Genomic DNA, 57,671 nt, shown 5'->3' with positions numbered 1-57,671 from the left:
TGTATGGATAATGGGATTTTTGGTTTTTACAGTATCTATTGTGATAGCCTATGTTTCTCTTCGTTTTTATGATATACCGGTTCGTAAATGGCTAACCAAAAAACTAATCAGTAAGAAAGAATAATGTAAAAAATTTAGTTAGAGTCGTTTGGTTGACGCAGGTTCCGTAAAGGGTAGTATTGAGCTCAATATACTACCCTGAAGCGGGACTATTTTGTTTTATGTTAGTATTTTAAATTTTTGTGGAAATATAGACAGCTTACCGTGCCTGATTCAAAAATAGCAATACAGTATTACTATTAATAAAAATATACTTTTGAGACAGAAGTTAATTTACCAAATAAATTAGCAAAACAGAAGATAATGCTAAGTCTTCAAATTCATAATTTCCGGTTTGTTTTTGAAAACCATTATCTTCAAAAAAGGGTATAAGAGGGTTATAAATATATTCATTCAGCCAGATACCCTCATAAAGCTTACAAACAGAAATGCACTTTTTAAGTAATGAATGTTTTATTTCCGGTCGATCATATTTTTTAAGTACGCCAAAATCGGCAATACGCATGGCTCTTTTATCCTCAAAAGAATTTGGCTTTATACCCTTTGATGTAATTTTTACATATCCCGCCGGGTTATCATCTGCATATACAACTATCCACTGATTTGACAGGCTGTTTAACTCAGTAATAAGTTCCTTATCATTAAAGTTCTCAGTAATATAATTGTCAAGTGTTTTTTTGTCTATCAGAGAAGAAAATTTTTCTTTTGCCAGTTGATGGGTAAGAGTCCGCATTATATCCATTCCCTGTTCTGTTGCTATTATAAATTTTGTAGTTACATTCATATTCTTAGTGTTTAAACTACAAACTTACATATCTTTAAAGGGGGTATTCAGTACAGTATTTGCCTTTTCTATCGGTACAGTTACTGGTTTATTTTTTATTACTGTTTTTACAATACTGTCCGGCAAGTTTTATCGCTTGGATTCGCTTTTCAGAAAATTTATCAGCAAATACAATCCTAAAGTTTTTTTCAAAAATATTTGAAAAAGAAAATGTTAATCCTGGTGTAAAACGTACTCCAATTTTTTCGCACTCACTGTAAAAACTATCCATATTGACATAATCAGGCATTTTTACCCAAATGTTGTATCCGCCTTTAGGTGTTGTAACCATAGTTTCTTCAGGAAAACTGTTCAATATTAGATTAGTTGTAAAGTGTGCATTTTTAGCCAGTTGTAACCTAAATGCTCTAAGATGTCTGTCATAACTACTACCTGAAAGTAGTCGGTTTATGGTTTCTTGGAAAATAGGAGACACGGTGCTGCCAAGCGCAAACTTTATTTGTTCTGCACGAGGTAAAAATTTACCACAGCTAAGCCACCCTAATCGTATTCCCGGAGCTAGTGTTTTTGCGTATGATGAATAAGTTAACACAAGTCCACTATCATCAAACCCTTTAATATTAGAGGGACGCATGCCTGAAAAATTTAAATCACCATATATATCATTCTCAATAATGGCAATATTGTGTTGTTGTGCAACAGATAATAATGTTTTCTTTTGCTCATTTGTCATAATATTACCGGTTGGGTTATGATAATTTGGGGTTACTACAATCGCTTTGATATTAGTTTTTTTACATGCTCTTTTTAAGAAACTAATATCAAATCCATCTGTCACACCTGTAGGTATCTCAATAATTTTTAGTTTTAGTATCCGTATTACTTCAAGTACTGAAAATATACATGGACTTTCAATAGCAACTACATCATCAGGACTACATACTGCCGCTAATGAAATATATAATGCCTGTAATGCTCCATCTGTAATTATCAATTCTTCAGCATTTATAATACTTCTATGAGCAGCAGCTCTTTTAGCAATGTTGATTTTTAAATCATGATCACCGTTTGATGGGTAGTATCTTAACAGGGCGGTACTTTGTTCCCTAATAGCCTGTTGCATGGTGCGAAGTATGAGTTTTTGTGGGGTTAATAAATCGCCTGGTTTTGCTACATTAAATTCAGATAAACCTTTTTTGTCCCTGTGAGAGGTAATAAGGTTAAGGTTTTGTTTAAATACAGCATCTCTTACCACAGGTTTATAGGGTTTCTTTTCAGGTGTTTTTGTATACTCCTGCCTGTTAGTTACATAGTACCCTGATTTAGGAATACTTTCTACCAAACCCATTATCATGAGATGCTCATAACCGTTTTGTATAGTAGTAATACTTGTTTGGTATTGTTGTTTAAGTTCTCGTACTGAGGGTAACTTATGACCGGGCTTATAGATGCCCTCCCTAATATTTTTTTCTATAACAGAAGTAAACTTTTCAAATTTATACGACTTCATCTGTACCGTTAATTTTCACATATTTTAAAAGTGTATTAAAATTAAAAAAATAGATTTAGTGTAACCATCAAAAAAGTGATATTAACATGTATAAATGTTATGAAATGGAAGTGATTTTAATTTCTGGGCACAGCAGCTAGTTCAAACACTTTATAGCTACGACTGAAGCCACTGCTTATACTATATTTTTTTCTTTCAATTCGATTATTTTAAACTGAAATTTATCGAAAAGATCCTCATAGCTGTTTTTTATATCTCTTTGTTTTAAGAGTACAATAGCATTTAACAATGCTTCTTGTATAAATTGATCATTTTTACCATAATTCCATATTGGTATGACACATGTTTCAAACATTTCTTTAAAACCGGATGACGGACAGTATAATCGAGGCATATTTTCTTTATCGGTGTAAACTTCTGGCAGTTTACTGTACAGGCGGCTGGCTAATACATTAACGAGTGCATTAAGACTCAATACAGCCGTTGCAGGATCATTTATTCCAGGGCTCAAAGCTTTAATAGCTACTTCGCTAAGTTGCAGGCAACCATAATCGGCATTTAGTTCAATAGGCTGGCCATTATATAAGTCTACAGTTGCTATTATCTTTTCTGTCATTTCTGTAGTTATGTGACTTTCGGTAAATACTTCCATTACCGCAATATCCTTTAACAAAAAACTACTGCGTTTACAGCAAAAATGAATCACTAAATTATTCTCCATAGCTATTTTAAGAAGGTTTTCGGTGTCAAATCCCTGAAAATAACCTGACTGTGGCATTGCTATATTTATACCTGCTACCTGATATTGTTCATATTCTGCAACTTCTGTTTTAAATGTATTAGATATTGCTGTAAGTGTTTTGCGTTCTATTCTTTCTATAACTGTTTCATATTTTACTGTCTTGGTAACATAGTCTAAAAAATAAATGAAAAGGAAAACAGCTATAACTGTTAGAATAATAAGTAGGTATATACTTAATGATGGAATTGTAATAGAATCACTTGTATCCCGTATTGTAGATAATATAGCCAGTGCATACACTATGGTACCAATATAATAACCCAGTACAACCTGTTGAAAACGATTTTGAATCATACTGGTTAATACCCTGTTACTCATTTGTGAAGCAGCCTGATTAAGTACTACCATTACCATTGTAAAACTAAAAACAGTAAGAGAAAGTAGTGCAGCTGCTATTGTAGAAGCAATTGATCTTGCTGTGCTGGCATCTTTTAATTGTAGCCAGCTGTTACCTGATTTAAGTTTAGTACCAAAAGAAGACAAATCAACCTCTAGCATAATGATTGATAATATTAAAAAACATACAGCAATTATACCCGGTAAAAATGCAATACTGTTAATGACTCTTGTATACAGTATTCTGAAATTGTTTTTAATATTCATGAGTATCCTGATTGTTGGTATATCAAGATAGAAAAAAATTACAAATTTTCAATTTCATTTAGTTTTTGTTTATGTACTCTTTATGTTTTATTGCTCTAACCAATTTTTAAAATCGGAAGCTTTATTCTTACTGATTATCACATATTCTTTTAAATCAGGCTTTAAGGTTAGTTTAAGTTGGTTTTTTCCATACAGTAAGATTGAACTTATAGCCCTAATGTTAATTAAATACTGTCTGTTTGCTCTATAGAATTCTTTTGGGTCTAGTACTTTACTAATTTCATCTAAGCTGGAATTAATTACATACCTCATACCATCAAACATTTGTATATAAATAACAGTATCCTGTAAACTGATAAATGCAATATCTGTAACAGATACCGAAATCAATTCGTCTTTGTGATATGTGGTAATCCTTTTTTTTATCTGTTCGTTATAACTATCATTAATTTTTACCTGTTGATTATTCAATTGATTATTTAGTGCTGTAAGATTTATTATTTGTTCATTTAGGTAATCAATTTCCTGTTCTGTTTGCAGTATAAAACTTTTATAAATTTTCTTTATTAAGAAAAAGCTCAGTGTTAATATTAATACAACCGAAATAATAAATGAAAGTAAAAAGTTGAGATACAGATTAGACACCTGAGCTTCGAGAACTTTAATGTTAGTATGTGAAGCCAGCATCCAGTCACTTCCTTTTACTGGGGCAAATTAACAAACTTGCAAAATATAGGGAGCCCTCGGACTCCCTTATTTGTGTTAAAATTAGGTCCACCTCACTTTTGAGACAGCCCCTTAGGACGGTCTCATAATACCAGTTTTAAATGTAACTGTATTTGGTATAGTGCAAATGGGATGATAACTTTAGTCAATAAGCTAACTGTAAACTATCCGAATTCACTACAAGTATGATGACCAATGTTTTACCAACACCAATAGATTAGTTAAAGCATTGCTGTAAGCTCATCATGAATATTTTCTTTAGTTATTCCCAATTTGGACAATAGTGTCCATAGGTCACCATTAGAGGTATGTTCCTTAATGTAACTGATAAATTTATCTTTTCCCAATTCTTTTATTGCTTTTTCACAAATCAGTGCGCCTATCATATAGGGAACTGGTGTTTCATCATTTATATACTCTCTCTCATAGGGGTTTTCAATAAGACCAACATAATCTACTTTATGTGAGGCTATGTATTGCTTCATAGCTTTCTTATGCCATTGGTAATCATATTTTCCACTGCCGCCAAAGTAAGTAGCTAGGCCTTCATCAAGAATTTTTGGCATATTAGGGTAGAGCGAATTCGTATAGATATGTACTATCTCATGCGTATAGTAATCCGAATTATTTCCGGAGAATACTATATTTCCAGCTTCTGCAAGCCCCCCAGTAGCTGATACATACATCATAGGTGTATAATCATAACCCTTAATACTGAAGAGTTCTACCGGATCGGTACAGGAATAATAGTCTACAGGTATCGGTGTAGTATGGAAGAAAGCACAGATTTTTTCGATATCTTTTTTCTGGCTGTCAGCCTCTTCCTTATTGAATGATTTTGCAGGAGAGATGTAGTAATTGACGCTGCCGTGTTTTTCCTTTCTCCAGTGTGAGGTCGCGTAGTCTAGATATGAGCTGAAAATAACCTGTCCGTCAATATGGTTAGCAACAAGATTGTAAATTGTCCGTATAATATTTTCGCCGGTGTTCTCATTATGTCCCACATAACCGATCTTTACAATTTTTTTATCAGAATTTGTCGTATTGATAATCTCCATTAGTACAGGTTTATAATAGTCTGACCCCAGTTTTCCCTGCTCTATGTTAACAATTCCAGCATATGGGTATATAAATCTCGTAAAATCACTTTTTTTCCAATAAGGGTTATTGGTCTGGTCATTATTCTTGGTCTCAAGAAATTGTTTCAATGCTGCAATAACAGCAGCATTTTCCTTTGTCTGGGCCACTGTAGGAGAGACTGACAGGCTAAAGTTGGATGGCGCTTCTTGCGAATTACATGATGCGGATAAGAATAGTAATAGAATAATTGCTAGCTTTTTCATAATTTAATAGTTAGTTGTTATGTGCTAATTTATAAAACTGGTAGAAAATACGTTGGAAAATGCTGAAATCCTCGGTGACGATTTCAGCTGTGCCTATCAGGTTAGGCTGATATGTTAATATTTTACCGTATGATGTTTTCAGCTTATTGGGTAGTCTAATATAGGAAGTCTACTTCCCGCCTGGGTAATGCTAAGGAATTCCCGTTGGGTTGTTTTCTCCCAATCGCCACTTACTAAAAGGCTGGTCTGCGCATTGGTTTTGTTTGTGTTGTCTTATGATGTTTTGCGCCTACTATTTACCAATACAGAAATTAGCAAAAATATTACCTAACAGTTCATCATTAGTAACCTGACCTGTAATTTCTCCAAAGTAGTATAGTGCCTGCCTGATATCAATAGCCATAAGATCGGCAGGAAGATTAGAGTTTAACCCAAACTGTACTTTTTGAATCTCCTCTAAGGCTTTTAATAATGAATCGTAGTGCCTTGTATTGGTTACTATCGTTTCGTTGTTTCGTAATGCCCCTGTGTTTACAAAAGAAAGCAGCTTATCTTTCAGTTCCTCAACACCTGTATTTTCTTTAGCCGAAATAAGCATTAGTTCTTCAATAGCTGAAGTAATTTCAGTTTTTTGGTTATCTGTAAGTTTATCAGCTTTGTTTCCTAAAACAATAAGAGGCTTTAAAGGGAACTGGTTTTTTATTTTTTCAATCTCAACTTTAAGTCGGTTAAGATATTCGCTATCATTTGCCAATGCCGATCCGTCTATTAGATAAATAACAACCTGAGCCTGCTCTATTTTTTCAAAAGTCTTTTTGATACCAATATTTTCAACCACATCTTTGGTTTCCCTTATTCCGGCAGTATCAATAAACCTGAACCCTATACCATTTATAACCAGTTCGTCTTCAATGGTATCTCGTGTTGTACCGGCAATGTCAGATACAATGGCTCTTTCCTCATTCAGTAATGCATTAAGTAGGGTAGACTTACCAACATTAGGCTCTCCTACAATAGCTACCGGAATACCATTTTTAATAACATTACCAACAGCAAATGAATCTATCAATCTTTTAAGTACAAATTCAATTCTGTTCAGCAGGTCATGGAATTGGGTACGGTCGGCAAACTCAACATCCTCTTCAGAGAAATCTAGCTCAAGCTCTATAAGAGAAGCAAAATTTAGCAGCTCATCACGTAGTTTGGCAATTTCGTTAGAGAAACCACCTCTCATTTGTTGCATGGCAATTTGGTGTGAAGCCTCGTTATCACTGGCAATCAGGTCGGCTACTGCTTCAGCCTGAGATAAGTCCAGTTTTCCGTTAAGAAATGCCCTTAGTGTAAACTCACCGGCATTAGCCATACGGCAACCACTACGCAACAGTAACTGAATAATTTGCTGTTGTATAAAAGTAGAACCGTGACAGGAAATCTCTATGGTATTTTCTCCGGTGTAGGAGTTAGGCCCTTTAAAAAGAGATAGTAGTACCTGGTCATAAATTTTATCACCATCGGCAATATGACCAAGATGTATAGTGTGTGTTTTTTGTTTAGTGATATCCTTACCGGAAACCGAACGAAAAACCTTAGATGCTATAGTAATGGCATCTTTACCTGATAAGCGTATAATGGCTATGGCTCCGGCTCCCGAAGGTGTTGCAAGTGCTACAATGGTGTCCTGTAAAATCATAAACAAAAGTTTTTACAAAGATAGTTATTAAACACACAACGCAAACATTTGTTCATTCGTCGTGTAATTGCTACCATTCATCTATCAGTGAGTGATTTATTGAAAATGTTTTAGTTACATTTGCATTATAATTTGAATAAAGAAATTCAAAAAATAAATTTATTACAGTCAATTAAATAATTTATTCACCCCACAAAACCGACTATGAATAAAAATTTTATGCGCTTCGGCGCTCTTTTAGGAGCACTAGTATTAATGATTTCCTGTAACAATGATGACAATTCGGTAAACACACCAAATGTTCAGGAGAAAATTATTTTAAACACCGATTCTCAATCCCTAAACCAAAGAATTAAATTTGACAACTCAGGAGTACTTAATGTAGATCTTCCTATTGCAGGAAGAGACAACGAAGATGTAGCCGGAAACTTCCCTCTTGAACTTGTTGCCGAAGTACAACCACCAGTATATGGCAATTTAACGCTAAAAGCGACTCACGTAGCGATTAACGGTAACTATGCTTATGTATCTTACAATACAGAAGGTGAGGCATACTCGGGAGCTATTGATGTAATTGATATTTCAAACCCTGCTGTTCCTCAATTGGTAATGCAGGCTGTTTTACCTGATACCGATATTAGTTCGCTTACATACGATAACGGAGTTTTATATGTTGCAGGTGCAGCAAGTACTGATGCATTCCCAGAGCTTGATTCGGCAGCATTTACAGCAGCTATGACACTTTCTAACGGACTTCTAAGTACTAACTACACTCAAACTACTATTGCGGGTAATGTAGGTACATCTGTAACATCATCTGGGAACAAGTATTTTGCAGTATCTGGTGATAACGGTGAGCTTGTAAAAATAAACAAGTCTAACAATCAGGTTGAAGCTACTATTCCGGTAAACGATTTAAGAGCTGTAGCGTACAACAGTAACAAAGTTGTAGTTTTAAGCGGAACTCAGGGAGTAAAAGTGTATAACGCTAACAATATGAACCAGCAAACTACTTTTGCTACTTCACAAGATGTTGCTTCTGCAAAAAGAACGATTGACTTTTTAGGTAACAATACACTTTTAGTTGCCGAAGGTTATAACGGACTTGGGGTATACAACTACAATTCAGGTAATAAAACACAAACTATAAACGTACCAACATTTGTTGATGGTGTAGATTCGTCAGATATTACAACAAACGCGGTATCGGTAAACGATAACAAAGTATATATTGCTAATGGTGGTGCCGGACTTTACATTTATGAGAACGGCAACGGTAACCAAGGGCTTAATATAATGGGTTCTATTAATCTAGACGGATCTTGTAACTATGTGGTAAGTAAAGACAAATATATTTTTGCAGCCATGGGTAACGGAGGCCTTAAAATAGCCCGTATTATGACCAATGTACAAACTATTGACTGTACAGATTTCCCAACTTACAACGGATCATCGTGGTTAAATGTAAACTCTAACCAAACTAAAGAGTATCAGGGGTCGGCTTCATTACAGGGAGTGAATGTAAATGCTAATTCAAACCTTACATTCTGTGGTTCACTGTCGGTTTCTCAGGGACTAAATGTAAACAGTCATGGAACTTTTTACATGAAAGGTTCACTGGCTCAGGGACAGGCAAACAACCCTTGGTTGTCACTTAATGTAAATAGTAACGCTGTATTACGAATTGAAGGTAGTGTGGTTGTATATGGTAACCTGGTACTAAACAGTAACTCTACACTTGAGTTTGTAGGTTCGGGTTCATCAATTACAGTTTACGGTAATGTAACAAAAGGCAGCAATGTAACAATCACAGGAGAGTATACAGATACTTTTAACAACGTGAATTAAGAAACATAAGCAAACACAATGATAGAAGAGGCCGACTTTATGTCGGTCTTTTTTTTTAACAAAAACCTTACAAACAAGAGTGATAAATGTCATAATTTTAAGACGATAATTTTTGTAACTTTACACTACATCAACATCGTACTTATTTATGAAACGTATCCTTTTTCCTACGGATTTTTCTCAGGCAGCAAAAGCCGCCTTTGTATATGCCCTGCGCTTTGCCGATAGCTTTGACGCTGAACTCATTCTTTTACATGTATATGACCTGCCTATAGTTGATACTCCGCCAATGCCGGAAATGACTAAGGAGATTTTTGATATTGTAGAAATGAACCAGTTTGAAAGTTTTAGGGAAGAATTGCCGGAGCTTCATAAAATTGCCGAAAAAAAAGGATTGGGACATGTAAGAATTAAAAATATGCTGCTGTATGGCGATTTGGTATACAATATAAACAAAGTGACCAAAGATGAAGATGTTGATTTTATAGTGATGGGAACTAAAGGTGCTTCCGGGTTAAGGGAAACATTTATAGGTTCTACAACAGCTTCTGTAATTTCTAATTCAGATGTTCCGGTACTGGCAATACCTGAGGAAGCCGAATTTCATCACAGGATAAAAAATATAGCCTTTACAACCCAATACAGGGAAAAAGATAATGATGCTTTAAAAAGTGCTCTTGATATAGCCGATAAATTTAAAGCAACAATACAATGTCTTTATATTAAAAATCCTGATGATCCTACTGATATAGATGAAAGGATTGCCGAATGGAGGATGTATTACAGGGAAAAGAATATCGATTTCTTTAATATAGCCGGAGATCATATTGAACAGACTATTCTTGACTTTATAGAGAGTCAGCATGTGGATATGCTTGTTATGCGTAAACACAAACGAGGATTTTTTGAAGGACTTTTCCATAGGAGTCTTACCAAAAAAATGGCCTATCATACTAAAGTACCATTGTTGGTATTCCATGAAAATTAAATATAGTATCCCGCTGAAAGGCGGGATTTTTTATAAGTCAATACTTATATTTGCGCTCTAACAAACCTCTTACCTATGAATTTTTATTCTTCAAGACTTACCCATTTTACCCAGCAGTTGGAACAACTCAAAAAACAATACAATACTATTAGTTTTTTAAGGCTTATAGCAGTATTGGGAATTTTATTTTTCGGCTGGCAGTTACTAAAAACAGAAGGTGATTTTGTTTACTTACCGGGTATAGTAATTGGTATAGTCGCTTTTGCTTTTCTTATGAAGAAGCACGGAACCATCTCTAAGGCAAGAACAAGGGCAAGAACATTAAAGGCTATCAATATAGATGAGATAACTTTTTTGAAAAAAGAAGGAATTCCGTTTGAAAACGGGGAGGAGTTTATTGATTTTCACCATACCTATTCATATGATTTGGATATTTTTGGAAACAGGTCATTATTCCATAATATGAACCGTACCCAAACCTTTAAAGGTAAAGAAAAATTAGCTTCGTTACTGCTTAATGTACTGCCTCAGGATGATATACTTAAAAATCAGGAGGCTATTAAGGAGCTGAGTGCTAAACCCGAATGGAGGCAGGAAATCATGGCTATGGGTAAAATGAACAAGGATAACGCTACCGTTTATAAAAAGCTTATAGGATGGAGTAAAAGTAATCTGAAAGGAATATCAATATCATCTCTTATTACCTCTTATGTGTTACCTATATTATTAGTTTTTGCGCTTATTGCTTATTGGATAACAGGGAACAGGGATTACCTGGATGTTTCAGGTTTTTTGTTTGTGTTTAATCTTGGTTTTCTTTCTACGCAGTTTAAACTGATAAAATCTGAAATTGCCGATACGACCGAAATCCATGAAATTATACATAATTACGGACTCATAATTGAGCAAATTGAAAAGGAATCGTTTACAAGTGATAAGCTAAAAGGACTACAGCAAAACCTTGTATTGAAAAATCATAAGGCTAGTGAGCAGATAAGAAGACTCTCAGATCTTTTATCAAGGATGGATACAGTAAACAACCTTTTTGCCATGATACTGTTTAACGGTGCTTTTTTATTCCATGTACATACACTTAATACGCTTTTAAAATGGAAAAAAGAACATGCCGAAGCTATATCTCACTGGCTTGATATAATAGCCGAGGTAGAGGCTTTAAACAGTTTGGCTAACCTGTATTATAATAATCCCGAATTCACCTTCCCAAGCCTTAATAACGACTATAAGGTAAGTTTTACAGATGTTGCCCACCCGTTATTAAATGTCACGACAAGGATAGGGAATGATGTGGATTTCAATCCGAGATTTATGATACTTACCGGGTCTAACATGTCGGGTAAGAGTACCTTTTTACGTAGTTTAGGTGTTAACATGGTACTGGCAGGAGTGGGGGCTCCGGTTTGCGCTGCACAGGCTAATATACATGCGTTGCCTGTTTTGGTTTCTATGAGGCTTTCTGATTCTCTTTCTGACAGCGAATCGTATTTCTATGCCGAAATTAAGCGTTTAAAGCAAATTATGGACAGTTTAGAGCACGAAAGGGCATTTGTATTGCTGGATGAGATTTTGCGCGGTACAAACTCTGATGATAAGCAGGCTGGGACTATTGAGGTAGTAAAGAAAATGGTAGCACGCAAAGCAATAGGTGCTATAGCGACTCACGATATTGAAGTATGTAATACTACGGCACAATATCTTACAGATTTGCGTAACAGTTGTTTTGAAGCTCAAATTGTAGATAACGATCTTTACTTTGATTATAAGTTAAGGGATGGTATCTGTAAAAATAAAAGTGCGACTTTCCTTATGGAAAAAATGGGCGTTATATAACAGTTTAGGGTTTAACGTTTATTAACAGCTAAATATTTCTTAATCAGGTTAATGTTGTTTTTTGGGTTAGTAACTTTAAGTATTATTAATTCAAAACAAAAAAACAGCTATGCCATTTATTACAACAAATTCTGTTAGCCTTTCGGGCAGTTCAGAAGAAGTCAATATTTTTTATCAGGATACAGGCAGGGGCAAACCGGTAATACTAATTCACGGTTGGCCGCTAAGCCATGCTATGTGGGAATACCAGCTAAACGAACTGCCAAAACACAATATAAGAGTTATAGCTTACGACAGACGTGGCTTTGGAATGTCATCCCGCCCGTGGGAAGGATATGACTATGATACCTTTGCATCCGATCTTAAAGCCCTTATCGAAACACTGGAACTTACTGATGTTACCCTTGTAGGATTCTCGATGGGAGGAGGGGAAGTAGCCCGTTATCTTTCTAAATATAATGAAGATGGCAGGGTGAGTAAAGCCATACTGGTAAGTGCAGTGACTCCTTTTTTACTGGAAACAAGCGATAATCCCAATGGTATGCCGCAAGATGTATTTGAGAATATTAAAGTGCAATTGGAGCAGGATAGGGCACATTTCCTGTCTAACTTCGGTAAAACATTTTTTGGGGTAAATGTATTTAATCATCCTGTAAGTGCTGAGCATTTACAGCACACGCTTAATATGGCTATGAATTCGGCAGGATATGCAGCTATAAAATCAATGCAGGCATGGTCTACAACCGATTTTAGAAAGGATTTACCAACTATAAAAGTACCAACACTGGTAATACATGGTAAGGACGATGAAACGGTGCCTATTGATGTTTCTGCTGAAGAAACGGTTAAATATATTCCGCACAGTGAGTATTTAATTTATGATGATGCCCCACACGGACTATTCTATACCCACATGCAAAAGTTTAACGAAGATATTATTCGCTTTATTAATTCATAATTGCTAATAGTATTAGCAACATAAAAAAACCGCAACACAGTTAAGTGTTGCGGTTTTTAAATATAAAAAAGGGTTGGATAATAGCGTAGCTATGTCACAGTTATATTAGTCCCTGTGATAATAACTATTGGGAATTACTGTGTTTGTAAAGTATTAAGGCTTAGTTATTAAGCATAACCGGCATTACCAGCATGGTAACAGTCTCACCTTCATCAAGTCCGTCAATAGGAGTAAGGATACCTGCACGGTTCGGTAACGACATTTCAAGCATAATTTCGTCGCTTTGCAGGTTAGTAAGCATTTCTGTAAGGAAACGCGAGTTGAAACCTATTTGCATGTCGTCTCCCTGGTAATCACAGGTAAGTCTTTCTTCTGCTTTGTTAGAGTAGTCAATATCCTCGGCAGAGATGTTAAGTTCAGTACCTGCAATCTTAAGGCGTATTTGGTGTGTTGTCTTGTTAGAGAAGATAGCCACACGACGTACAGAGCTTAAGAAAGAAGTTCTGTTTATTAATAACTTATTAGGGTTCTCTTTAGGTATAACCGCTTCGTAGTTAGGGTATTTACCGTCAATTAATCTACAGGTTAGTATGTAGTTGTCAAAAGAGAATGTAGCGTTAGAGTCGTTGTATTCAATTTTTACCTCTGCGTCAGATGTTGCTAATATACCTTTAAGGATATTAAGCGGTTTTCTTGGCATGATAAAATCAGCAACCTGAGATGCTTTTACATCGGTTCTTGCATATTTAACCAGTTTGTGAGCATCGGTAGCTACAAAAGTAAGTCCTTCCGGAGAGAACTGGAAAAATACCCCCGACATTACCGGGCGAAGGTCGTCGTTACCGGCAGCAAAAATAGTTTTGCTAACAGCAGTAGCAAGCACCTCTGCAGGGACAAGGGTAGAAGAAGGATCCTCAAGCGATACTGCTTTAGGGAACTCCTCACCAGATGCATAAGCAAGTGCATATTTACCTGAGTTAGAGCTTATCTCTATAGTATTGTTATCTTCTACAGTGAAAGTAAGCGGCTGCTCTGGGAAAGTTTTAAGGGTTTCCAGTAACAGTTTTGCCGGAACGGCAACGCTACCCTGGCTTTCTGAATCAATTTCAAGAGAGGCAGACATGGTAGTTTCAAGATCTGAAGCAGAAACCGTAAGCTGGTTATTATCTAATTCAAAAAGGAAGTTATCTAATATAGGCAGTGTGTTGCTGCTGTTGATAACGCTCCCTAGTACCTGAAGCTGTTTTAGCAAATATGAACTGGATACAATAAATTTCATTTCTATGGTCTTTGATTTTCGCAAAAATTACGTTTCACAAATATATCGTAATCAAACCGAATGTGAAATATTTTTTATTAACACTATCGGGAATATTTCCTTTTTCGTAAAAATGTAAACAGTAAGCCGAACACAAGTAAAATTATGATTGGTAATCCGACAGTTATAAACTGTACGGTGGTATACTTTTCGTAAACTTTTTCCTTATCAAGCATTGGCAGTTGTACTTCCTTGCTTCTTATGTTAATAAGTCCTGTATCATCTAACAGATAATTTACACAGTTCATAAGGAAAAGCTTGTTATCATAAAGTTGATTGGTCCATTTATCATACCCCAGTTCAAGAGGCTGGTAACTTTGGTCAAGTTGGTTCTTTATAACGTCGCCATCGGCAATAACAATCATCTTATTATCAACACCAACAGGCTTATATGAAGGATCTTTAAAAGGAAGGACTCTGTTTTCATACATGGAGTGAAACTGACCTTCCAGTAATACAGAAAGTGTTAAATAACCCTGTCCTTCATAATCTTCCGGTTTGGTCTGTTCGTTTACCATATCAAGGCTTATAGGTGTTGGTGTACCTATGGCTTTTGAGTAAGGGGATGACTGTAATAATACGGTTTTACTGATGTTGTTTTTAAGAGTATCAATATTATTGGCAAATTCAAACTTAATACCATCCATGTTTTTTACAATAGGATTGTCTGACTCGGCATATACAAACGGAGCAAAGCGCCACAGGTATTGCTGGTATTGTGTTTCACTACCCATTTGTCCTACAGCCAGTGATACAGGTGTAGCTCTTTCGTCTTTAACCAGTGTAGGATTTATCCGGAAACCGTATTTAAAGAACATATCGTTTAAGTTAAGCTTATGCGGGAAAGCCAGCGTACTGCCGCTTTCATTATATAAGCTGTCCATTTCGGCCTGTACGGCATCTATCATCCACAGGGTTTTACCACCGTTAACAATATACTGATCCAGTACTTCTTTTTCCTCTTCACTAAATTCAAGTGTTGGTTTTGCTATAATAGCAAGATCATAGTCTTTAAGCGATTTTAGCGTATTCATCGGGTTGTTTGCAACCGAATCTAGCGTAAACGGGGCTATGAAATAATTTTCGCGTACCTGTTTAAGGAAGTCGGCCATAAGTAACTCATGAAGCTCTCCGTTTCCTTTTATGACAGCGATTTTCTTTTCTTTCTCTTTGGTAACCTTGTTGATAGCATCGGCAAAAGCATATTCAAGGTGCTGAACCGAACTCACTACCTTTTCGGCAGTAGAGGCGCCCATCATGTTTTTAAGAAGCTGTACCTTGGTTGTTTTCTCGCCATAGCTTACAATAGCCCACGGGAATACTACTTCCTGACTTTGTTTACCTTTATCGTCCACAGTAACGCTGATAGGCGTTAAGCCTCTGCTGTAAAGCATACGCATATCCTGTTGCCTGGTTTCTTCTTCGGCAAGCGGATTTTCAAAGTGGAATTCAATATTTGGATTATAGGCTTTAAATTCTTCCAGTAACTGACGTGTTTCTGTTTGCAGACGTTTAAACTCACCCGGGAAATTCCCTTCAAGCAGTACGTCTATATAAACAGGTTCGTCTACGTTTTTTACAAGGTTTAGTGTTGCTTCAGATAGTGTATAGCGTTTGTCCTGTGTAAGGTCAAAGCGTTTAAAAATAAAATTGCCTAAAAAATTAACGGCAAGTAAAAGTAAAACCGTTATAAGCAGTTGTTTCGTTATATGTTGTTTTCCTTTTTTCATTACCATTTAAGTGTTTTAAGTTTATAAACAGTAAGCGATAAGAAAAGTACAGTGATGCTTACAAAGTAAATAATGTCTCTTGTGTCTATAACACCGCGGCTTATGCTTTTAAAGTGGTAATCCATACCTAAAGCTGAAACAAAATCACTAAAGCCTCCTGCTATGGCAGAAATACCTTCAAAACCATAGTAGAATACAAAGCAAAGAAAAACAGCCATTATAAAGGCTACAATCTGGTTATCTGATAGGGCAGAGGTAAATATACCTATAGCCGAATATCCGGAGATAAGGAATAGCAAACCGAAGTATGATCCTATTATACTACCGGTATCTATACTTCCCGATGGGTCTCCTAGTGATGACAGTACAAAAACATAAACTATGGTAGGTAGTATTGCTAATATAATTAGCAAAAGTGCCCCGAAGAATTTTCCGTTAACCATTTCCCAAACAGTAATAGGTTTGGTAAATAAAAGTTCTATGGTTCCCTGTTTCTTTTCGTCAGAAAAGCTACGCATGGTTACTGCCGGGATGAGGAAAATAAGTATCCATGGTGCAAGCGTAAAGAAGGGGCTTAAATCGGCAAATCCGCTGTTAAGTATATTAAAGTCGCCTTCAAATACCCAAAGGAACAACCCGTTAAGCAAAAGGAAAATAGCAATAACCAAATACCCTATAGGTGACCCGAAAAAGGATTTGATTTCTCGTAGCAGCAATGCTTTCATATAGTAATGCCTGGTTTTTAGTTTATGGTTAACAGTTATTAATGTTTTTATGGTAAACTAACTACTTTGTCTACACTCCAGGCCTCAGGCCTGTCTTTAAACAGTTTTTTTGTAAACGACCATACCTCTTCAAACAAATCAGAGTGACGGTAGCTTTCTAAATCTTCTTCGGTTTCCCAATAACTGTAGGTAAAAAATACCGAAGGATCTTTTTTATCCCTGTATAGTTCTAAAAAACGGTTTCCGGGATAATTTCGTATGTGTTGTTTGAATTCATGGAAGTTATTTAGAAATATATCCACTTTATCTTCCTGAAAGCTCATTTTTACAATCCGTACAAACATACTGTTTTTTAAATTTTATTGTTATTGTATCGTGTAATTATTATTAATTTGCCTAAAACTATTTAAAAACCACATTTACCACATCCCTAAACTTAAGTCCCAGGAGTGTGCGGGCGGTGCCTACAGTTAACGGGTTACTCCTGTATATTGCAACTTCAAGGTAACCGGCCTCATTAAAAATAGCCAGCTTTTCTCCTTCATAATCCTTTAGGGAAAACTTCTCGTTTACAGCAAAATCAGAGTATCCTGATTTAACAGCTTTAATAGTTTTGGTGCTAAAGGTTATTTCGAAGTTTCTGCCTTTGGCAACTTCCTTAACCAGTTTTTGTGAAATGTTAGTAACACAGTTACCAAAATGGTCTATGTATACTACATATCCTTTAATAGAATTTTTATCGCTTGCCACAACAGCCTTAAGTTCGTTAGTTTCCTTAAGCGACTGTATTTCCCTCCCAATAACACTTAGTGATCCCCCTTTTGCCAGGTGGCAGGCTACCGTTACAAACACATCCATAGCTGTACTACCACTAGGGAGGCGGTCGTGAATGTTTATTTCCACTATGCGTTGTGGTACTACTTTTCGGGTAAGGATACTTAAAATCCCATTATCGGCACAAATAAAGTAATGGTCGTTCCATTGCATGGCTATGTGCTTGTTTTCTTTGGTAAGTTCGGCATCTACACCAATAAGGTGAACCGTACCTTTAGGAAAACTGTTGTAAGCAGCACCAATTACATAACTGGCTTCCGAAACATTAAATAGGTCTATATGGTGGGAAATGTCTACAATGCGGGCTTCTGCATAATCAGATATAATTTTCCCTTTCAAAGCGCCCACAAAATGGTCTTTGATGCCAAAGTCGGTAGTAAGGGTAATTATTGACATAAAATTGTGCAAAAGTTTTAAATAAGCGATTTCAAAAATTCACTAAATTTGATTGCAAAGCTAATAATTATATAGCTACCAATCTTAATTAAAAACAACTGCTTTTGAACGAAAGAATAATTGAACTTGTAGACATCGCTCCAAAAGATTTTTGGGGCGCACAGGACTCCCACCTGGAAACTATTAAAAAATACTACCCCAAATTAAAAATCGTAGCAAGGGGTACTACACTTAAAGCCTTTGGAGAAAAGGAAATACTTGATGAGTTTGAAAAGCGGTTTAAAAGGCTAATGCTACATTTTACACGCTACAATAACATAGATGATAATGTTATTGAAAGGGTAATACAAAGCGACTCCCAAACCGAAATTATGGATCCCAGCGATAAAATACTGGTACACGGTGTAGGAGGGAAGCTTATTAAAGCCATTACCCCAAACCAGCAAAAGCTGGTAGATTCCATGTATAAAAATGATATGGTATTTGCCGTAGGGCCTGCCGGTACAGGTAAAACCTACACAGGTGTTGCCCTTGCCGTAAAAGCACTTAAAGAAAAACAGGTTAAGCGTATTATATTAACACGCCCGGCTGTAGAGGCGGGAGAGAACCTTGGATTTTTACCGGGGGATATGAAGGAAAAACTGGATCCTTACATGCAACCGTTATATGATGCCCTGCGTGATATGATTCCGCATGAAAAGCTGGAAGATTATATCCTTAAAGGTATTATCCAGATAGCGCCACTTGCCTTTATGAGAGGGCGTACGCTTGATAATGCTTTCGTGATTCTGGATGAGGCACAAAATACAACCCATTCGCAAATGAAGATGTTTCTTACCCGTATGGGGCGTAACGCTAAGTTTATGATTACAGGCGACCCGGGACAGGTAGATTTACCTCGCAGAACTACATCCGGACTTAAAGAGGCACTTTTAATTCTTAAAAATGTAGATGGTGTGGGTATTTTATATCTGGATGATAAGGATATTGTTCGCCACAAACTCGTTAAGAAAATTATTGATGCTTATAAAAGCATAGAAAACCACGATTAAAATTAAAAACCAATAATTAATCAATGCCCTTTGGTAACCAACCAAAGGGCATTATATTTATTTACAATGGATTTTACCAAGCCAAGAAATTCATTTCTTTTTACTTTGCTATTAATACTATCTACCATTACTTATGCTGTTTTAGATGACAGATGGAGAAATTTTGGCATAAATAAAACTGTTGGTAATGCATGGGATTTAAATTTTACCAGCATAACACCTGTTTTATCTGTATTAGTTTTACTTATTTCTTTTCTCAGTTATGGTATAATGTGGTTTTTTGATTTGAAATTGAATAAAACATTTGCACTTTTTAATTTAGCCTTTCTTATTCCTTGTGTCGGAATGATGGGTACCGGTCTTCAATTTGGTTATAGCTTATTTGCATTATTAATGCTGGCTATTAATATAGCTTATGGAATAAGGACTAAAAAGTATGATAAAAAGCAAAATTTGCAATAATAAGTTTCTTATTTTTGCAGCTTGTTAAACATGAAATAACACTATAAGGTAATGAACACCATCACGACCACTGATTTCAATTTTCCGGGACAAAAATCGGTTTACCGCGGTAAGGTAAGGGAAGTATATAATATTAACGACGAACTGCTTGTTATGGTTGCGACCGACAGGCTTTCGGCTTTTGATGTGGTTATGCCAAAAGGTATACCATACAAAGGACAGATACTTAACCAGATTGCAACTAAATTTATGCGTCTTACAGAAGATATCGTTCCTAACTGGTTAATTGATACACCAGATCCAAACGTAGCTGTAGGTCATTTATGTGATCCGTTTAAAGTTGAAATGGTTATTCGTGGTTACCTTTCAGGTCATGCTGCCCGCGAATATGCTGCAGGTAAGAGAGTACTTTGCGGTGTTGAACTTCCGGAAGGACTTAAAGAGAACGATAAATTCCCTACACCAATTATCACTCCTACAACAAAGGCAGATAATGGTGAGCACGATATGGATATTTCCCGCGAAGCTATTTTAGCAAACGGTATTGTAAGCGAGGAAGATTACCTTGTACTTGAAAAATATACAAGAGATCTTTTCCAGAGAGGTACTGAGATTGCTGCTTCAAGAGGACTTATTTTAGTAGATACCAAATATGAGTTTGGTAAAACTAAAGACGGTAAAATTGTATTGATTGACGAGATACACACACCGGATTCTTCCCGTTATTTTTATGCCGATGGTTACCAGGAGCGTCAAAATAAAGGCGAGGCTCAAAAACAGCTTTCTAAAGAGTTTGTAAGACAGTGGCTTATCGCTAACGGTTTTCAGGGTAAAGATGGTCAGCAAATACCTGAAATGACAGAGGAATATATTGAAAGCGTTTCTGAAAGATATATTGAGCTTTATGAAAATATCTTGGGAGAGAAGTTTGCTAAAGCTGATATTTCGGATATTAACAGTCGAATAGAAAAAAATGTTGTAGCATTTTTAAATAAATAATTTTACGATAAATAATCGTTGAAAGCGTCCTGCCTGTGCGGGACGCTTTTGTTTTTATATGCCTGCATAGTAAGATGAGTACTGTTAAATAAATGTTAAAATAAAAATCGTACTGTAACGTTTAATTGTTTATGGTCGTCTATTAAAGCAAATCAAATCATCAATTATAAAATCAATCATCATGAAAAAAACGATCATTTATTTAGGCTTAGCCATATTTGCATTTAGTAATGCTGCAATGGCATCAACAACTGTTCAACCTGCATCAGCCGGATTTGAGTTAGTAAAGGAGTATAAAACCAATACACCACTTTGCAATGCTATTTGTAAAGGTGATGTAGATACTGTAAAAAAATTCATTGAATACGGTGTAGATGTTAATGAAACATCTAACGGTAAAACACCTTTAATGCTGGCAGCACGTTACAACAACGTTGAAATTTTGAAGTTATTAATTGATAACGGAGCTTATGTATTAGCTAAAGACGAAAGAGGTCAAACAGCTGAAAAATATGCTGAAGCATCAAATGCTACAGAAGCATTGGAGTTTCTTAAAAACGCATAATTAATACTTTATGTCCTAAATTAAAAAGCACCTCATAGAGGTGCTTTTTTAATTATTTGAAGTAAGAGAAAGTCTCTTCGTTTTCAATTTTAAGCAGTGATTCGTAAATCAGTTTAATTACGTTTTCTACATCATCACGGTGTACCATTTCTACCGTAGTGTGCATGTAGCGTAAAGGAAGTGAAATAAGGGCAGAAGCTACACCACCGTTACTGTAAGCAAAAGCATCGGTATCTGTACCGGTTACTCTTGATGAAGCCAGTCTTTGGAAAGGTATACTGTTATTTTCGGCAGCATCAATAATAAGTTCCCTAAGATTGTTTTGTACAGCCGGAGCATAAGTAATAACCGGACCTTTACCTATTTGAGTTTCACCCTCAATACGTTTATCAATCATTGGGGTTGTACTGTCGTGGCAAACATCGGTTACAATAGCTACATTAGGGCGGATGGTATTAGTTATCATCTCGGCACCTCTTAAACCAACTTCTTCCTGTACAGAGTTTGTTATATATAATCCAAACGGAAGTTTTTTCTTGTTTTCGTGTAGTAATCTTGCAACTTCGGCAATCATAAAACCACCTATACGGTTATCAATAGCCCTACAAACAAATTTATTTTCGTTAAGAACCATAAAATCATCCGGGTAAGTAACCACACAGCCTACGTGTACTCCAAGTTTTTCAACTTCTTCTTTAGTAGAGCACCCAAGGTCAATAAATATGTTTTCTATTTTAGGCTGCTCTTCCTTGTCGCGAAGGCGGGTGTGTATTGCCGGCCAACCGAAAACACCTTTTACAATACCTTTTTTAGTATGTATGTTAACACGTTTTGAAGGAGCAATCATGTGGTCAGATCCTCCGTTTCTTATAACATAAATCAGTCCGTTATCCGTTATATAGTTTACATACCATGATATTTCGTCACTGTGGCCCTCAATTACAACTTTGTATTTGGCATCAGGATTGATAATACCTACTGCAGAACCATATGTATCTGTTATAAAAGTATCAACATATGGCTTTAGGTATTCCATCCATATTTTTTGGCCACCGGCTTCATATCCGGTAGGGGACGGGTTGTTTAAATATTGTTCTAAAAAGTCTAACGATTTAGCGTTTAGTATAGATTTTTCTGACATACAAATAAATTTTGGCTAAATTACTAATTACATTACAGAGTAACATATAAATGTCTAAATTTGGGATAAATTTTTAATAATGAGAGCACAATTTTCAGTCATATTAGTACTTTTTTCACTTCTTTCAGGCTTTAGTCAGGAGGTTGTTCAGGATACCATAAAAAAAGGTGTTGTGAACCAGGTGGAGAATGATAGTATAACCTTTGAATACGATTTAGAAGAGATGGTTATATCTAATGTGGATGATACAATTAGTGCCGAACAGAAAAAAAGTTTACTGATACTTAAAAGAAGGGTTTTAAAGGTATATCCCTATGCTAAAATAGCTGCCGACAGACTTACCATGCTTAGTGCTAATATGGAGAAGTTAAAAACAGATAAGGAGCGAAAAAAATATGCCAAAATAGTTGAAAACTACCTTGAAAATGAGTTTGAAGACCAGTTAAAAAAACTTTCAAGGAAAGACGGACAAATACTTGTAAAATTAATACACAGGCAAACAGGGGAGTCTACCTTCAATCTTATTAAGGAGCATAAAAGTGGTTGGAAGGCTTTTTGGTCCAGTCGAATCGCCAAGATGTTTGATATAGACCTGAAGCGCGAATATAGCCCTGCTACAGTTGCCGAAGATTACTACATTGAAGGTTATTTATTACAGGCTTTTGACTCTCATAGACTGGCAAGGCAGGAACCGGCTTTTAAAATTGATTATGATGCTATAACTGAGCTTTGGAGGAATAAAACTAAAGCTAAATAATTAAAAATTAATTAATATGGGCTTTTCTTTTTTTTAAACCTATAGTGTGACCTTTGCATCAAGGAAAAGAAAAAGAAGGTGAAGACAGAACAAATTAACAACTCACAGGAGCTTACCACTCTTTTAAAAGTAAGAGATATTGATACCTCCCGTTTTGAACCTATAGGTGCGGGCTTTTACCATCAGTATGAAGATTGTTTTAATGCTTCGGTAATTTGCATAGACAGGGAAAAACTTAGTAAGGGGAGTCCGTATCTTGTAAAAATAATCCTGGAAGATTTTACAAATGATGAATACCTGGTATTCCGTAAAAAATTTGAAGTGATTATAAATCCGGAGTATAGAAACTATTACAATCTTAATATTGCCGAAGAGTTATTTCAAAGCCAGTTAAGCTGCTAGTTTAATTAAATATCAAGATCAAATGTTTTGCGTAATAAATCCAAAGCCGGATTTATATTTTTAAGCCTCTCATATCGGTCTTCAGGAGTAAACGCATATTTCTTTTCTACGGTCTCATTTACATGTGTTTCGACAACTATGTCGTGGTTGTGGAGTTTCCCTCTTAAATAGCCTAAAAGTTCTATTTTATTGTTATCAAAATCAACTTTAGACCCTTCGTTTGGTAGTTCCAGTTTAATGGTAAATCCGTCCTCCTGTAGTTCTGGATCATTAATCTGCATATAAGTAGCCATAATCTTCTGGCCGGTATCGCTAAGGCGTTGAGCAAACTTATTCCACAACAGGCGCATATCAGTTTCGCTAAAAGCTTCGGTAGGAAGCTCATCATGATGCCTTTGCATTGCTTTCTGGCTTTCTGCCAGTGCACGTTTTTGCCTGATACTGTTTAGGGATAAGGCCGATACTTTTTCGCTGTTATCAGGTTCAGGTTTTGGTGGGGCTTTAACAACTACAGGAGCTTCTACTTCCAGTTCTTTTGCCGGAAGGGGAGATATACCACCTGTTGTTTTAGGTTGTTCCTGTGCGGGTTGTGCGGCAGTATCCGGAGTATTTGTCTGTTGACTTTCGGGTGCAGTATTCTGTATAGGGGAGTTACCCTTGGCTAAATCTTTAAAATAATGAGGAGGGATTATAAATTTGTCAGCTTTTTTTTTTCTCCATCAAAAGTGATAGAGGCAAGCTGCATCAGGCATAATTCGACCAATAGCCTTTGGTTTTGGCTTGTTTTATATTTAAGGTCACAATCGTTAGCTACGTCAATAGCCTGTAAAAGGAAGTGCTGTGAAGCCTTTTTAGCCTGCTCACCATACATTTGTTGGGCAACCTCTCCGGCTTCCAGTAAAACAAGTGTAGCAGGGTTTTGACATACTAATAAATCACGGAAGTGAGATGCTAATCCGGCAACAAAGTGATGTCCGTCAAATCCTTTTGCCAGTATGTCGTTATAAGCTAATAAAAGCTCCGGTATTTTATTTTCCAGAATAAGGTCAGTCACCTTTATGTAGTACTCATAATCAAGTACGTTTAGGTTTTCGGTAACAGCCTGACGTGTAAGGTTAGTACCGCAGTAACTTACCACACGGTCAAAAATAGAGAGTGCATCACGCATAGCACCATCAGCCTTTTGGGCTATAATGTGTAACGCATCATCCTCAAATGTAATTCCCTGGCTTTTGGCAACTTCTGCAAGGTGCTCTTTAGCGTCTTTTACAGTAATTCGTTTAAAATCGAATATCTGACAACGGGAAAGTATCGTTGGGATAATTTTATGCTTCTCTGTAGTTGCAAGTATAAAAATGGCATGTCTTGGCGGTTCTTCCAGTGTTTTAAGGAAGGCGTTAAATGCTGCCTGAGATAACATGTGAACCTCGTCAATAATATATACTTTATACTTACCTGTTTGTGGTGGTATCCTAACCTGATCGATAAGATTACGGATATCGTCTACCGAGTTGTTTGATGCCGCATCGAGCTCAAAAACATTGAAAGCGAAATCTTCGTTAGGATCATCATATCCTTCCTGGTTAATTTTACGGGCAAGTATACGGGCACAGGTGGTTTTACCTACACCCCTTGGTCCTGTAAACAGTAAGGCCTGAGCTAAGTGATTGTTATCTATAGCATTTAGCAGTGTATTGGTAATAGCCTGCTGTCCCACAACATCCTTAAAGGTTTGCGGGCGGTATTTTCGGGCTGATACTATAAACTGTTCCATAGAAAAATCTGTGCAACAAATATACTAATTGCAGGGGCAATGGCAAGTTTGTTTAAGCTGTAATTAATTAAAAGTTACTAACATTTAAGCTACCACTTCGGCAATGTTTTCATTAGAAAGGAGTTCCAGTAAGGCTTTTTCTTCTGTGTTAAACGATGTTTCGTTATCGCTTACGGGCTTATAGTTCCATATACTTCCGTTTTCGTAAGAGGCTATAACAGTAGGATGTACATAATACTTTTTACAAACTGAACGTGTATTTCCCAGCTTTGAAGCCACGCTGTCTAAAACCGATACTATTTTCTTTTTACAGTCGGTTATACCGGTATGTTCGCCTATTTCATGAAAGGAGCATAAAGCATTGAGGCTTCCTGCCCATGCCCTGAAATCTTTTGCGGTAAAATCTTCCCCTGTAATTTCTTTTAGGTAGGCATTTACATCTGCCGAACCTATACTGTGATGCTTTCCGTCATCATCATAGTACTGAAACAGTTCATACCCCGGTATATCCCTGCATTTTTTTACAAGATTAGCCAGCCTGCGGCTTTGCAGTTTTATTTTGTGTTTTACCCCTTTTTTACCTGTAAAGTCAAACCATACTGTAGTACTTTTAAACGTAACATGTTTGTCTCTCAAAGTTGTAAGTCCGAATGAACCATAGAGTTTTTTATAGGCTTCATTTCCTATCCTGATGTTGGTAAGTTCCAGTAGTTTTACCACTAAAGCAACAACCTTTTCATAAGGCATTCCTTTTTTATTCAGGTCGGTTTCTACCTGTAGGCGTATATCGGGTAGGGCAAGGGCAAACCTGCGCAAACGGTAAAATTTTGACTGATTTCTTATTTTAGTCCATTCAGGGTGATAGCGGTACTGTTTTCTCCCTTTTTTATCATAACCGGTAACCTGTAAATGTCCGTTTTCATAAGGAGAAATCCATACGTTTTCCCAGGCAGGGGGAATAACAAGTTTTTTAATCCTTTGCAGTACATCTTTATCAGAAAGTATATTTCCGCTGTCATCGGTATAAAAAAAGCCATTGGTTTTACGCTTTCTGTAATAGCCTTTTTCACTATTAAGCGAATAGCGTAAACCAACGGCTTTTGCAGTAGCTTTTGGATCGTTACCTATTTTTTCCAGTTTATTTTTAAGCCTTGGCACCATTTTCTGCACAGCCTTCATCTCTGCCTTTAATACTTAGGTTATGTAGCATTTTAGCGGCGCTTTTTTCGGTATAAGCTCCCTGTGCTGCAACAAATACACCCTTTTCACCATCTTTAGACATAATACCATATACGGTAGCTTCATCAGCAGGGTCGGTTTCCCCTTCATAACGGTATATGTGTTCTATTGAAAAATCTTCACAATGTTGTTTTATACGGTCTTCGTCAAGATTAAAATCGGTTGTAAATCCTTTTTGATATAATTCTTCTAACGCTTTAGATACAGTAGCGTAGTGATACATTTGCCTGTCCATAATTTCTCTTTTTATAGTTAATGTTTGTTTTACTATACTAAAATTACAGATTTACTAACTGCTTCGCTGCCAACGAAGTGTTAAACAAAAACACTGTATTTATAAAAATTCTTAAATATTTGTGTGAGGCAACCCTGTTTTATTGAAGGGTTTAGAAAGTTTAAATGTATCTTTGCGCCGCAGGCCGCCTTATCGCTGCGCTTAGGCGTGGAGGAAAGTCCGGACACCGTAGGGCAGCATAGCGGGTAACGCCCGTCATCTTGCTTAGGCAGGAGAGGACAAGTGCAACAGAAAGGATGTACAGGTAATGCTGTAGTGAAATCAGGTAAACTCTATGCGGTGAAATGCCATGTATACCGGCAATTAAGGGCTGCCCGCCCAATGCCGGGGGGTAGGCAGATAGACCCCTGTAGTAATACAGGGGCCAGATAAATGATAAGGGTCCCGTTAGGGATACAGAATCCGGCTTACAGGCCTGCTTTTCTTTTTTTTAAAGTTGGTAACTAAACATTATACCGCCACGGTAAGGTAGCCATTCGCCACTTTTGTTGTAGTTTCTAACATGTTCATAACGGGTATTGGTACCTAGGTAATAGCCTTTGTAAAAACCTTGCTGGTTTCCTCCTCCCATAAACATATCAATCATCCATTTGTCATTTATTTTAATTTGGTAACCTATTGTTATACCATAAAATAAAGCATAGCCTTTTTGGTATAGATTTGAATTGATGTAATTCCATTTTTGGAGTTCAAATTTACTGGCGCCAATATGTCCCCCTACGTATATACCTTTATAGTTTTCATTAAAATGGTAACGAAATTCAGATATTCCCATTATGGTTTTAAAGGGAGCACCGTTTAAAGAATTCCAATGAGAACCTAAAACATCAAACTGATAGGTTACTTTTTTAGCCAAACTGGTTTCTATACCAACCTGTGGTATTCCTAAAAGGGTTGTTGGGGCATTAAACTTAAAATAAGTTTGTGAAAATGAATGAGTAACAGTAAGTAAAAGAGCGGATAATAAAATCTTTTTCATTAGCAAAAACGGCCTCTAAGGGAGGCCAAAAATTATAGTGAATATTAAAATTGGATTATTCAATTTCATCGTCTTCTGAGATTCCAGTATCTTCAAATTCTTCATTATCAAATTCAAAAAATGTAAATTGTGATGCACCATATTTCTTTTGGAAAGAAAAGTTCATCAAATGGTCCATTTTAGTGTGTTTTGAATGTTCAATTATCATCATTCCGTCTTCCTCAAGTAAATCATTTTCAAAAACCAGGGATACAATTTCCTCAAACAGTTTCTGATCCATATCATATGGAGGATCGGCAAAAATCATGTCATACGAAGACTTATTAGTCTTTAAAAACTTAATTACATCGCTTTTTATTGCGGTAATAGGAAAATCAAATTCGGTAGCAGTTTGTTTTATAAATTTCACACAGCCAAAATCACCGTCAACAGCAATTGCACTGTCGGCGCCACGCGAACAAAATTCATAACTTATATTTCCGGTGCCCGAAAAAAGGTCAAGTGTTCTAAGTCCTTCAAAATCAAAACGATTGTTAAGGATGTTGAATAGTGATTCTTTAGACATATCAGTAGTTGGTCTTACCGGAAGGTTTTTAGGAGCGATTATTCTGCGTCCTTTGTATTTACCTGAAATTATTCTCATGAGTTAAACAGTATAAAATGCTTTAGACTTTCTTCTGTGCTTTTGTTCCATCGGTCAGCCAGCATATAAGGGTCAAAAAGCGTGAGGTTCCTTATATACTTGTAAGCAATGCTGTAACAGGGATTGTCTTCACTTACCCTACCAAGTAAACAAACTTTTATAAACTCAGGGTTAAGTTGCAGTTGCTCTAATGTAAACAATAAGTAGTATAAAAAGTCTTCGGGTGTATTGTATTCAAACGAGTTGAAAAGCAGTAGTTTTTGGTTTTTTACAACAACAATTTCAAAGTGGGTTGACTGTAAATGCACAAAAACCTGCTTGTCGTCAATGTTTTTTGAGGCATCCAGCAGTTTTGATACCAGTATGCTGTTTGTGTTTTTATACTCAAAAGAGCCATAACGGTCTATAAGAAAGTTATTTACATCCATAAACGGAACATAAACGTTATTCATGTCGTAGTTCTCTATGGTATCAAACGCAAAAAAATCGGTATCAAAAACTTTTGTACTGTATTGTAAATAGCTGCCTAAAAACTCTTCGTCAAAAAGTGCATTGGGAACAAAGGTGTTAAGGCTGTTGTCATGAAGCACCACAATCTCATCATAGTCATTCATTAACTCAGGGTGATTAACAAAAGTTTTCCAGAGCTGATCTTCCAGTGGTTTTAATACAGAGAAGGCAATGCTGTGGTAATCAGTTATTTCCTGGTTTAAGGTGTCAAAACAACAAAAAGACATTTCGCTTTGCGCAATTTGCATGGAAAGTTTTTTATAGTTTTTTGTTGTGATGGTCTCGTTCATTGAGTAATTTTTGATGAGTTACAAATTTACATTCTTTTTTGGTTTAGCACCTGTTACTCGTAAAAATCACCTTATCTTTGAGCTTCATTTTTCAAAAAAGAATTTATTCCATTAATGACTTCAGCCAATTTTTATAAAATACTCCGTCGCCAGTTTCCGTTTAACCCAACTGTAAAACAGGATGTTTTTTTACAAAAAATAGCAGAATTTATAACTAACAACGATAACGATGAGCTTTTTGTATTAAAAGGGTATGCCGGTACAGGTAAAACAACCATTATAAGTACACTAGTAAACCACTTACAGGAAGCCAATAAGAAATATGTGCTGCTGGCACCTACCGGTAGGGCGGCTAAGGTAATAGCTAATTACTCCCAAAAACCTGCCTATACCATACACAAGCGTATTTATTTCCCTAAAAAGGCGAGTGGTGGTGCTATGGGTTTTACCATGCAGCAAAATAAATTTAAGAATGCCATTTTTATTGTAGATGAGGCTTCGATGATATCTGACGTGGCAGCCGAATCAAAAATGTATGAAAACGGCTCTCTGCTGGACGATCTTATCTCGTATGTGTACTCGGGTCATAATTGTAAAATGATTCTAATAGGAGATACCGCACAGCTTCCTCCGGTAAATTTAGATATTAGTCCGGCATTAAATATTGATACACTCTCTTTAAATTACCAGAAAGAGGTAGAGCAGATAGAACTGGACGAAGTAATGCGTCAGGAAACCGACTCCGGTATTCTGTATAATGCTACAGAATTAAGAGAAATACTTAAATCGGCCTTTTTTGATACTTTTCAGTTTAAAGTACGTGGGTTTAAGGATATAGTACGCCTTGTAGACGGATATGATATTCAGGATGCAATAGAGAGCGCTTACAGTAACTACAGTATTGAAGACACCGCGTTTATTGTCCGTTCCAATAAAAGAGCTAACCTTTACAACCAGCAAATAAGGGCTAAAATACTTTCGAGAGAAAGCGAACTTTCCACAGGGGATTTTCTAATGGTGGTAAAGAATAATTATTTTTGGCTCAACGAAAAATCTGAAGCTGGGTTTATAGCTAATGGTGATATTATTGAAATTCTGGAAATTTTCAGGATTGAAGAGCTGTATGGTTTTAAATTTGCCAGAGTAAAAGTACGAATGGTTGATTATGCCAGTCAGCCACCATTTGAAACGGTACTGCTTTTGGATACCATTACCAGCGAATCGCCATCACTTACTTATGAGGAGTCTAACAGGCTGTATCAGGAAGTGCAAAAAGATTATGAAGGCGAAAGTAATTATCGTAAATTCATGAAAATAAAAACCAACCCCCATTTTAATGCGCTACAGGTAAAATTCTCGTATGCCATTACCTGCCACAAATCGCAGGGAGGGCAGTGGAATACGGTATTTATAGAACAGCCATACCTGCCTGAAGGGATAGACAGAGATTATATAAGATGGTTGTATACAGCTGTAACCAGAGCAAAAGACAAGCTCTACCTTATAGGGTTTAAGGACGATTATTTTGAAGATTAACAGTATATAATATTTTGAATATGAGAATTATAGCGGTAATACCGGCACGATATGCCTCAACTAGATTTCCGGCAAAATTAATGCAGGACCTTGGAGGTAAAACAGTTATTTCACGCACTTACGAGGCAGCTGTAAAAACAGAACTGTTTGATGATGTTTTTGTAGTGACGGATTCTGATATAATTTTTAATGAAATTACTAATAACGGCGGTAAAGCCATTATGAGTATTAAAGAGCATGAGAGTGGGAGCGATCGTATTGCCGAAGCCGTTGAGAATCTTGATGTTGATATTGTTGTTAATGTACAGGGAGATGAACCTTTTATCAATAAAGAACCACTTGCCGATGTGCTTGAAGTGTTTAAAAGTGATGCTGCCCGCGAAATTGATCTTGCCTCATTAATGATTGAAATAAACAATTGGGAAGATATAGAAAACCCTAACAATGTGAAGGTTATAGTAGATCAAAAACAGTTTGCGTTATATTTTTCACGTTCGGTTATACCCTACCCAAGAGATAAGGAGGCGGGAGCCAAATACTATAAACACATTGGTATTTACGCTTTTAGGAAACACGCCCTTATGGATTTTTACAAACTCCCTATGCAAAGCCTTGAGGCTACCGAAAAACTGGAGCAGTTACGTTACCTTGAATATGGTAAAAAAATACGCATGGTAGAAACTACCCATGTAGGTATAGGTATTGATACCCCTGAAGATTTAGAGAAAGCCAGAAAAATGCTGGATTAGTTAACAGTCAGTTTTTCAGCCCATTGAAGTTGAGTTGGCAATTGTAAATTACTGAATTCTATATGGATAACTCTTCTGTTACTGTTGTTTACAGTTCTTGCCGAACTATGCAACAGTAGCGGTTTCATTATCATTATACCTCCTTTTGGTACATTACAGCTAACCTCAGTTTCTTTGTTCCAGTCAATAGTTTCAGGCCGGTAAATCTTTTTGAGATGCGATTTTGGGATTACTTTTAAGGCTCCGTTATTTTCATCGGTATCATCAAGATGAATACGGATGGTAAAAATATTTTTCAGAACTTCCACAGGAGGCTGTACGGCAAACTGATTTTGCTTTACAGTCCACGGGCCGTAATTTTCAATTTCAGCCTTTTGATTTACCGATATGGTTAAATCCTGATGATAGGCCACAAACCAGTTTGAGTTACCGGGTTTATCAAAGTAAATGGATTTGATAGGGAAGTAGTCTTCACCAAAAACACTGTTGATTACATTTTTTAGTTTTTGGTTAAATAGTACTTCGGTTACATTTGGCACTTCCTTTAAAAATTGCCTTATAGCAAAAAGATCTTTTGATCTTCGGAAGGTAGCACTGTCGCTATCGGCATTGTCAATAATTTCTGCAATTTGGTCTATCTCATCCTGTGAGTAAACAGTATTAATTACGGTAAATCCGTTGTTGTTTATTTCTGATTTATATTGTGGAAAATCCATATTACTATCCCAGTTTTTTTATGGTAAAGAGTTCGTTGTGGTCTTCTACTTTAGGGTACATCCTTACCGAATAATTTTTATTAAAACAGGAGCGGTACGCTTCATTTCGTTCTTTATCTTTTTTTGATAATGTCATGGTATTAAACAGTATAAAGCCATTTACATTAAGTAGAAAGTTAATTCGGTTTATAAAAAACTCTTCAAACAAAAAGTTAGGCATAACCGTGTCCTGAAATATATCTATTATTATTAAATCGTACTTTTCTTTTGTTTTCAGTACAAACTCAAAAGCATCATCGTTTACAATAGTTACCCCCGGAGTATCGGCAAGACCAAAGTAGGTATTTGCTATTTCAATTACTTCAGGATCCAGTTCAACTCCCGTTATTTTTCCTTTAAACTGTATCTCATTTACCAGTGTTTTTATTACACTGCCACCGGCAACACCAAGCACTAAAATATTCTCAAAAGCTCTTATTCTTTCAAAACCTATATAATGCAATCCTTTCCTTAAAATACGCTGCAGGCTGCCGTAGGAGTAATTGGTTCTTTTAGAGTCGAGTACAAGCTGTCCGTTATTCCAGGTCACTTCAAGAGTGGTGCTTATACAGGAATTTCGTTTGTAAATATTTATGGGAATAAAGTAACTGAGAAATCTCTTAAACATGGCAATGTGTTTCGTAATTGTAAATATATAGTATTTTTACCCCAGCATTTTTAAATAATTATGAAAAAAATATACCAATTTATATTTTTCAGGCTAATGGGATGGCGCTTAAACGGTTCTATTTCACCTAATCTTAAAAAGTGTGTAATGATAGTGGTACCACATACCAGCTGGATGGACTTTGTTATTGGAGTATTTGCCAGAGGGAGTATAGGACTGGAAATGCACTATGTTGCCAAAAAAGAGTTGTTTGTATTTCCTTTTGGAGTATGGTTCAGATGGATGGGCGGTGCACCGCTCGATAGGAAAAAGAATGAAAATAAGGTTGAAGCGATAGCAAACATATTTAAAAACCGTGAAGTATTCAGGCTTGCAATAGCTCCCGAAGGAACCAGAAAAAAAGTAGAGACTTGGAAAACAGGGTTTTATTATATAGCATTAGCGGCACAAGTACCCATACTGGCAATTGCTTTTGATTACGGAAAGAAAGAAGTAAATATAGCCGAACCGTTTTACCCGACAGGGAATAAGGAAGATGACTTTAAAATACTGGAGTTGCATTACAAAGGAGTAACAGGGTATGTGCCCGAAAACAGCTATAAAAATGATTAAGAATAGTTTAACTTAAAATTATACCTGTTTAACATTTAATAGATGTAATTTTATACTACACCAATAAAAATAATATTAAATAAATTTAAGTAACCGGGAAGAGGTTACTTTATGGGAGAAAATAAATTTGTGTTTGTTTTATTGGTTAATGAACCCCGTGATTTTTTAAAATCATGGGGTTTCTTTATTTACGGGGTTTATAGTTTTTAAAAGTACCGTCTTTGTAAAAAATTACTACCTGTTCCACATCACTGTTATAATTTACAATTGTATCTATAGGCGGGGTAGGGTTAGCGGGAGTTTCAGTCTTTCCTGGAGCTTGACTCACAGCTTCCGTATTTTCCTCAAAATTATTTTTTTCTTCAAATTCTTTATTTTCTGACTGAGGTACATCTGTCTCCGTTTTTTCAGAAAACAAATCACCAACATTATTGTTTTCCGTTTGTTGTTCAATGTAAACCGGAGAAGGGGACGGTATGTTTATTTCCGGTGCAGGAGTTTCACTTTTAGGAAATGTACCTTTTCCGTTAAGTAACCAATACAAATCTACATCAGGAAAATTATCGGTTACCCTTAATACAAAATCAAGACTGGGTTTATTTCTGCCGGAAAGGAGGTGAGATAAACTGGAACGTTGTACCCCAATTTTATCGGCAAATACAGAAGCCGATATATTGTAATAATCAAGTATGTTTTCCAGTCTTTTTATGAAATCATCTGTGTTTATCATTGTAAACAAGTGTTGGTTTTGTAATGTTTTACAAATGTAAACAATACTTTTGAGATACACAAATAGTATCTAAACACGGTGTAAGTATATAAATCTTTAGTTTACATAGGTGTGTTAAAGTGTCTGATTTGTAATAATTTGTATTATTAAACAGTAACAATGTTAAATATAATTAACACTATAAATCAAAGGTGTTTACAAATGTAATTTACAAGATTATATGCTTTGTTTACAATTGTAAAAATTAAGATGTTTACTTTTGTAATCTTAAATAGTTAATGATGGATTTTGAAGGAATTTACAATAGTTACTTAAACAACAAACTACACGGCAGGTATATAACAAACGAGGATATAGAGCCAATACTTAATGACTTAAAAAACGATTTCGAGATTGGTACTGTAGGAACATCTGTAATGGGGAAACCTATATATAGTATAAAGGCAGGCAGTGGTAAAACCAAGGTGTTTATATGGTCGCAAATGCACGGAAACGAATCAACGACTACAAAGGCGGTGTTCGACTTCTTAAACTTCCTTAAAAGCGATAATGAGATCGCACTTACTTTCAGGGAGCATTTCACCTATTATATACTACCTATAGTTAATCCTGACGGTGCAGCTTTATATACGCGTGCAAATGCTAATGAGGTTGACCTGAACAGAGACTCAGTTAACCTTACACAGCCCGAAAGCAAGGTGCTTAGGCAGACTTTTGAGGATTTTAAGCCTGATTTTGCTTATAATATGCATGATCAGCGTACTATTTTCGGTTTAGGGAAGAATGGAGATGTAAAACCGGCTACAGTTTCGTTTCTGGCGCCTTCTTATAACGAAGAAAGAGAGATAAACGAACCAAGACAAACGGCTATTAATGTAATAGCAGCTATGAATAATACCCTGCAGCAGTTTATACCGGGGCAGGTAGGGCGTTTTGATGACGGATTTAACATTAACTGTATAGGGGATATGTTTATGTCACAGGGAGTGCCTACAATTCTCTTTGAAGCAGGTCATTATCCAAATGACTATTTAAGAGAAAAAACACGAAAATTTATATTTTTCGCAATATTATCAGGATTTTATGCTATTTACGAAAACGTTATAGCTATTAACAAAAGCGAAGAATATTTTAGAATTCCTCAAAATAGAGTAATATTTTTTGATATGATGTATAAAAATGTCAAAATAAATTATGAAAATAAAGAAATAATCACGAATTTTGCATCTCATTACAAAGAAGTACTTATTGACAAATCTGTAATTTTCGAAGCTTTTGTTAAGGAAATAGGGGAACTTGATGATTTTTACGGTCATGTAGAGTATGATTGCGAAGGTGAACTTTTCTATAACAGCGATAGTAGTAATTTGCTAAAAAGTGAACAAAAAGCAGACTTTATGATAGGTAAAAACAGAGAATTTGTTAATGGAATAGAAAAAAAATAACAATATTCTTTTTTTTATTGAAAATAAATTAATTTTTTTGTAATGCATTTTTAATAAATATATATACCTAAATAATAAAAAAAGTTACGCTTATGAGCAAGTTTCGTTTAGATGAAGTTGATCACCAGATATTAGATATGCTGATTGACAATACAAGGGTTCCTTTTACAGATATTGCTAAAAAATTGCTTATATCTGCCGGTACCGTTCACGTAAGGGTTAAAAAAATGGAAGATGCAGGAATCATCCAGGGTTCTTCTCTTACTTTAGATTACGAAAAACTTGGATATTCATTCATTGCTTATGTTGGTGTATTCCTTCATAATACTTCTCAAACTAAATTTGTTCTTGAGAGAATCAATGAAATACCTTTTGTAACTGTTGCACACGTTACTACAGGTAAGTTTAACATCTTTTGTAAAATAAGAGCAAGAGATACTAAGCATGCTAAAGAAGTAATCTTCATGATTGATGATATTGAAGGAGTTTACAGAACTGAAACTATGATATCACTTGAAGAAAGCATTAACGACAAGAAAAGGTTAATGCACACAATCTTCAAAGATCTGTAAGATTTTTTATAAAAAGTTTATAACCCTTATGTGAATAGCATAAGGGTTTTTTTATTAAATTCAGTGTAAAAATAATAAGCATGTACCCAGCCACAAAAATTGAACGTTTTAAGGAAAATGTGGAGCTTAAATACCAGTTATTCAACAGTATTTTCATGACACTTCCCTTTGACGACATAGACAATACAGGGGTGTTACTGCCGCTTTTTACAGATGTATGTGAAGAGGGGTTTGCCCAAAACAAGAGTCCGCAACAAATATTTGATAGTTTTATTGAAAAATACCAGCAGGATAGTACCGAACAGGAAAAAATAGACCTGATGTTCCGCTTTATACAATATGTAGAGCGACAGGTAGTACTGTTTGATGCTATTGAAGATGCCGCTTTTGTATCCTTACACAATATGGAAGGTACAGGGTCTTTAAGGGATATAAGACATAAGGCCGACAATCAGGGTATAATTGATGAACTGAGGAAGTTTTTAGATGAATTCCAAATCAGAACCGTGCTTACGGCACACCCTACACAGTTTTATCCGGGAAATGTACTTGGTATAATAACCGATTTAACCGAGGCTATTAAAAGGAATGACTTACCTGAAATTAAAACCCTGTTAGCGCAGTTAGGTAAAACCCCTTTTATTAAAAAAGAAAAGCCAACTCCGTTTGATGAGGCTGTTAGTCTTATATGGTATCTTGAAAATGTATTTTACAAAACGGCAGGCGAAATGGCTTTCTATATTCAGGATACTATATATAATGGTGAACATCCGGCACATCCGGTTATGTCTTTCGGTTTCTGGCCGGGAGGTGACAGGGACGGTAACCCGTTTGTAACAACCGATATTACTCTAGATGTTGCAGGAAGACTTCGTACCTCTATACTTAAATGTTACTATAATGATATAAGGAGAATGAGGCGTAAGCTAACATTCCCGGGGGTTGAGCCTTTAGTTATAGAAATTGAACAAAAACTGTATCGTTCGGTTTTCTACTCACAGGGAGAGCTCTATATTGAGTTAGATGAACTAAAAACACTTTTACACGAAATTAAGAACAGGGTAGTTGAACATCATCAGTCCCTGTATCTTGACGAGATTGAAAAGCTTATCAATAAGGTTAATCTTTTCGGATTCCATTTTGCTACTTTAGATATTAGGCAAAACAGTCGTATTCATGATAAGGTAATACAGGCGGTACTGTCAAATCTGGACAGTCAGAATAATACAGCTCTTGCTAATGAATATGGAAATTTAGACGAAAAAGCGAAGCTTAATGCTTTACTTAGTTTAAAAGGAAGTATTAATACCGAAAATTTTAAAGATGATAATACGAGGTTAACGCTGGAGTCTATACTGGCAATGCGTACCATACAGGAAAGAAACGGAGAACAGGGAGCAAACCGATACATTATCAGTAATAACGAAAATGCTCATAATGTACTGGAACTGCTTACTTTATTCGAACTCCTGGGTTGGGATAAGCCATCGGTAGATATTGTTCCGCTTTTTGAAACGGTAGACGATTTAAAGGAAGCCGGAGAGGCAATGCGAAAATTGTATGAAAACGAAAGGTATGCTGCTCATCTTAAAGCAAGAGGTAACAGGCAAACTATTATGCTTGGTTTTTCTGACGGAACTAAAGACGGTGGTTACCTAATGGCAAACTGGAGTATTTATACCGCAAAAGAAAATCTTACCGCTGTAGCCCGTGAATACGGAATCAAAGTTGTGTTCTTTGACGGTCGTGGCGGACCGCCGGCAAGAGGTGGAGGAAAAACCCATAAGTTTTATGCTTCACTGGGTGAATCTATAGAAAATAACGAAATACAGATAACCATACAGGGGCAAACCATAAGTTCAAACTTTGGTACGCTAGATTCGTGCAGATTTAATTTAGAGAACTTGCTTAGTGCCGGTGTTACTAATGGTGTGTTTAATAAGGACAAAAAGCAACTTACAGCACAGCAGCGTGAAATGTTTGATGAACTGGCTAAACTGAGTTTTGAGAAATATTCTGAATTTAAGGCACACCCTAAGTTTTTACCGTATCTGGAAAAAATGAGTACACTTAATTATTATGCGAAAACTAATATAGGCAGCAGACCTTCAAAAAGGAATAAAACTGCCGAACTGGATTTTAATGATTTGAGGGCTATTCCGTTTGTAGGATCGTGGAGTCAGTTAAAGCAAAACGTACCCGGATTTTATGGTGTGGGTTATGCGCTTAGTAAAATGGAAAAACACGGTAAATGGAATGAGGTAGAAGACCTGTATGAAAACTCGTTGTTTTTCAGGACACTTATTGAAAACAGTATGATGTCGTTATCCAAATCGTTTTTCCCGTTAACGGCTTATATGAGAGAGGATAAGGAGTTTGGTTCGTTTTGGGATATTATTCACGATGAGTTTTTGGAAACCAACAGGTTGTTGCTTAAAATTTCAGGATTTAATGAATTAATGGAAAATTACCCTGACGGTAAGGCTTCCATTAAAATGAGAGAACATATTGTGTTACCTTTGCTAACCATTCAGCAATATGCCCTGCATAAAATCAGGTTAATGAAAAACGGAGACGAGAAAGATGATATGCTGGATGTTTATGAAAAAATTGTAACCCGTTCTCTTTTTGGAAATATTAATGCCAGCAGAAACTCTGCCTAAATTTTAACTATGAAAATAACAGAATTATCGAATACTGAGTATGCTCCGTATTGTGAAACCTATTTGCCTAATGTTGATGATAGTTATACTTTAACCGAATGGCTTGAAGTAAGTGTTCATGAATTTGTTCATTTTATACAGGATATCCCTATGGATAAACATGGGTACAGGTATGCAGAAGGTAAATGGACTATTAAGGAAATTATTCAGCATGTTATTGATACCGAGCGTATTTTTGCTTACAGGGCATTACGAATTTCCAGAAATGATAAGACTCCGTTACCGGGGTTTGATGAAAATGACTACGTTAGTAATACTGATGCCGAAAACAGAAGCCTGCAGGATATACTTACCGAGTTGGCTTTAGTAAGACAGTCATCATTAGTGATGTTCAAGTCTTTTTCTCAGGAACAATTGTTGAGAAGGGGTGAAGCTTCCGGTCACGAGGTATCGGTTAGGGCATTAGGTTTTTTAATAACCGCCCACCAGTATCATCATATGAAAGTATTTAAAGAAAGATATTTAGAATAAAAAAAGCCCGAAAGGGCTTTTTTTATTTACAGTCAACTTTAGATAATTTTTGGGTAGAGGAGGCCTCTTTACTTTTGTATTTCCAAATACCATCGTCTCCCTGAACCATCTCGCCATATATTATAGAAACCTGATCTTCACCAAGGGTAAATACCAGTTCTTCTTTGTAATTCATACCTTCAGCCGAATAATTAGCAATGGCGTTGCCTGTTTTTCCGGTAAGAACACCTTTAAAGGTGCTTAGTTTCTTATCTTTTTCGGCAGGTAGCCAGTTAAAAATTCCGCTAACACTATCGCCTTTTCTTTCAATTTCAAATACTATACTATCCCTGATCACTTTATTAGGAGCATATTCAGGCTTACTTTCGGTTACCTGTAAAAAACACATTTTTTCGTATGTAGGGGTTTCGGCTACATTTTTTTCTGCTTTTTCTTCAGGTACAATAACTTCTTCTTTTGTTTCTTCTTTACAGGATACAAATAAAGACATAACGGATATAAATACTAATGCTGTTTTTTTCATGGTCGTTGAATTTCCACTAAAATAGGATATTGGACAAAAAAAAAGAACTCTGTTAAGAGTTCTTTAATATTTTATATGATTACCGGATTACTATTCTTCTTCTTCCTCCTCTTCATCATTAGTATCATTATCGCTGTCATCATCATCATCGTCGTCATCGTCATTATTATTAGCGATTTCAAGATCTTTTAATGCATCAAGATCATCACCACCTTCAGAATCCATATCGTCATCTTCGTAGTTTTCAATCCTATCAGCAAGCTTAGTACTAACTTTTACAAGATAAATAGTATCTTCAGTACGTACTTCTACCGCTTCGATAGTTTCGTTTTTTGCATTTTTAAAACGGATGATATCAGAATCGTCATATCCGTCAGGAAATTTATCCACCAAAAGGGTTAAAATTTCATTAGTTAATTTGGCGTAATCAACAATAACTCTTTTCATAAAATGATATTATAAATCTAACAGGTAAGCAAAAATTAGAGGGGCAACAATTGTTGCATCTGATTCTATAATAAACTTAGGTGTGTTTATGTCAAGTTTACCCCAGGTAATCTTTTCATTTGGAACAGCTCCAGAGTACGAACCGTAACTTGTTGTAGAGTCTGATATCTGACAGAAGTAGCTCCAGAAAGGAACATCGTGCATTTCCATATCCTGGTAAAGCATTGGTACAACACAAATAGGGAAGTCACCCGCAATACCACCACCAATTTGGAAGAAACCTACACCGTTATCACTGTTTTTAGAATACCAGTCAGCAAGGAAAGTCATGTACTCAATACCTGATTTCATGGTAGTAGCTTTAAGCTCACCTTTAATCACGTATGAAGCAAAGATGTTACCCATTGTACTGTCTTCCCATCCCGGTACTACTATTGGTAAATTCTTTTCTGCAGCAGCATACATCCAGCTGTCTTTAAGGTCTATTTCATAGTACTCTTCAAGAACACCGGAAAGAAGCATTTTATACATAAACTCATGAGGGAAATATCTTTCACCTTTATCATCAGCATCTTTCCAAATTTGGTATATGTGTTTTTGTAATCTTCTAAAAGCTTCATGCTCAGGGATACAGGTGTCTGTAACACGGTTAAGTCCGCGCTCCAGTAAATCCCATTCCTGTTGTGGAGTTAAATCTCTATAGTTAGGTACTCTCTCATAGTGAGAGTGAGCTACAAGATTCATAATATCTTCTTCAAGGTTAGCCCCCGTACAAGAAATGATTTGTACTTTATCCTGACGAATCATTTCGGCGAAAATTTTTCCAAGTTCCGCTGTACTCATAGCACCTGCAAGTGTCACCATCATTTTAGCACCACCGTTAAGTTGCTCTTCATAAGCTTTGGCAGCGTCTACTAATGCAGCCGAATTGAAGTGCAGGTAGTACTTTTCAATAAACTGGCTAATTGGTCCTTTGTTCATTTTAAATCTGTTTATGTATGTTTTTTAAAAAACTCAAAAATAAATTATTTTTTATCGTAACCTAATATTTTTAGAACATCTTCTGCATCCTGTTGCTCAGAAAATACTTCGGTCGCTAAAATTCCGTTTTCATCCCTGTCTATCAGTATGTGTTTTGGCTGTGGGATAAGGCAGTGGTGTAATCCGCCGTAGCCGCCAATTGTTTCCTGATAAGCCCCAGTATTGAAGAAACCAATATACAAAGGTTTTTCTTTATTATACTTAGGAAGGTAAATAGCATTCATGTTTTGTTCAGAATTGTAATAATCATCACTGTCACATGTCATACCTCCTAAAAGTACTCTTTCATACTGATCATTCCAACGGTTAACAGCAAGCATAATGAAACGCTTGTTTATTGCCCATGTATCCGGAAGGGTAGTGATGAAAGATGAATCGATCATATTCCACTTTTCCCTGTCGTTTTGTTGTTTTTGGTAAAGTACCTGATAAATTGCTCCGGCGCTTTCACCTACAGTAAACGAACCAAATTCTGTAAAAATATTTGGTACATCTACATCAGCTTCTTCACAGGCAATTTTAATCTGGTTCAGTATTTCGTCTATCATATACTGGTAGTCGTACTCAAATGCCAGTGAATTTTTGATAGGGAAACCGCCACCAATATTAAGGCTGTCAAGGCTTGGGCACTCTTTTTTAAGGCTAATGTATACTTTTAAACATTTTAAAAGCTCATTCCAGTAGTAAGACGTGTCCCTTATACCTGTGTTGATAAAGAAGTGAAGCATTTTAAGCTCCAAATTCTTATTCTCCTGGATTTGTTTTCTGTAAAAAGGAACAATATTCCTGTAACCTATACCTAAACGGGAGGTATAGAATTCAAATTTAGGCTCTTCTTCGGCAGCAATACGTATACCTATCTTAAACTTACCGTTAATTTTTTCCTGTAACAGGTCAAGTTCCTCGTAGTTATCTATAATAGGGATAGTTTTGTTGTGACCGTTATTGATAAGCCTTGCTATATTGTCTATGTACTGGTCTCTTTTAAAACCGTTACATATTACAAAGGTATTCTTGTTTATTTTTCCGCTTTCCAATAGTTTCTCAACTATGTTGATATCAAAAGCAGATGATGTTTCTACATGAATATTGTTTTTAAAAGCCTCATTCATCACATATTCAAAGTGAGAGCTTTTTGTACAATAACAATAGTAGTATTTACCTTCATACTTATGTTTTTCCATTGCGTTTCTAAACCACCCTTTAGCTTTCTGGATGTTGTTAGAAATTTGAGGTAAGTAGGTAAACTTTAATGGTGAGCCATATTGCTCCACAAGCTTCATCAAATCGATGTTGTGGAATAAAAGGTTGTCTTTATTTAGGGTAAATTCTTCCTGAGGAAAATAAAAAGTCTGATTTATTAAATCGAAATATTTTGTGTTCATGCTATTAGTGAGTTTGACTGATTATAAAATTAAGAAAAACTTAAAGTGATAATCTGTTTTCAAACTCTTAAATTAGCGTACATTATTTCTAAACTTTTGTGAATATTTTTGTTAAAATATATTGGCATACCCGCACTTTTTTTCGTTAAAAGCCATAAAATACGCATAGTAGATGACACCCTGTTATCCCTTATGGTTACTGCTTTAAAAACTATATGTAGGTATTTTTTCATCGGCGCAAATGTAAAAAATAATCATTCGTATTTAAAAACAATTTCTTAAAAAAATGTTATGCTAAATAGTCATGAAAAGCTTCGGTTATCAGCTCATTGTTTACAGGCTCATTAAACGAGGCTTTCCCAATACCGTTTAGCACAACAAACAGTACTTCTCCAAATTCGCTTTTTTTGTCATGAGATAGCAGTTTCATAACGTTTTCAATGTCGGTTTGGTTAAATTCTGTTTTCCCGAATATTGAAGTTATTACTTCTTTTATTTGGGTATATTCATTTAAAGTTAATAAATCTTTTTTAAATGATATATAACTTTCCAGCACCATGCCTATAGCAATGGCTTCGCCGTGCAGTAATGTTGTTTTTTCTTCGGCGTCCAGATGGTATGATTCTATAGCATGCCCCAGTGTGTGACCAAAGTTTAATATTTTACGCAATCCTTTCTCGGTTGGGTCCTGGGTTACTACATTATTCTTTATGATTATCGATTCATATATAAGCTGCTGAAGATCGTCTGTAGTTAGTTCGTTAAGGTCAAGAAATTTTTCCCAGTAAGTTTTGTCACAAATAAGTCCGTGTTTGAGCATTTCTGCCAGTCCGGCACGCATTTCGTTCTGCGGTAGTGTTCCAAGGTAGTTAATATCCATAAGCACCGCTATAGGATTACTAATAACACCCACCTGATTTTTAATAGGGCCTAGATCTACACCGGTTTTACCGCCTACAGAAGCATCAACCATAGCCAGTAGGGAAGTGGGTACATTAATAAAGTCGATACCTCGTTTAAAGGTAGACGAAACAAATCCGCCTAAATCGGTAATCATACCGCCACCTACGTTTATCATTATACTTTTCCTGTCACCGCCCATTTCGGTAAGGGCATACCATAACTGGGTACAGGTTTCAATAGTTTTGTTTATTTCTCCGGCATCAATTTCCAGTATCTCTATTTCCACTTCGGTAGCCAGTTGCGCTAAAAAGTTAGGCAGGCAAAGCTGAGAGGTGTTACTGTCGGCTACCACAAATACCTTCGAATATTTATCGGGAGTTATGGTTTCCTGTAAAAAAGAGTAACAATCGTTATTAAAAAGTATAGGATAATGTGGGGTTTGAATAGCCTGCATAACGAACAAATTTAAATATATCGCAAAATAAACTATTTTATATTATTAAATATTGATTGTAGTGTATTTATATTTGCACAAATTTTTTAACGCAATGGAAAAAATCTTCAACAACACAGCAGTTGCATTTTCCCTTAAAAGTGATACAGAACTTGACAGGGCTTATTTCCTTTTTAAAATGATAGCTTCTGAGCCTCTTGTAAAGATAGGAACAGCAGTAACAAATTTTGCATTAAAAGTGCATTTACCTGTAGAAGGCCTTATCAGGGCTACGGTATTTGATCATTTTTGCGGAGGTACAAATGAGGAAGATTGCCTTCCTGTGGTAGACAAGATGTTTACTAAAGGTGTAACATCGGTACTTGACTACTCGGTAGAAGCAAAAGAAGATGAGTCGGAATTTGATAACGCACTCAATAAAACCCTAAAAACCATTGTTTTTGCGAAAGAAAGAGCAGCGATACCTTTTGCGGTGTTTAAGCCAACAGGTTTCGGGCGTTTTGAACTTTACCAAAAATTGGGAGAGGGCAAATCACTAAATGAAACTGAAACTGCAGAATGGAACAGGGTTATAGAGCGTTTTGAGAAAGTTTGTAAAACAGCTCATGAAATGGATGTAGCACTGCTTATTGATGCTGAAGAAAGCTGGATGCAGGATGCAGCTGATGACCTGGTTGCCGAGATGATGCGTAAATACAACAAGGAGAAAGCTATAGTTTATAACACGTTACAAATGTATCGTTGGGACAGGCTGGAGTATCTTCAAAAATTACATGCACAGGCTAAGGCAGAAGGATTCCACATCGGGATGAAAGTAGTAAGGGGAGCCTATATGGAAAAAGAAAACAGAAGGGCAGAGGAAAAAGGTTATCAAACACCTATTTGTCCGTCTAAAAAAGCTACAGATGAAAACTACGATGCTGCTATACAGTACATGGTAGACCATATAGATACTATGGCAATTTTTGCCGGAACTCATAACGAGGATAGTTCTTATAAGCTTATGCAGCTTATGGAGGAGAAGGGAATTGCTAAAAACGATGGTAAAGTGTTTTTTGGGCAATTATACGGTATGAGTGATAACATCAGCTTTAACCTTGCGGCTAATGATTATAATGTTACTAAATACCTTCCGTTTGGGCCGGTGAGAGATGTTATGCCATATCTTACCAGAAGGGCAGAGGAAAACACATCGGTAGCGGGGCAAACCACACGTGAGCTTAACCTTATTGGTGCCGAAAGAAAAAGAAGAAAGCTGGAGGAGATTTAAGCCGCCGTTTTTAATTACTTTTACAAAAAATTAAAAAATGAAATTTAAATACCGTTTAGCATACTTTTTATTCGGAGCCCTTTTAGGATGTATATTTTTAGTATTCTTTTTAAAGAAAAAGGATGCCGACTTTTGTTACCTGCCTAATTGTAGGGTTCTAAAAGATATTAGAAGTAAAAGCTTTAATGTGTCTGACGAGGCTCAGGAAAAATTAGACCAAAACTGGGTCACTATGGACGATGTAAAGAAAACTACCGAGTTTGGTGATGTAGATTTTTCAAGAAGTAAAACTCCATACAAAGGAGGTAAAATTTACATTATTGAAGGTAGAAATGCTAATAATGAGCCTATTGAGATTGAGGTGGTGAATTTTGAAAATAAGGTACTTTTAAAAGACATAAAAAAACTTTAAAATATTTTTTAAAAACACTTGCAAATACAAATACTAAGCGTATATTTGCACTCGCAATAAGGAACTAAATATAGGGACAGAATTGCAGACATATCGGGCGATTAGCTCAGTTGGTTCAGAGCACCTCGTTTACACCGAGGGGGTCGGGGGTTCGAATCCCTCATCGCCCACTAAAATCTAACTTTATTTTTTATAAAGTAAGCTAAATCACAGAAAACCTGCACTTTAAGAGTTGCAGGTTTTTTTATTTTATCCCTGTGCAGTCGAAATTTTGGAAAAATACATAGCCTTTTATGGCGCTTTTGTGGCACATTGAAAGGTTAGGCAAATGTGCCACAGAATGTGTTTTAAAATTTTGATTGTCAACTAATAAGCCTGCTTAACATCTTGTTTTAAGGACGCTATAATTCTAATTTTATTAACTTAAAAATGTTGAATTATGCTAGCAGCAAGTTTTGGGATGACCTTCTTTCTGAAGACCCCGCGAAAAGAGACCAATGAGAAGATGATTTACCTGAGGATTACCGTTGATGGAATCCCCAAAGAAACCTCCACCAGGAGAAAGTGGGATGCCACTCGATGGGATCAGGGTAAAGAGCGTGCCACAGGAAACCGGGAAGATGCCCGTACCACTAATTTCTTTTTAGATACCCTACAGACAAAAATCCACCAGTACATTAATGACCTGATCAATCACGGCAGGCCGATTACCAGCCAGAAGCTGATGGATTTTGTATTGGGCAAGTCAACTGACAAAACCATGATTGTAGAAGAGTTTCAGTTGCATAATGACGAGCTTCTCGCCTTGGTTAAAAGAGGTGAATATGCTATCGGTACACATACGCGATTTGAAATATCCAAAAAGCACCTTAAGGAGTTTGTACGGTTCAAGTATGATATGCAGGATATGGATTTTCGCGAATTGAACTTTGAATTCATTAAAGACTATGAATTCTACCTCAAAACCGTAAAGAAGATCAGCAACAATACCGCCGTAAAATACATTACCAACTTCAAGAAGATTGTGCTTAGGGCAATTGACAAGGAAATTATCAGCCATGATCCATTTAAGCGGTTTAAGGCTAAGAAAATAAAAGTGCCTAAGAAGCCTCTTAGCAGTCATGAACTGGCATTATTAGAAAACCATACCTTTTCTACACCACGCCTGGCACAGGTCAGAGATATTTTTGTTTTTCAGTGTTATACAGGATTGGCATACATCGATGCATTTAATCTCAAGAAAAGCGATGTCAAAATTGGTATTGATGGAGAGATGTGGATTATAACTGAAAGACAGAAAACAGGTAGCAATATCAATATCCCACTTCTGCCAAAGGCTAAAGCCATTATGGAATGTTATAAAGATCATCCCATCTGCGTAGAACGCAATTCTGTTCTTCCGGTAACTTCAAATCAGAAAATGAATGCTTACCTAAAGGAAATTGCTGACTTGTGCGGGATTCAAAGTACACTAAATACTCATAAGGCCAGGCGAACCTTTGGAAGCACTGTAACGCTGAATAATGATGTACCTATCCACGTGGTAAAAGAGATGCTCGGTCATCAATCGGTAAAGCAGACCGAAGAATATGCAATTACGGAACAAAAGTCAATTGGAAGGGAAATGAAGCAATTGCAGGAGCGGCTTAACAGTAAAGCACCAGAAGTGAATAACGAGTCCATCATCGCAAAAATGCAAGAGGAAATCAATGAACTAAAAGCACTACTCACAGTGAACCAAAGAGCATCATTAAACTAAATTAGAAAAGTCATGGAAAATAATTTTATAGAAATAGCACAGCTAATCAAACAAGCAAGAAAAAATGCCTTAAAAACAGTAAATACTGAACTAATAAATTTGTATTGGAATGTAGGTCTTTATATCTCTACGAAGATTAAAAATGCTGAATGGGGCGATAAGACAGTTAGGGAACTGGCTAATTTTCTTCAAAAGAACCATAGCGAGTTAAAAGGTTTCACTATAACCGGGCTTTATAGAATGGTAAAATTTTATGAGATTTACCATAATACTGCAATTGTTGCCTCACTGAGGCAACAATTGCAAGGTACTGATAATCAAAAAGATAAGTTTGTTACCGCAGCGAGGCAACAATTTGAATCAGAAGATATTAGGGATAGTATTTTGGCTAAAGTAAGTTGGACACATCATCGTACAATATTCTCAAGATGTGATACTGATGAAGAGCGAATGTTTTATATTAAATTGAGTATTCAGGAAAATTATAGTGATAGAGAACTTGAACGCCAAATTTCTTCCAGCTTGTTTGAACGGGCAATGAATAGTGAAAAACCCAAATCCGTAATTCAGTTAAAATCTAAAACAGATATAGAGCAGGTCTTTAAAGATAGTTATGTATTTGATTTCCTTAATCTGCCTGAGCGGCATAGTGAAGGTGATTTACAAAAAGGGCTTATAAACCGGATGAAGGATTTTATTCTTGAGCTTGGCCGGGACTTTATTTTTATCGATAACGAGTATAAGCTAATGGTCGGAGATAGTGATTTTTACATTGATTTATTATTTTACCATCGGGGTTTACAATGCCTGGTTGCCTTCGAGTTAAAAGCGGGCAAATTCAAACCGGAGCATATCGGGCAACTTAATTTCTATCTCGAAGCGCTTGACAGGGATGTCAAGAAAGAACACGAGAACCCAAGTATTGGTATTCTCCTTTGTAAAGACAAGAATAACCAAGTAGTTGAATATTCGTTGAGCCGGAGTCTTTCACCTACTATGGTTGCAAAATACCGAACACAGCTCCCAGAAAAGCAACTGTTACAACAGAAGTTCAATGATATTTTTGATGAAGAAGAACTAAATACTAGTCAAGATTAAAACTAAAAAGCGTTACCGATATGGTAACGTCTTTTTTTATATTTGTTTTTTAATTCAGATTAGATGTTACGATTAATCAGAACCAAACAGCAGCATAAAGATACCCTTGTCCGTATCTACAAACTGATGCAACTCGATTTACAACCGGACACAGAAGAATCCGATGAACTGGAAATCCTTTCGATGCTGGTTAAAAAATAGGAGGACGAGCATTATCCTGTTCCTGAACCCACCCCTATAGAAGCAATAAAATATAGGATGGAGCAACTTAATATTTCTGATGCTGAACTTTCCGAAATTTTAGGAGCGTGTTCGCGCAAATCTGAAATATTGTCTGGTAAAAGAAAGTTGCGCCTTTCCATGATACGCGCTTTAAAGGAAAGATTGAATATATCCGCAGATATATTGATACAATTGTACTAACTAAGTTAGTCCATTGAATGTGATTTATTTACAATTGTCGCCGCACTGCGGCGACAATTGTTTTTAGTGCTTATATAATTTTAAGTTGTCCACTAACTTAAACTTTTTGTACATTAGTTTCACATAAATCAACCTTCATGAAAATCCTTATAAAAGATGAATTACTAAGCGGAAAGTCAGTTTTTGAAACTGAAATCGACTTCGCCAGTGAGATAGTAACCGTCAAAGATCTTATATCTGAGCGGGTAAAAAAAGAGGTAGCGGACTATAATAATCGGCTTCCTGAATACTTTAATGGTCTGGTAGAACCACTTGACGCAGAAAAGACCTTAAATGGTTATAAACTAAAGTCGAAAAAGGTTATAGACGCAGAAAAGCAAATTTATATTGCTTTGGATGCTTTTCAAAAAAACGGCTTCTTTGTGCTTGTAGATAATCATCAGGCAGATTCGCTGGAAGAGCAGATTGTATTAAAAGCGATAACAACGATATCATTTGTGAAACTAACACCGTTGGTAGGAGGATAAGAATGGGAATTTTTGATAAACTTAAGACGGCTATTAAAGGTAACGCTGATGCCGGGGTAGAAAATTTTGACAACATACTGCAAAAAACAAGAGAAGAGTTTTTATTAACCAGTAGTTATTTCTATGATCCTTCAATAAACAAATTATCTGTTTATGTAGATATAGTAGGGAAATGGGAAAACAGTAAAAAAATTGACTTTGCAGTTTACTGCATTGAAAAGATATGTAGTAACGCTACTGAACGATGGGGCGGTCCGCACAACAGGATCTATGAGGAAAACCAGTTACGTTTCGCTTACATAAAGCAAATTTTTAGATCCAAGTTAACAATTAAGGGTAGTGATTTAAAACGTATAATCGTAGCTATATACAACGGAACTAATAAAAACAAGTTTAATTTTCAGGACTGGAGTCTTGCTTTTCTTCTTAATCAATTTTCAAAACAGCAAAAAGACCATTCAGTTGACCAGGAAGCTCGGGAAGCATTGACAGTTTTAAAAAAGCATCTTGAAAGTACAGCTTCTTCGTATCTTGAAAAAGAGAAAACTAAGTTGTTAGAAAAAATAGAAGACCTTCTTTTTGAAAAGGAAGAAGGGAATATCAGGTCGGTATTATTTTTAGGAGAGGATGATTTCACTCCTGTAGCTAATTCGATTATTGAAGGATTACAGGATAGGGAAAGGTTTTTATGGTATGAACTTATTGCCAAAGCACAGAAAGCAACCGGTGCTAAGCCATCTAAAAAATATATTACAGAGGCTAAAGCGGTAATAACAGATTTAGGAACTGATAAATTTAAAAAAACAGTTCAGGAACTCTTTACGACCCTTATAAACCTAAAAGAAACAGTTACGGAGCACAGGCACAACTATAGTGGCGCTGAATATGTTTATATTGAAGCTGTGTTCCTGAGCAGCCTCAATACGGAGGCGCTAAAAGGGCTGGTTTGGATGTGCTCATTATTTCACGACCAGCAAACGATACAGACCATAAGTAAGCTGGGCGATCGCTGTTTTAAAAAGATTCCGCAGAAAGGACCGTCAGCACCGGGAGTCGGAAATGCCTGCTTATATACGCTTGCTAACTCTAAAGGGCTGGATGGTATCAGCCAGCTTTCGAGGTTGAGGCTTAAAATCAAGCAGAATAACACCTTAAAAATTATTGAAAAATATATTCAGGAGGCAGCAGCCAAGCACGGCGTTACAACGCATGAAATAGAAGATCTGGCAGTAGATGACTTTAAACTGAAAGAAGGAAAAAGGGAGTGGAATGTTGGAGACTTCACTGCTGTACTTCACATTGCAGGCGTGGGTAAATCAACCATAGTTTGGTTGAAGGAAGATGGTAAAGAACAAAAATCAGTACCTGTCGTTGTTAAAAATAAGCATGCTACCCTGCTCAAAAAGATAAAGGACGTTCAAAAACAAGTTGACCAGGCTACATCGACACAGCGAGACCGGTTTGACAGGATGCTGAGAAGTAATCGTGAAATTAAGTTAGAATATTTTAAGGAAAGATATGTCGAGCATGGTTTGCTAGGATGGGTAACCAATAATCTTATTTTTAATTTTATTGGTGATGATATTACTATTCAGGCAATAAGGTCTAAAGATAAGTGGATTACTGCTACAGGAGATGAAGTTAATATTGAACAGTATACACAAGTTTCTTTATGGCATCCGGCGGTTAGTACTACCGGTGAAGTTAAATTGTGGCGTGATTACCTGATTGCTAATAAGGTATTGCAGCCCTTTAAACAGGCTTTCCGGGAAATATACCTGCTCACTGAAGCAGAGATTAATACCCGTACCTACAGCAACAGGATGGCTTCACACATACTGAAGCAGCATCAATATGTTACCTTAGCTAAAGGACGAAATTGGACGGCAAGGCTTATTGGGGCTTGGGATGGTGGTGACCAGGATACGGCCTCGTTACTTCTGCCTGAATACAATCTGCGGGCAGAGTACTGGATTAATGCACTTAATGCCGATGATGCGTTTAATGAAACCGGAATCTGGAATTACGTAACTACCGACCAGATACGTTTTATCAATACACAAACCAATGAACTTGTAGACCTCATTGATGTACCGGCCATACCTTTTTCTGAAGCGTTGCGTGATGTTGATCTTTTTGTGGGTGTTGCCAGCGTGGGTAATGACCCTACATGGCGAGATTCAGGAGGATTGCCGGCGTACAGAGATTACTGGCAGGCGTATTCGTTTGGCGATTTATCGGAAGTAGCTAAAAACAGGAAAGAAATACTAACTGGTCTTATTCCACGCCTGAAAATAGCAAACGTAACTACAATACAGGATAAATTTGTAGTTGTAAAAGGTAAACTCCGCACCTACAAAATCCATATTGGCAGTACTAATATTCTGATGGAGCCTAACGACCAATATTTATGCATTGTGCCAGACAGGAGCAAAAAGGACAACACCGGAAATATTTACCTCCCTTTTGAAGGGGATAACGGCCTTTCTGTAATATTGTCTAAAGCATTTATGCTTGCAGCAGACGATAAGATTACAGATAGTACCATCACATCACAGATCAACAGATAACGATGAGATACCTGCAACAAAACCTTGTCAGTGAATTTGGTGTCAGTGGGCAAGACAGGTTGAATAAGGCAAAAGTTCTTATAGTAGGGGCAGGTGGCTTGGGTACGCCAGTAGCTACCTACCTTGCCGCTATGGGTATAGGAACAATCGGGATAGCTGATTTTGATATCATACAGGAAACGAATCTGCACAGGCAGTTTGCTTTTGCACCTGCAGATGTAGGAAAATGTAAGACTGAAGTATTATCAACTATGCTTAGAAAGCAAAATCCAGATATAAAGGTTTACTGTCATGATGTTGCCCTGATATGTGAAAATGCCGTAGCCGTTGTAAGTGAATATGATTTGATTTGCGATTGTACTGATAATGTCAATACACGGATATTACTGGACAAAATATGCAGAGTTTTAAATAAAAAATTGCTCTACGGGGCAGTAAGAGGGTGGGAAGGTTATGTAACGGTATTGCACGGTAAAGCCCTGATAGGTTTAACTGATGTTTTCAGTGAGTCCGACTTACTTTTCGAATCACAGAATAATTGTAGTGTTTCTGGAGTGATTAGCACAGTATGTGGGATAATTGGTTGCCATCAGGCCAATGAAGTTGTTAAGATAATCTTGGGAGTGGAGTCTAATTTAGACGGGGCAATCTTTTGTTACGATGGTCTTAGTAATACTTCACGGATTTTTCGTTTGAAAAAGTAGAGTACTGACAATAACAGACAAATAAGAGCTTTAAATCTCGCACCGATGGTGCGATATTTTTTTAATTGTCGCCAAACTGTGGCGACAATTGCTCAAACCAAAAGCTCCACCTCACTTTTGTACCCCGGATTATAGGACGGAGTGTATTTAATGATCTCTAATTCCTGAAGCTCCCTTAAATACTTATGGTAAGAAGGAAGAGTCTTTATATGCGACAATGCCATTAGCTTCCTTCGGCTTACATTAATGGTTTTGGATTGTTTTTGTCTTGCGGCTAAAGTTAGTATAGCTGTTAGGAGCGCAAAATGCCAGACGTTGAGCCTGGCATCATTTTCCAGTTTGGAAAGATGGTTATGAATGTCCTTTGCTGTCATATTCCATCAGTTTCCGGTGAATAATTTCTGTAAGTCTGCCCTGTTGTAGTAGTAGGAACCTAGAACCTTTTTAAAGCGCACCTGTCCTGTCACCCTCAGGTTTTGTAAAGAACCTGCCGACATTGTCAGCATTTTTTTAGCTGCATGGCTTTTCAGCCATTCCACTTCGTCATCTTTTTTAATCTCGGGTTTTAGTTTTCTAATTTCATCAATGATCATAAGGCTGTACTGCCTTAAATCGTCTTTAGTTACATACTCACTCATAATTCCTCTTCATTTGTAATTCGACTTTCTCTCTCTATTTTGCTTTCAGCAAAACGGCACAAATAAAATTACAATACTGTTACTGATTTATCTTAGTCAAAATTTACTTATGATTTTCATTTTCAAGATATTTCAACTTCAAATGCAGTTGATGGCAACTATCCAATATCTGAAATTCCTCCATTGGCATAAGCTTTACCGCAATGCCTAAGAAATCACTAATACTTCTTGCTGATGCGACAGCTAAGTTATTGCGGCGAACCTTATTGTTAAAACAAAAGATTACGGTATAATGGCTCGCAGGCTCGTTAATTATAGTTCTTATATTTTAAATTCACTCTTTAAGGTGAAAATTTAGTATATAATCGTTGCCAAGCTTGAAACAAAATTAACTACTTTTCGGTTAAGATTATCGGATGTTAATTTGAGGTATAAAAATAAAGGCTGAAAACAATGTTTTCAGCCTTTATTTTTTGCTTTGGCTTAACTAAGGTAAATAATATTCTATTTCACCTCCTTGGATTACTATAGTTTTAAGTAGTCCTATATCAGTTACTTCGCCTTCGAAATTGCCTTTAATTTTTTTATTATTTTCATTGTATATTGTATGGTTGAAAAATAAATCATTATAATTCGCATCATTTAATACATTCTTATAAACAGAGGTGATACTTGTTACGGCTCCATCATTTACTTTTTCTATAATATTGAGATGAATGGCAAACAAATTAAAATTAGAATCTGTTGTAAAGAAAAAGAACTCAATTTTATAACTTGTTCTGTTTTCATCATTTTCATAGTCATCATATGCAATAAGGTGTTTCCCGATTACCTCTTGAGATGAGTCTTCAATAATGTCAAGAAAATAAAAATTATTTAACTCTATTTTCTTATCGTCACAGAGAAATGATACTTTTCCGACTTCTACATTTTCTGTCGAAGGTATATCGTTAGTATTATCACATGATATAAATAATAGACTAATTAAGAAAATTAAAGATCTGATATATTTCATATTAATTATTGTATTTTTCCAGGTTCAAAGGTGAATCTTACTGTACCCGTGCTGTAATTTCTAATTTTGTATTTAGAGAATCCAAAAAATCGGGGTAATGTATCTTTATCAATTAGCACGTTATCATCAAAATTAACAACTGCTTGTCCTAAATCACCATTCCCTTGTGTAAGAGTCCTTGAAATAGAGTTTGTTTCAATAGACTTTGCACTTCCTCCAAATTTCATTCCAACTTTTTCAGTTGTGCCTAAAGTGGTGTTAAGTTCGAAGTTGGTTGTATATTCAGATACATGAGTTGTGGTAGTTGGAATATCTCTAAAGAAATTTTCAAGAAGAATATTTATATCTTGAAGGTTAAGGTGATTATGTAATTTTACTTTAATGGCAATATGACTTAAAGCTTCAATTATAATAGTAAAGTTTGTTCTACTCATTAGGTAAGGCTATTAAAGAAATATAGAATGTTATATCAAATATATATAAAGTTTGGTTATTGTTTAAAATCTGAGAAAATTATTCATAATTAACATGAAGATTAAAACAAACCCTTCCCGTGTCTGTCAGGATTTGTTTTTTGGCATTTTGCCAAGAGCATGCTCTTTCAGGCATGCACTTTTAGCTATTTGTACAAACTAAAGTGACTTTTATGCTGAATACTTTTAGAGGAAAATGTTACATCTTTTGATTACTGAAACAATTGTAACATTGAGGCTTTACCATCGTGGTGTTTTCGTAATTTCCGCACTTATGGCAAACATTTTCTACATAGTGTGGGTTTTCAAAACTTGACCATATAAAATAGCAGTCATAACAGTAAGGACTATCAGGATTATACGGGATTTTATCTTCGCACCTGATGCAGAAACCTTTGGAAGTCTTTTTGTTATTTTTTTGATAATTATTATGAGAGTTACGCTCCCAATTGTTGTTGGAAAGGTAAATTCTTTGAGCAGATTGCATTATTGACTGTGCTTCCTGAGCAGCTTTATCATAAATCTTTTTGTCTTCATTGGCATCAACAAGTACTCCCATCTCTCGGTTATTCTTTTCTGAGAATTCATACATGTTCATGGATGTTATTACCATATGGTGTTCATTAAAGTAACACTTTGCATGTAGGTTGTCAGAATAGTATAATTCAAGTTTTTTAAGCTCTTCTAGCCCGCTTCTTTGATGAGGATTTAATTCATCTTTGCCGTATATTATTTTTATATTGACACCTCTGGCATTTGCGTCTTTAAGGCGGTCAAAAAGAATCTTAGAAATCTGAAGATAAGGGGAAACTAAAGTGAGGTTTTTACGGGCTTCAATAATAATGTTCTCAATATTATATGAAGTGCCGTTGGTAGTTAAAAAATCTGCCATTGGTAAGGTTGGTTAGTATTTATCTGCAATTTTAATAATCTAAGCTTACAAAAGCAAGTTTTTAAACTGAAATGAACGTGCGGATGAAAGTGTTGTGGTGGAGGTACAACTATAATATTCTTTTCGATCCTGCTTATTCTCTTCTGATTCTTTTCCATTACGAAACGGCAAAAAAGGCAGCTAAGTTATTGCGGCGCAATTTATTGTTAAAACAAAAGACTACGGCATAATGGCTCGCAGGCTCACCACCTTTCGGGACTTATTCCGTTTCCTTTTGTTTTCCCGCTGCACCGCACTTTTCGGCTGCTTTCTTTTTTACCGTTTTCTTTTGGAAAAAAAATGTGTTTTTTAAGGAGGCTGACGGCTAAAAAAGAAAAGTGATGAATTCATCACAGTTAATTTTTTTGTCGAACCCTTAAATCTTAGAAATCATTAATTACAACGAAAGGACAGGCCGTTATTCTTTTTTCAGTGTAAAGGAAAAAGCATGGCACAATTTAGGTCAGGTAGTAACTGACTACCCAACAAGCTCGGAAGCAATTAAACATGCGGGACTGGATTATGAAGTAGTGAAATCGCCACTGTTTACAAACAGTACAGAAATGCTACAGGCTACCACAGATTTGAATATTGACGAGCCTCTCACAGTGCCGAATTATTTTGCCAATGTACGCAGCGACAACAATACTGTTTTGGGTGTGGTAGGTAAAGATTACCACATAGTACAGAATCGTGATGCGTTTGCTTTTTTTGATGCTATTGTAGGCGGTGAGGATGGAATTTTATACGAGACTGCAGGGGCTTTAGGAAATGGCGAACGCATTTTTATTACTGCTAAACTGCCTGATTATATCCGTGTGGGTAATGGCGATGATGTAACCGAAAAATATATTTTCCTGACCACCTTTCACGATGGCAGCGGAAGCATTACAGCAGCCTTTACACCCGTGCGCATTGTCTGCCAGAATACACTTAACGCATCATTAAAAAATATGACCAATGTGGTGCGCATAAAACACACCTCGGGAGCAAACCAGCGTTTGGAAAATGCACATAAAGTTATGGGACTGGCAAACACCCTTAGTAACCAGTTAGAAAACATCTTTAACGAGTGGGCAACGGTCAGGATTAAAGATGATGAGGTAAAGAAATTAATACAGTTGGCACTATGCCCAAACAAAGAAACCTACGGCCTTTTAAAGAAGGGAGCAGAAGATGAATTATCGACCGCATATAAGAACATGGTGGAAGATGCTTTTTGCCTATGCAATGGTAAATGACACCCAACAAATGGATACCACTAAAGGTACTTTGTTTGGCGCTTACAATGCTGTGACGGGCTACTATCAAAATGTAAGAAAATATAAAGATGAAGAAGCTAAATTGCAATCCATTGTAATGGGAGGAACCGCACAAACAAGAGCGCAAAAAGCCTTTGAATTGTGCAGCGGTTTTGCCAAAAATGACAGCGGAATTTTTACACTGAATTAAGTAAGCATTAGAGAAAATGAAAACAGGGCAGGGAACCAAACCTGCCCCAATTTTTTTCAATCATGGTCAAAATTTGGCTATGATTGCTTTTATCTTCTCATCCGAATTACATTAGCGTAAAGCATAGAAAAGGCTGCGGTCGATTGCCTTGTCT

57 protein-coding genes, 1 tRNA gene, 1 other RNA gene and 1 pseudogene (1 of these 60 running past the window's edge) are annotated in these 57,671 nt (G+C 36.2%); 28 read left to right on the top strand and 32 right to left on the bottom strand.

The genetic code is table 11. The features are described from left to right. Positions 1–124: the 3' portion of an acyltransferase family protein gene (locus GN157_RS11735; RefSeq protein ID WP_157483580.1), read on the top strand. Its footprint begins 1,019 nt before the window's first position; 124 of the gene's 1,143 nt are visible here — the last part of the coding sequence; its start codon lies off the left edge, out of view; it ends in the stop codon at positions 122–124. A gap of 204 nt (positions 125–328) precedes the next feature. On the opposite strand, the gene GN157_RS11730 is transcribed toward GN157_RS11735, so the two are convergent. The 6 genes from GN157_RS11730 to mnmE all read right to left on the bottom strand — a co-directional run bounded on the left by GN157_RS11730 (position 329) and on the right by mnmE (position 7,518). Then, positions 329–844 carry an N-acetyltransferase gene (locus GN157_RS11730; protein ID WP_157483579.1) on the bottom strand — a complete coding sequence of 172 codons (516 nt, stop codon included), beginning with the start codon at positions 842–844 and terminating at the stop codon, positions 329–331. A gap of 88 nt (positions 845–932) precedes the next feature. Then, positions 933–2,354: an aminotransferase-like domain-containing protein gene (locus GN157_RS11725; protein ID WP_157483578.1), complete on the bottom strand. Its 1,422-nt coding sequence runs from the start codon at positions 2,352–2,354 to the stop codon at positions 933–935. Between the two features lie 175 nt (positions 2,355–2,529). Continuing rightward, positions 2,530–3,759 (bottom strand): DUF2254 domain-containing protein, encoded by a 1,230-nt coding sequence (locus GN157_RS11720; protein ID WP_157483577.1) that lies wholly within the window; start codon positions 3,757–3,759, stop codon positions 2,530–2,532. A gap of 87 nt (positions 3,760–3,846) precedes the next feature. Continuing rightward, positions 3,847–4,446: a LytR/AlgR family response regulator transcription factor gene (locus tag GN157_RS11715; RefSeq protein WP_157483576.1), complete on the bottom strand. Its 600-nt coding sequence runs from the start codon at positions 4,444–4,446 to the stop codon at positions 3,847–3,849. A 260-nt stretch (positions 4,447–4,706) separates the two neighbouring features. Next, on the bottom strand, positions 4,707–5,828 hold the full coding sequence (locus GN157_RS11710) for a hypothetical protein (RefSeq protein WP_157483575.1): 1,122 nt from the start codon (positions 5,826–5,828) through the stop codon (positions 4,707–4,709). Between the two features lie 292 nt (positions 5,829–6,120). Then, entirely contained in the window at positions 6,121–7,518 is a 1,398-nt protein-coding gene (mnmE, locus tag GN157_RS11705; RefSeq protein ID WP_157483574.1) for a tRNA uridine-5-carboxymethylaminomethyl(34) synthesis GTPase MnmE, read from the bottom strand. A 204-nt stretch (positions 7,519–7,722) separates the two neighbouring features. Here mnmE and GN157_RS11700 point away from each other — a divergent pair, with 204 nt between their 5' ends. The 4 genes from GN157_RS11700 (at position 7,723) to GN157_RS11685 (ending at position 13,160) form a co-directional block, all read left to right on the top strand. Beyond that, positions 7,723–9,366 (top strand): LVIVD repeat-containing protein, encoded by a 1,644-nt coding sequence (locus tag GN157_RS11700; RefSeq protein ID WP_157483573.1) that lies wholly within the window; start codon positions 7,723–7,725, stop codon positions 9,364–9,366. 148 nt (positions 9,367–9,514) lie between these two features. Next, positions 9,515–10,354, top strand: a complete 840-nt coding sequence (locus GN157_RS11695; RefSeq protein WP_157483572.1) for a universal stress protein — start codon at positions 9,515–9,517, stop codon at positions 10,352–10,354. Between the two features lie 75 nt (positions 10,355–10,429). After that, complete coding sequence (locus GN157_RS11690; RefSeq protein ID WP_157483571.1) at positions 10,430–12,202, top strand: MutS-related protein; 1,773 nt, start codon at positions 10,430–10,432, stop codon at positions 12,200–12,202. Positions 12,203–12,311: 109 nt separating this feature from the next. After that, positions 12,312–13,160 (top strand): alpha/beta fold hydrolase, encoded by an 849-nt coding sequence (locus GN157_RS11685; RefSeq protein WP_157483570.1) that lies wholly within the window; start codon positions 12,312–12,314, stop codon positions 13,158–13,160. 160 nt (positions 13,161–13,320) lie between these two features. On the opposite strand, the gene dnaN is transcribed toward GN157_RS11685, so the two are convergent. The 5 genes from dnaN to GN157_RS11660 all read right to left on the bottom strand — a co-directional run bounded on the left by dnaN (position 13,321) and on the right by GN157_RS11660 (position 18,163). Continuing rightward, positions 13,321–14,439, bottom strand: coding sequence for a DNA polymerase III subunit beta (gene dnaN / locus GN157_RS11680; protein WP_035130739.1), 1,119 nt, complete (start codon positions 14,437–14,439; stop codon positions 13,321–13,323). A gap of 83 nt (positions 14,440–14,522) precedes the next feature. Then, complete coding sequence (gene gldG / locus GN157_RS11675; protein ID WP_394350069.1) at positions 14,523–16,208, bottom strand: gliding motility-associated ABC transporter substrate-binding protein GldG; 1,686 nt, start codon at positions 16,206–16,208, stop codon at positions 14,523–14,525. Beyond that, entirely contained in the window at positions 16,208–16,933 is a 726-nt protein-coding gene (gene gldF, locus GN157_RS11670; RefSeq protein WP_157483568.1) for a gliding motility-associated ABC transporter permease subunit GldF, read from the bottom strand. Before gldF ends, gldG begins: the two co-directional genes overlap by 1 nt. Positions 16,934–16,980: 47 nt before the next feature. Beyond that, complete coding sequence (locus tag GN157_RS11665; protein ID WP_157483567.1) at positions 16,981–17,277, bottom strand: putative quinol monooxygenase; 297 nt, start codon at positions 17,275–17,277, stop codon at positions 16,981–16,983. A gap of 58 nt (positions 17,278–17,335) precedes the next feature. Beyond that, positions 17,336–18,163 carry an SAM hydrolase/SAM-dependent halogenase family protein gene (locus GN157_RS11660; RefSeq protein ID WP_157483566.1) on the bottom strand — a complete coding sequence of 276 codons (828 nt, stop codon included), beginning with the start codon at positions 18,161–18,163 and terminating at the stop codon, positions 17,336–17,338. A gap of 104 nt (positions 18,164–18,267) precedes the next feature. Here GN157_RS11660 and GN157_RS11655 point away from each other — a divergent pair, with 104 nt between their 5' ends. The 4 genes from GN157_RS11655 (at position 18,268) to GN157_RS11640 (ending at position 21,241) form a co-directional block, all read left to right on the top strand. After that, positions 18,268–19,215, top strand: coding sequence for a PhoH family protein (locus tag GN157_RS11655; RefSeq protein WP_035130748.1), 948 nt, complete (start codon positions 18,268–18,270; stop codon positions 19,213–19,215). 66 nt (positions 19,216–19,281) lie between these two features. Beyond that, positions 19,282–19,677, top strand: coding sequence for a hypothetical protein (locus GN157_RS11650; RefSeq protein ID WP_157483565.1), 396 nt, complete (start codon positions 19,282–19,284; stop codon positions 19,675–19,677). Between the two features lie 51 nt (positions 19,678–19,728). Further along, positions 19,729–20,676, top strand: a complete 948-nt coding sequence (locus GN157_RS11645; protein ID WP_157483564.1) for a phosphoribosylaminoimidazolesuccinocarboxamide synthase — start codon at positions 19,729–19,731, stop codon at positions 20,674–20,676. A gap of 181 nt (positions 20,677–20,857) precedes the next feature. Further along, on the top strand, positions 20,858–21,241 hold the full coding sequence (locus GN157_RS11640) for an ankyrin repeat domain-containing protein (protein WP_157483563.1): 384 nt from the start codon (positions 20,858–20,860) through the stop codon (positions 21,239–21,241). 52 nt (positions 21,242–21,293) lie between these two features. On the opposite strand, the gene GN157_RS11635 is transcribed toward GN157_RS11640, so the two are convergent. Further along, entirely contained in the window at positions 21,294–22,382 is a 1,089-nt protein-coding gene (locus tag GN157_RS11635; RefSeq protein ID WP_157483562.1) for a M42 family metallopeptidase, read from the bottom strand. 79 nt (positions 22,383–22,461) lie between these two features. Between GN157_RS11635 and GN157_RS11630 the strand changes: the two genes are divergently transcribed. Together GN157_RS11630 and GN157_RS11625 are read left to right on the top strand one after the other, a co-directional pair. Continuing rightward, a complete protein-coding gene (locus GN157_RS11630; protein ID WP_157483561.1) occupies positions 22,462–23,139 on the top strand; it encodes a DUF4294 domain-containing protein in 678 nt (225 codons plus the stop codon). A gap of 78 nt (positions 23,140–23,217) precedes the next feature. Continuing rightward, positions 23,218–23,541 carry a hypothetical protein gene (locus GN157_RS11625; RefSeq protein WP_157483560.1) on the top strand — a complete coding sequence of 108 codons (324 nt, stop codon included), beginning with the start codon at positions 23,218–23,220 and terminating at the stop codon, positions 23,539–23,541. 5 nt (positions 23,542–23,546) lie between these two features. Here GN157_RS11625 and GN157_RS11620 read toward each other — a convergent pair whose 3' ends face one another. The 4 genes from GN157_RS11620 to GN157_RS11605 all read right to left on the bottom strand — a co-directional run bounded on the left by GN157_RS11620 (position 23,547) and on the right by GN157_RS11605 (position 26,789). After that, positions 23,547–23,942, bottom strand: a complete 396-nt coding sequence (locus GN157_RS11620; RefSeq protein ID WP_157483559.1) for a hypothetical protein — start codon at positions 23,940–23,942, stop codon at positions 23,547–23,549. 287 nt (positions 23,943–24,229) lie between these two features. Beyond that, positions 24,230–25,315 carry a DNA polymerase III subunit gamma/tau gene (dnaX, locus tag GN157_RS11615; RefSeq protein WP_157483558.1) on the bottom strand — a complete coding sequence of 362 codons (1,086 nt, stop codon included), beginning with the start codon at positions 25,313–25,315 and terminating at the stop codon, positions 24,230–24,232. Between the two features lie 84 nt (positions 25,316–25,399). After that, positions 25,400–26,494: a DNA topoisomerase IB gene (locus GN157_RS11610; protein ID WP_197429440.1), complete on the bottom strand. Its 1,095-nt coding sequence runs from the start codon at positions 26,492–26,494 to the stop codon at positions 25,400–25,402. Further along, complete coding sequence (locus GN157_RS11605; RefSeq protein ID WP_157483557.1) at positions 26,460–26,789, bottom strand: hypothetical protein; 330 nt, start codon at positions 26,787–26,789, stop codon at positions 26,460–26,462. Before GN157_RS11605 ends, GN157_RS11610 begins: the two co-directional genes overlap by 35 nt. Positions 26,790–26,965: 176 nt before the next feature. Here GN157_RS11605 and rnpB point away from each other — a divergent pair. Beyond that, positions 26,966–27,275, top strand: an RNA gene (rnpB, locus tag GN157_RS11600) — RNase P RNA component class A. 4 nt (positions 27,276–27,279) lie between these two features. Here rnpB and GN157_RS11595 read toward each other — a convergent pair. The 3 genes from GN157_RS11595 to GN157_RS11585 are packed head-to-tail and all read right to left on the bottom strand — an operon-like array spanning position 27,280 to position 29,271. After that, positions 27,280–27,828 carry a DUF3575 domain-containing protein gene (locus tag GN157_RS11595; protein WP_157483556.1) on the bottom strand — a complete coding sequence of 183 codons (549 nt, stop codon included), beginning with the start codon at positions 27,826–27,828 and terminating at the stop codon, positions 27,280–27,282. A gap of 55 nt (positions 27,829–27,883) precedes the next feature. Further along, entirely contained in the window at positions 27,884–28,471 is a 588-nt protein-coding gene (gene rsmD / locus GN157_RS11590; RefSeq protein WP_157483555.1) for a 16S rRNA (guanine(966)-N(2))-methyltransferase RsmD, read from the bottom strand. After that, complete coding sequence (locus GN157_RS11585) at positions 28,468–29,271, bottom strand: DUF3822 family protein (RefSeq protein WP_157483554.1); 804 nt, start codon at positions 29,269–29,271, stop codon at positions 28,468–28,470. The genes rsmD and GN157_RS11585 overlap by 4 nt, the downstream gene beginning before the upstream one ends. Before the next feature lie 114 nt (positions 29,272–29,385). On the opposite strand from GN157_RS11585, the gene GN157_RS11580 reads away from it, so the two are divergent. Both GN157_RS11580 and kdsB read left to right on the top strand, forming a co-directional pair. Then, entirely contained in the window at positions 29,386–30,807 is a 1,422-nt protein-coding gene (locus GN157_RS11580) for an ATP-dependent DNA helicase (protein ID WP_157483553.1), read from the top strand. A 20-nt stretch (positions 30,808–30,827) separates the two neighbouring features. Beyond that, positions 30,828–31,556 carry a 3-deoxy-manno-octulosonate cytidylyltransferase gene (kdsB, locus tag GN157_RS11575; RefSeq protein ID WP_157483552.1) on the top strand — a complete coding sequence of 243 codons (729 nt, stop codon included), beginning with the start codon at positions 30,828–30,830 and terminating at the stop codon, positions 31,554–31,556. Here kdsB and GN157_RS11570 read toward each other — a convergent pair. Further along, positions 31,553–32,272, bottom strand: coding sequence for a phytanoyl-CoA dioxygenase family protein (locus GN157_RS11570; protein ID WP_157483551.1), 720 nt, complete (start codon positions 32,270–32,272; stop codon positions 31,553–31,555). The genes kdsB and GN157_RS11570 overlap by 4 nt on opposite strands. 4 nt (positions 32,273–32,276) lie before the next feature. Then, on the bottom strand, positions 32,277–32,939 hold the full coding sequence (locus tag GN157_RS11565; RefSeq protein ID WP_157483550.1) for a spermidine synthase: 663 nt from the start codon (positions 32,937–32,939) through the stop codon (positions 32,277–32,279). A gap of 60 nt (positions 32,940–32,999) precedes the next feature. On the opposite strand from GN157_RS11565, the gene GN157_RS11560 reads away from it, so the two are divergent. Beyond that, positions 33,000–33,551 (top strand): 1-acyl-sn-glycerol-3-phosphate acyltransferase, encoded by a 552-nt coding sequence (locus tag GN157_RS11560; protein ID WP_157483549.1) that lies wholly within the window; start codon positions 33,000–33,002, stop codon positions 33,549–33,551. Between the two features lie 184 nt (positions 33,552–33,735). On the opposite strand, the gene GN157_RS11555 is transcribed toward GN157_RS11560, so the two are convergent. Beyond that, on the bottom strand, positions 33,736–34,281 hold the full coding sequence (locus tag GN157_RS11555) for a helix-turn-helix domain-containing protein (protein ID WP_157483548.1): 546 nt from the start codon (positions 34,279–34,281) through the stop codon (positions 33,736–33,738). A gap of 278 nt (positions 34,282–34,559) precedes the next feature. Between GN157_RS11555 and GN157_RS11550 the strand changes: the two genes are divergently transcribed. The 4 genes from GN157_RS11550 to GN157_RS11535 all read left to right on the top strand — a co-directional run bounded on the left by GN157_RS11550 (position 34,560) and on the right by GN157_RS11535 (position 39,492). Further along, on the top strand, positions 34,560–35,726 hold the full coding sequence (locus GN157_RS11550) for a M14 family metallopeptidase (RefSeq protein ID WP_317163541.1): 1,167 nt from the start codon (positions 34,560–34,562) through the stop codon (positions 35,724–35,726). 92 nt (positions 35,727–35,818) lie between these two features. Beyond that, positions 35,819–36,298 carry an Lrp/AsnC family transcriptional regulator gene (locus GN157_RS11545; RefSeq protein ID WP_035130789.1) on the top strand — a complete coding sequence of 160 codons (480 nt, stop codon included), beginning with the start codon at positions 35,819–35,821 and terminating at the stop codon, positions 36,296–36,298. Positions 36,299–36,378: 80 nt separating this feature from the next. Continuing rightward, positions 36,379–38,961 carry a phosphoenolpyruvate carboxylase gene (locus GN157_RS11540; RefSeq protein ID WP_157483547.1) on the top strand — a complete coding sequence of 861 codons (2,583 nt, stop codon included), beginning with the start codon at positions 36,379–36,381 and terminating at the stop codon, positions 38,959–38,961. 9 nt (positions 38,962–38,970) lie between these two features. Beyond that, positions 38,971–39,492: a DinB family protein gene (locus GN157_RS11535; protein ID WP_157483546.1), complete on the top strand. Its 522-nt coding sequence runs from the start codon at positions 38,971–38,973 to the stop codon at positions 39,490–39,492. Positions 39,493–39,514: 22 nt separating this feature from the next. Here GN157_RS11535 and GN157_RS11530 read toward each other — a convergent pair whose 3' ends face one another. From GN157_RS11530 to aroB, 5 genes are all read right to left on the bottom strand, one after another. After that, positions 39,515–40,015, bottom strand: coding sequence for a hypothetical protein (locus GN157_RS11530; RefSeq protein ID WP_157483545.1), 501 nt, complete (start codon positions 40,013–40,015; stop codon positions 39,515–39,517). Between the two features lie 90 nt (positions 40,016–40,105). Continuing rightward, positions 40,106–40,462, bottom strand: coding sequence for a DNA primase (locus GN157_RS11525; protein ID WP_157483544.1), 357 nt, complete (start codon positions 40,460–40,462; stop codon positions 40,106–40,108). Positions 40,463–40,471: 9 nt separating this feature from the next. Then, on the bottom strand, positions 40,472–41,443 hold the full coding sequence (locus GN157_RS11520; protein WP_035130794.1) for a deoxyhypusine synthase family protein: 972 nt from the start codon (positions 41,441–41,443) through the stop codon (positions 40,472–40,474). 44 nt (positions 41,444–41,487) lie between these two features. Then, entirely contained in the window at positions 41,488–42,888 is a 1,401-nt protein-coding gene (locus GN157_RS11515; protein ID WP_157483543.1) for an arginine decarboxylase, read from the bottom strand. Between the two features lie 289 nt (positions 42,889–43,177). Then, positions 43,178–44,245 carry a 3-dehydroquinate synthase gene (aroB, locus tag GN157_RS11510; RefSeq protein WP_157483542.1) on the bottom strand — a complete coding sequence of 356 codons (1,068 nt, stop codon included), beginning with the start codon at positions 44,243–44,245 and terminating at the stop codon, positions 43,178–43,180. 94 nt (positions 44,246–44,339) lie between these two features. Between aroB and GN157_RS11505 the strand changes: the two genes are divergently transcribed. The 8 genes from GN157_RS11505 to GN157_RS11470 all read left to right on the top strand — a co-directional run bounded on the left by GN157_RS11505 (position 44,340) and on the right by GN157_RS11470 (position 53,008). Further along, a complete protein-coding gene (locus tag GN157_RS11505) occupies positions 44,340–45,515 on the top strand; it encodes a proline dehydrogenase family protein (RefSeq protein WP_157483541.1) in 1,176 nt (391 codons plus the stop codon). A 37-nt stretch (positions 45,516–45,552) separates the two neighbouring features. After that, positions 45,553–45,927: a DUF4258 domain-containing protein gene (locus GN157_RS11500; protein ID WP_157483540.1), complete on the top strand. Its 375-nt coding sequence runs from the start codon at positions 45,553–45,555 to the stop codon at positions 45,925–45,927. 95 nt (positions 45,928–46,022) lie between these two features. After that, a tRNA-Val gene (locus GN157_RS11495) sits at positions 46,023–46,097 on the top strand. Positions 46,098–46,366: 269 nt separating this feature from the next. Continuing rightward, complete coding sequence (locus tag GN157_RS11490) at positions 46,367–47,686, top strand: site-specific integrase (protein ID WP_157483539.1); 1,320 nt, start codon at positions 46,367–46,369, stop codon at positions 47,684–47,686. A gap of 12 nt (positions 47,687–47,698) precedes the next feature. Continuing rightward, entirely contained in the window at positions 47,699–48,784 is a 1,086-nt protein-coding gene (locus GN157_RS11485; RefSeq protein WP_157483538.1) for a PDDEXK nuclease domain-containing protein, read from the top strand. 560 nt (positions 48,785–49,344) lie between these two features. Next, on the top strand, positions 49,345–49,734 hold the full coding sequence (locus tag GN157_RS11480; protein WP_157483537.1) for a hypothetical protein: 390 nt from the start codon (positions 49,345–49,347) through the stop codon (positions 49,732–49,734). 2 nt (positions 49,735–49,736) lie between these two features. Beyond that, positions 49,737–52,304 carry a DUF4132 domain-containing protein gene (locus GN157_RS11475; RefSeq protein WP_157483536.1) on the top strand — a complete coding sequence of 856 codons (2,568 nt, stop codon included), beginning with the start codon at positions 49,737–49,739 and terminating at the stop codon, positions 52,302–52,304. A gap of 2 nt (positions 52,305–52,306) precedes the next feature. Next, positions 52,307–53,008, top strand: coding sequence for a HesA/MoeB/ThiF family protein (locus GN157_RS11470; RefSeq protein ID WP_157483535.1), 702 nt, complete (start codon positions 52,307–52,309; stop codon positions 53,006–53,008). A gap of 92 nt (positions 53,009–53,100) precedes the next feature. Here GN157_RS11470 and GN157_RS11465 read toward each other — a convergent pair whose 3' ends face one another. From GN157_RS11465 to GN157_RS11445, 5 genes are all read right to left on the bottom strand, one after another. Continuing rightward, on the bottom strand, positions 53,101–53,382 hold the full coding sequence (locus tag GN157_RS11465) for a hypothetical protein (protein ID WP_157483534.1): 282 nt from the start codon (positions 53,380–53,382) through the stop codon (positions 53,101–53,103). A gap of 6 nt (positions 53,383–53,388) precedes the next feature. Beyond that, positions 53,389–53,646 (bottom strand): DNA-binding protein, encoded by a 258-nt coding sequence (locus GN157_RS11460; protein ID WP_157483533.1) that lies wholly within the window; start codon positions 53,644–53,646, stop codon positions 53,389–53,391. Positions 53,647–54,133: 487 nt separating this feature from the next. Then, positions 54,134–54,661: a hypothetical protein gene (locus tag GN157_RS11455; RefSeq protein ID WP_157483532.1), complete on the bottom strand. Its 528-nt coding sequence runs from the start codon at positions 54,659–54,661 to the stop codon at positions 54,134–54,136. Between the two features lie 5 nt (positions 54,662–54,666). After that, the gene (locus tag GN157_RS11450; protein WP_157483531.1) at positions 54,667–55,095 is read right to left on the bottom strand and encodes a hypothetical protein; all 429 of its coding nucleotides are present in this window, start codon (positions 55,093–55,095) and stop codon (positions 54,667–54,669) included. A 238-nt stretch (positions 55,096–55,333) separates the two neighbouring features. Further along, positions 55,334–56,026, bottom strand: a complete 693-nt coding sequence (locus tag GN157_RS11445; RefSeq protein WP_157483530.1) for a phospholipase D family protein — start codon at positions 56,024–56,026, stop codon at positions 55,334–55,336. Between the two features lie 419 nt (positions 56,027–56,445). Here GN157_RS11445 and GN157_RS11440 point away from each other — a divergent pair. Then, positions 56,446–57,517 (top strand): annotated as a pseudogene (locus GN157_RS11440) (DUF932 domain-containing protein). Positions 57,518–57,671 lie beyond the last annotated feature (154 nt).

It is taken from the genome of Flavobacterium rakeshii, from assembly GCF_009741375.1.
GTDB lineage: Bacteria > Bacteroidota > Bacteroidia > Flavobacteriales > Flavobacteriaceae > Flavobacterium > Flavobacterium rakeshii.
The sequence above is the reverse complement of the archived record's forward strand: the minus strand, read 5'-3'. Positions and strand labels throughout refer to the sequence as shown.

Excerpts from the sequence above, each read along its gene's own strand:
- GN157_RS11720 (WP_157483577.1), bottom strand. The coding sequence starts at position 3,759 with ATGAATATTAAAAACAATTTCAGAATACTGTATACAAGAGTCATTAAC.
- GN157_RS11555 (WP_157483548.1), bottom strand. The coding sequence starts at position 34,281 with ATGATAAACACAGATGATTTCATAAAAAGACTGGAAAACATACTTGAT.
- GN157_RS11710 (WP_157483575.1), bottom strand. The coding sequence starts at position 5,828 with ATGAAAAAGCTAGCAATTATTCTATTACTATTCTTATCCGCATCATGT.
- GN157_RS11550 (WP_317163541.1), top strand. The coding sequence starts at position 34,560 with ATGATGGATTTTGAAGGAATTTACAATAGTTACTTAAACAACAAACTA.
- GN157_RS11700 (WP_157483573.1), top strand. The coding sequence starts at position 7,723 with ATGAATAAAAATTTTATGCGCTTCGGCGCTCTTTTAGGAGCACTAGTA.
- GN157_RS11480 (WP_157483537.1), top strand. The coding sequence starts at position 49,345 with ATGAAAATCCTTATAAAAGATGAATTACTAAGCGGAAAGTCAGTTTTT.
- GN157_RS11635 (WP_157483562.1), bottom strand. The coding sequence starts at position 22,382 with ATGTCAGAAAAATCTATACTAAACGCTAAATCGTTAGACTTTTTAGAA.
- GN157_RS11535 (WP_157483546.1), top strand. The coding sequence starts at position 38,971 with ATGAAAATAACAGAATTATCGAATACTGAGTATGCTCCGTATTGTGAA.
- GN157_RS11470 (WP_157483535.1), top strand. The coding sequence starts at position 52,307 with ATGAGATACCTGCAACAAAACCTTGTCAGTGAATTTGGTGTCAGTGGG.
- GN157_RS11725 (WP_157483578.1), bottom strand. The coding sequence starts at position 2,354 with ATGAAGTCGTATAAATTTGAAAAGTTTACTTCTGTTATAGAAAAAAAT.
- gldG (WP_394350069.1), bottom strand. The coding sequence starts at position 16,208 with ATGAAAAAAGGAAAACAACATATAACGAAACAACTGCTTATAACGGTT.
- GN157_RS11545 (WP_035130789.1), top strand. The coding sequence starts at position 35,819 with ATGAGCAAGTTTCGTTTAGATGAAGTTGATCACCAGATATTAGATATG.
- dnaX (WP_157483558.1), bottom strand. The coding sequence starts at position 25,315 with ATGGAACAGTTTATAGTATCAGCCCGAAAATACCGCCCGCAAACCTTT.
- GN157_RS11455 (WP_157483532.1), bottom strand. The coding sequence starts at position 54,661 with ATGAAATATATCAGATCTTTAATTTTCTTAATTAGTCTATTATTTATA.
- GN157_RS11730 (WP_157483579.1), bottom strand. The coding sequence starts at position 844 with ATGAATGTAACTACAAAATTTATAATAGCAACAGAACAGGGAATGGAT.
- GN157_RS11610 (WP_197429440.1), bottom strand. The coding sequence starts at position 26,494 with ATGAAGGCTGTGCAGAAAATGGTGCCAAGGCTTAAAAATAAACTGGAA.
- GN157_RS11505 (WP_157483541.1), top strand. The coding sequence starts at position 44,340 with ATGGAAAAAATCTTCAACAACACAGCAGTTGCATTTTCCCTTAAAAGT.
- GN157_RS11560 (WP_157483549.1), top strand. The coding sequence starts at position 33,000 with ATGAAAAAAATATACCAATTTATATTTTTCAGGCTAATGGGATGGCGC.
- GN157_RS11715 (WP_157483576.1), bottom strand. The coding sequence starts at position 4,446 with ATGCTGGCTTCACATACTAACATTAAAGTTCTCGAAGCTCAGGTGTCT.
- GN157_RS11500 (WP_157483540.1), top strand. The coding sequence starts at position 45,553 with ATGAAATTTAAATACCGTTTAGCATACTTTTTATTCGGAGCCCTTTTA.
- dnaN (WP_035130739.1), bottom strand. The coding sequence starts at position 14,439 with ATGAAATTTATTGTATCCAGTTCATATTTGCTAAAACAGCTTCAGGTA.
- GN157_RS11695 (WP_157483572.1), top strand. The coding sequence starts at position 9,515 with ATGAAACGTATCCTTTTTCCTACGGATTTTTCTCAGGCAGCAAAAGCC.
- GN157_RS11620 (WP_157483559.1), bottom strand. The coding sequence starts at position 23,942 with ATGCAAAGGCATCATGATGAGCTTCCTACCGAAGCTTTTAGCGAAACT.
- GN157_RS11650 (WP_157483565.1), top strand. The coding sequence starts at position 19,282 with ATGGATTTTACCAAGCCAAGAAATTCATTTCTTTTTACTTTGCTATTA.
- GN157_RS11630 (WP_157483561.1), top strand. The coding sequence starts at position 22,462 with ATGAGAGCACAATTTTCAGTCATATTAGTACTTTTTTCACTTCTTTCA.
- GN157_RS11540 (WP_157483547.1), top strand. The coding sequence starts at position 36,379 with ATGTACCCAGCCACAAAAATTGAACGTTTTAAGGAAAATGTGGAGCTT.
- GN157_RS11645 (WP_157483564.1), top strand. The coding sequence starts at position 19,729 with ATGAACACCATCACGACCACTGATTTCAATTTTCCGGGACAAAAATCG.
- GN157_RS11565 (WP_157483550.1), bottom strand. The coding sequence starts at position 32,939 with ATGTTTAAGAGATTTCTCAGTTACTTTATTCCCATAAATATTTACAAA.
- GN157_RS11570 (WP_157483551.1), bottom strand. The coding sequence starts at position 32,272 with ATGGATTTTCCACAATATAAATCAGAAATAAACAACAACGGATTTACC.
- GN157_RS11690 (WP_157483571.1), top strand. The coding sequence starts at position 10,430 with ATGAATTTTTATTCTTCAAGACTTACCCATTTTACCCAGCAGTTGGAA.
- GN157_RS11465 (WP_157483534.1), bottom strand. The coding sequence starts at position 53,382 with ATGACAGCAAAGGACATTCATAACCATCTTTCCAAACTGGAAAATGAT.
- GN157_RS11665 (WP_157483567.1), bottom strand. The coding sequence starts at position 17,277 with ATGTTTGTACGGATTGTAAAAATGAGCTTTCAGGAAGATAAAGTGGAT.
- mnmE (WP_157483574.1), bottom strand. The coding sequence starts at position 7,518 with ATGATTTTACAGGACACCATTGTAGCACTTGCAACACCTTCGGGAGCC.
- GN157_RS11640 (WP_157483563.1), top strand. The coding sequence starts at position 20,858 with ATGAAAAAAACGATCATTTATTTAGGCTTAGCCATATTTGCATTTAGT.
- GN157_RS11515 (WP_157483543.1), bottom strand. The coding sequence starts at position 42,888 with ATGAACACAAAATATTTCGATTTAATAAATCAGACTTTTTATTTTCCT.
- GN157_RS11445 (WP_157483530.1), bottom strand. The coding sequence starts at position 56,026 with ATGGCAGATTTTTTAACTACCAACGGCACTTCATATAATATTGAGAAC.
- GN157_RS11585 (WP_157483554.1), bottom strand. The coding sequence starts at position 29,271 with ATGAACGAGACCATCACAACAAAAAACTATAAAAAACTTTCCATGCAA.
- aroB (WP_157483542.1), bottom strand. The coding sequence starts at position 44,245 with ATGCAGGCTATTCAAACCCCACATTATCCTATACTTTTTAATAACGAT.
- rsmD (WP_157483555.1), bottom strand. The coding sequence starts at position 28,471 with ATGAGAATAATTTCAGGTAAATACAAAGGACGCAGAATAATCGCTCCT.
- GN157_RS11485 (WP_157483538.1), top strand. The coding sequence starts at position 47,699 with ATGGAAAATAATTTTATAGAAATAGCACAGCTAATCAAACAAGCAAGA.
- gldF (WP_157483568.1), bottom strand. The coding sequence starts at position 16,933 with ATGAAAGCATTGCTGCTACGAGAAATCAAATCCTTTTTCGGGTCACCT.
- GN157_RS11490 (WP_157483539.1), top strand. The coding sequence starts at position 46,367 with ATGCTAGCAGCAAGTTTTGGGATGACCTTCTTTCTGAAGACCCCGCGA.
- GN157_RS11520 (WP_035130794.1), bottom strand. The coding sequence starts at position 41,443 with ATGAACAAAGGACCAATTAGCCAGTTTATTGAAAAGTACTACCTGCAC.
- GN157_RS11580 (WP_157483553.1), top strand. The coding sequence starts at position 29,386 with ATGACTTCAGCCAATTTTTATAAAATACTCCGTCGCCAGTTTCCGTTT.
- kdsB (WP_157483552.1), top strand. The coding sequence starts at position 30,828 with ATGAGAATTATAGCGGTAATACCGGCACGATATGCCTCAACTAGATTT.
- GN157_RS11685 (WP_157483570.1), top strand. The coding sequence starts at position 12,312 with ATGCCATTTATTACAACAAATTCTGTTAGCCTTTCGGGCAGTTCAGAA.
- GN157_RS11660 (WP_157483566.1), bottom strand. The coding sequence starts at position 18,163 with ATGTCAATAATTACCCTTACTACCGACTTTGGCATCAAAGACCATTTT.
- GN157_RS11605 (WP_157483557.1), bottom strand. The coding sequence starts at position 26,789 with ATGGACAGGCAAATGTATCACTACGCTACTGTATCTAAAGCGTTAGAA.
- GN157_RS11450 (WP_157483531.1), bottom strand. The coding sequence starts at position 55,095 with ATGAGTAGAACAAACTTTACTATTATAATTGAAGCTTTAAGTCATATT.
- GN157_RS11595 (WP_157483556.1), bottom strand. The coding sequence starts at position 27,828 with ATGAAAAAGATTTTATTATCCGCTCTTTTACTTACTGTTACTCATTCA.
- GN157_RS11525 (WP_157483544.1), bottom strand. The coding sequence starts at position 40,462 with ATGAAAAGAGTTATTGTTGATTACGCCAAATTAACTAATGAAATTTTA.
- GN157_RS11475 (WP_157483536.1), top strand. The coding sequence starts at position 49,737 with ATGGGAATTTTTGATAAACTTAAGACGGCTATTAAAGGTAACGCTGAT.
- GN157_RS11530 (WP_157483545.1), bottom strand. The coding sequence starts at position 40,015 with ATGAAAAAAACAGCATTAGTATTTATATCCGTTATGTCTTTATTTGTA.
- GN157_RS11460 (WP_157483533.1), bottom strand. The coding sequence starts at position 53,646 with ATGAGTGAGTATGTAACTAAAGACGATTTAAGGCAGTACAGCCTTATG.